The following is a 56,796-nucleotide window of genomic DNA, read 5'->3' as shown; positions in this document are numbered from 1 at the left end:
GCGGACAGGTCGAAGTCGGTGGTGCGCCGCGACTGCTTCCAGTACACGAAGAACCGCAGCAGCTCCCCGTCGACCCGGGACAGCGAGCCGCGCGGCAGCACGCCCAGCCCCGCCGCCGTCGCCCTGCCGCTGAGCGGCAGCGCCACGTCGAGAACGTCGGGGTCGACCAGCAGGTGCCCCGGCTCGGGAAGACGGCGCCGCGTCTCCGCGTCCAGCACCTCGATCAGCCGCTCGCGCTGCGCCGCCCCCACCGGCGGGCGGGTGTCGGCGGTGACCCGGCCGCGGCCCGAGCGGTTGACGAACACCCGGCACGCGGCGGGCTCCTCGGCCCGGTTGAGGAAGTGCTCACGGACCGACAGCAGCACCCGCCCGGAGACCTTCGGGGCGACCTGCCCGGCGGCGGCCATCACGGCGTCGCGCTCGTCCTCGGTCCGGCACAGGCGCAGCAGACGGTCCAGCGAGCGGAACAGACGGCCCGGGGCGGCCGTCAGCAACCGGGCCGCCGCGCCGACGTCGTCCGCGTCCAGCAGTTCCTCCACGCGGCGGTCGAACGAAGGGGCCGCCCGCTCGCCCCGCGCCACCGCGAACACCTCGGCGGCGTGCGGCCAGTGCGGGTACTCGTGCGGATGCAGCCGCTCACCGAGTCGCTTGAACGCCTCGCGGTGCGCGGTGACGTCGGCCAGCTTGGCGGGGGCCGCGGCCACGACCGCGTCGAGACCGGCGAGCAGGACCCGCCGCACCCGCCGGCTCGGCGACCGGAACCGGGTCGGCTCCACCAGGGTGGCGTCGCCCCCCGACAACGCACAGGCCAGCCGCAGCACATCGGTGACCGTGTCCAGCAGCAGGTCGGCTCCGGCGCGCAGCCGGGCCAGGTTGACGACGGCGCGGTTCTCCCGCACGGGGATCGTCTCGGGCTGGGGGCCGTCGACGCAGTGGCGCGCCAGCACCCCCAGATCGCGCAGGCCGTCCTCGCCCAGCGGGGTCACGCTGCCGGCGAGGGCCAGATACAGCGCGCTGACCTCGTCCTCCGGAGAGCCGCCCAGGTGCAGGACCGTCAGACGGTCTCCCGCGGCGGCGACCAGTTCGTCGTGCGCGGCGAGCATCTCCTCGTAGGAGTGCTGATACATGCCGTAGGACGGCAGGGTGAGCAGATCGACCACGCCCGCGCTCAACTGGGCGAGCGTGCCCGCGCGGGACGCGTCGTCGGCGAGCGCCTCGTTGATGCAGCGGGTCCAGAAGTCGTACGTGTCCGGCACGTTGGCCGGGAAGTCGATGAAGTAGACGTTGTGCCGGACGTGGTCGCCGACGAGTTCCCGCATGGTCCGCAGGACCCGACCGGCGGTCTCGGTGACCGTCTGCTCGGCCAGCCCCGACAGGTGCCCGAGCAGCTGCGCCGAGAGCTTGAAGCCCACCGACATCAGGGCGGCGTCCAACTGCCGTGCGGCACCGCTCCCTTCACCGGCGGGGCCGACGGGGACGGGCAGCCGGTACGTGTGACGGATGACCAGGTGTTCGAGCGACCGGAACATCCCGGCATGATCGCAGGTTCCTCCCCCTTCGGGCATGCGGGTTATCACGCCCAGGTGGGGTCCGGGGGCTTGCTGACACCGCGGCGGGCCGTCAACGAGCGCACGGGCGGCGGGACGTGGCCCGGCTGCGGGGTCTTTTCCGTCATCTCGCCGGGCGCCGCTCGGCCCTTTTGTTTGCCGCCGGCCCAGCGGTTCCTTTCTTTCCGTGGACGGGACTGCTCTCGCACCGCGAATGCCGGTATTCCGAACGCCGGTTGGATTGCCGGGAACAGGGTCGGCGCCGAACGTAAAGGGCACTCCGTACGGAAGTCAATAGTGACACCTGCGGTCTTTTCCCTGGCCCGGGGCGAAGCGGAATGCGCCGGAACCGAAACTCGTCGGAAACATGGACGCGATCACGGCTCAAACTTATCTTCTGCTCGAAGTGCCGTACGCGGTTCGCTATTTCGAACAATAGCGTCCCGGGTCGGCCAGGCACCTGGAGGAAGACGTGACCAAGACCCGAAGAGCCCTGCTCGCCCTGCTGGGCCCGCTTTCGCTGGTCCTGCTGGGCGTCCCGTCCCTTCAGGGCACCGCCTCCGCCGCCGCCCCACCACCCGGGCAGGTCGCCCGGTACACGATGACCGCGTTCACCAACAGCAGTGAGTCGAATCTGTACGTGTACGACTCGCCGGACGCCACCGCCTTCACTCTGCGGAAAGGTCCCGCCTACACCCCGCCGTCCGGGCTGATCCGGGACCCCAGCGTCTTCCAGCACACCGACGGCTTCTACTACCTCACCTACACGACCAACTGGACGGGGAACACGATCGGTTTCGCCCACAGCACCGACCCACCTTCCTTCACCGAAGACCGGGACGTGGGCGGGCCGGCCCGGGAGCGTCTGCTCCGGGCCGGCCCGCCCACGCGGTGTCAGCCTGCGGCGGGGACCGATGCGCGGGGTGGTTCGGGCACGGCCCCGGGCACCGGCGTGTGCTGCGGACCGGGCCCGGGCGTCACCGCGGAGGCAGCGGGGGCGGGGGTGTAGGGGATTTCTCCGCGCAGGACCGCCTTGGCGCGGTCCTCGTCGAGCTCGCCCTCCCACCGGGCGACGGCCAGGGTGGCGACGCCGTTGCCGACCAGGCTCGTCAGGGCACGGGCCTCGGACATGAACCGGTCGATGCCGAAGATCAGCGCGAGGGCCGCGACGGGGACGTGCGGGATCGCGCTGAGGGTGGCCGCCAGGGCGATGAACCCGGAGCCGGTGACACCGGCCGCGCCCTTGGAGGTGAGCAGCATGACGGCGAGCATGGACAACTGCTGGGTGAGAGTGAGGTCGATGCCGAGGGCCTGGGCGAGGAAGACCGAGCCCATGGTCAGGTAGATGGCGGTGCCGTCGAGGTTGAAGGAGTACCCGGCGGGGAGCGTGATGCCGACGACGGGCTTGGAGGCGCCGGCGTGCTGCAGCTTGGCCATCATGCGTGGCAGGACGGGCTCGGTGGAGGAGGTGCCCAGGACGATCAGCAGTTCTTCCTTGATGTAGCGCAGGAAGGGCAGCAGCCGCAGTCCGTTCAGGCGCATCACGGTGCCGAGGACGACCAGGACGAAGAAGAGGGCGGTCAGCCAGAACGAACCGACCAGCAGGAACAGGTGGCGCAGGGTGCCCAGCCCGTAGTTGCCGATGGTGAAGGCCATCGAGCCGAACGCGCCGATCGGCGCCAGTCGCATGATCCAGCGGATGAGTGTGAACAGGACCGCCGAGAACTTCTCGATGCCCCGGGCGATGCCCAGGCCGGCCTCTCCGGTGGCGTGCAGGCCGAAGCCGAACAGCACCGACACCAGCAGCACCGGCAGGATCTCGTTGCCGGTCAGGGCGCTTATCAGGGTGGCCGGAATCATGGCGAGGACGAACTCGGCGAAGCCCTCGTGGGCCGTGGTAGCCGCCGGCGGCAGGCCCTTGGTGGACAGGCTCGCGACATCGACGTGCAAACCGCTGCCCGGCTTGACGACGTTGACGACGACCAGGCCGATCACCATGGCCAAGGTGGTCAGCACCTCGAAGTAGACCAGGGCTTTCAGGCTGACCCGGCCGACCGCGCGGGCGTCGCCCATGGAGGCGATGCCGTGGACGACCGTGCAGAAGATGATCGGCGCGATGAGCATCTTCACCAGCGCGATGAAGCCGTCGCCGAGCGGCTTGAGTTCGGCGCCGACGTGCGGCCACAGCGTGCCCACGACGGCGCCGAGGAGGACGGCGATCAGGCACTGTACGTAGAGGTGGGACAGCATCCGGCGGCTGCGGCCCGGTGGTGCGGTGACGGTACCCGGGGCGGCGTCGTTGCGGCTCATGCGGGGCGTCCTTCCAGGACGGGAACGAGGAGTTCGGCTCGGGCGATACGCCGGGCGGCGCGGTGCAGGAGCACCGTGGGGGACGCGCCGTCCGGTGCGGGGACGCCTTGCGTGGTGATCACGCCGGCGGGAGTGCCCAGGCGCAGCGTGCCGTCGGCGGTCTGCCGGGCGACGCGGTGGGCGAGGGTGCCAGGGGTGGCGGCGGCTGCGGTCAGGGCCACGGCGGAGGTCAGGCCGATCGCCGGGTGCGGGGCGTGCATGGAGACCATGCGCACGGCCAGGTCGTACTCGTCCTGGTTGACGAGTGTGCCCTGTGTGGTGCGGTAGGAGGCCGGCCGGGCGACGATGCCCACCTTCGGCACCGCGTGGCTGACCCGGTCGCCCTCGCGGGCCAGGCCCATGGCCAGCGCTGCCTGGCGGCGCAGCAGCGTCAGCGCGGGCACCGCGGCGGCGAACGCGGTGAGGGACTCCGTGCCGTCGAGGCCGAAGGCCTTGGCCTCGAACAGGGCGGCCGGAGCGCCGGCGTCCACCAGGGACGCCTCCACGACACCGTCCGGGCCGGTCAGCTCGTCCAGTGTCCGGCCGGTCGGCAGGGCGCGGCCGGTCGTCGAGCCCGCCGGGTCCTGGAACCCGAGCAGGACGGGAACGCCCCGTGCCGAGGTACCCGGGACCAGGGCCGTGCCCTCCTCCGGGGCCACACCCGCGGGGGTGGGGATCGTGCCGGTGAGACGGGCCCCGGTGTTGACGTTGAGCATCCGGACGGTGGTGGTGTCCGACCCGATCGGCACGAGATCGTGGTGGACGGCGTACAGGGCCACGGCGGTGGCGCAGTTGCCGCAGTTGCTCGCCCACTCCACTCGCTCGTCGCCGATCCCCACCTGCGCGAAGGCGTACTCGACATCCACACCGGCCTGGGTCGACGCCTGTACGACGGCGGCCTTGGAGGTGGTGGAGGAAGCGCCGCCGACACCGTCGATCTGACGGGGGTCGGCGGCGTTGAAGGCGGCGAGCAGGAGGGCGTCGACGTCCACGCCCGTGGCGGCCACGTCGCGGTGGTCGAAGATCCAGCACTTGCTGGTTCCTCCGCGGATCATCTCGCCCTGCAGACGCAGCACAACCGACTCCTCACAGACGGGGAAGGGGAATCCACCCGCGGTCTCGCCGTGCGTGGTGCCCTCCACGGTGGGTTACGGCAGCGTGAAGTACAATCTCGGAAATGTGTATGGCCATTAAGTGCAAGTGAACGCTGGAGGCAGCGGCATGCTCGACGTCCGGCGCATCCTGCTGTTCACGGAGGTCGCGCGGCGCGGCTCGGTGACAGCGACCGCCCGCGCCCTCAACTACACACCGTCAGCGGTATCGCAGCAGATCAGCCGCCTGGAAGCGGAGGCCGGACAACCCCTGCTGGAACGTCACGCCCGGGGTGTCACCCTCACCGACGCCGGAGCGGCCCTGGCCGAACGAGGCCAACGGATCGAACGTGAACTACGGGCCGCGGAGAACGAACTCGCCGACCACGCCGGGCTGCGCGCGGGCACCCTGCGCATCGGCACCTTCCCCACCGTCGGTGCCTCGCTCCTCCCGCACGCGGTGATCGCCTTCCGCGACGCCCACCCCGGCGTACGGCTGACCGTGCGCAGCGCCCGCATCTCCGGACTCTGGACGATGCTGGAGAACCGGGAGATCGAGATGTCGCTGATGTGGGACTACGACTGGAGCCGGATCGACCGGGAGGACATCGTCGTCACCCCCCTCCTCGACGACCCGCCGGCTCTCCTCGTCGGCGACCACCACCCGCTCGCCGGCCGTGACACCGCCTCACTCGCCGACTTCGCACGTGACCCCTGGATCACCCGGGCGGACCACCACCCGGTGGCCGAGGCGCTCGTGCGCGGCTGCCGTGCGGTCGGCTTCGAGCCCCACATCGCCTACGAGGCCCACGACTACCAGGAGGCCCAGGCCATGGTCGCGGCCGGTATCGGCGTCGCCCTCGCCCCCACCCTGGCCCTGGAGGGCATCCGCCCCGGCGTCAGCGTCTTGCCCCTCCAGTCGCCGGCCCCCGTCCGCCGCATCCTCCTGGTGCGCATGGCGGGCCACTCGCTCACCCCGGCCGCACTGACCTTCGCCGGCCTCCTCCGCGACGCCGTGGCCACCCGGAAACCCTGAGGGCGTACCGCCGCCGGTGAGGGATGACGTGGGCGCTGTTTTCAGAGGAATTGCGGGGAGCGCAGTCCGGCAAGTTCCGGCAGCCGGTCCACTCGGATGCCGAACCAGGTCCGCAGCACTTCTCGCAGTTCTTCCTCGCTGGTGATCCTCTGCCTGATGGTCTCCTGGCCTTTCCTTTCCCGGATGAATACGCGTCCCGTCGTGGTCAGCGCGACCTTTCCGTCCTCCAGGGGACGGACGCACAGTATTTTGTTCGCGAAGGGGGAATCGGGAGCGGTTCGGTACCACCAGAGCACGGGAAAGAAGAACGCGATGTCGCGGGGTCTGGTCTCCAGCCGGTAGAGCGGCACGCCGTCGAGCGCGAGATCGATGTCACCTTCGGGTGCGTCGGAGAACAGGTAGGTTCCGTGCGGATCTTCCTGCGGTGTGCGCAGGTCCAGGCGCAGGGGCCACCGGCTGTGGCTGCCCTGCGCGACGTCGACCAGCCAGGGGCCGGCTCCTGACGGTTCATCGGTCTCCACCCTGAGGACGAAGTGGCCGGTCTGGCTGCTCGGTTGGTTCCCTCGGTAAATGCGTCCACCCAGAAAGGCGACCCGGAAGCCGAACTCCTGGAGCAGGAGGGCGAAAGCCGAATTCAGCTCGCAGCATCCTCCCCGCTGTTCGCTGACGATCCTGTGGACCGCCTCGACGCAGATGGGCACGGACTCGTTCAGATGGAACGAGAGGTTTTCGAACGGAATGGACAGTACGTGACGCTCCTGAAGGTGTCTCAGTGCTGCCGCGTCGGCCTTCTCGGGCCTGCGGGCGCCGATGCGCCGCAGATAGGCGTCGACGAGTTCGGGTTCCATGAGGGGTGAGGGTCCTGTCAACGGTCGGAGGGGGAGAGCACGTCCCAGGGCCCGTCGCGGCCGCGCTCGGCCCCCGGTGGCCACAGCAGGCGAACCGGGGGCGTGCGGCGTGGTCGGGCCCTGGGGCGTCCGGTCAGGTCGTGGGCACCTGCTCGGCGTCGTGGCCGAAGAGCCACGAGACGGTGTCCAGCAGGTCGCCGTCCTCCGACGCCGGCCGGGGTGCGCCCGGATCATGGAGGACGCGGACCATGTCGTTGGACCGCTGCTGGACGAGGACGGTTCTCGGCCGGCGTGCCGCTTCGTACCGCTGCAACGCGGCCGGGATGCCGGAGCGCTCCGTGTCCCGCAGACAGGCCGCGAGCGTGACGGCGTCCTCGATGCCCTGGCTGGCTCCCTGAGCCATGAAGGGCAGCATGGGGTGGGCGGCGTCGCCCGCCAGCGTGATGCGCCGGCGGCTCCAGGCGAAATCGGATTCCCTGACGTGCAGAGCCCAGCGGGTCACCGTGTCCGTCGCCTCGACGATGCCCAGGACCGTGGGGTCCCAGCCGGCGTAGGCCTCCAGGAGGTCCCGGATCTCGCCGGGTTCCGACCAGGATTCCGTCGGCCGGTGTCCCGAGGGGACGGTCGCGACGAAGTTGATGAGCCCGCCGCCCGCGACGGGATAGCACACGAAGTGTTGTCCCGGCCCCGCCCAGATCAGCGATCCCCGCTCACCGGCCGGGAAGGGCGTGCGGTCGGCCGGAGCGAGGCCCCTGTACACGGTCTGTCCCGAGTAGACGGGTTCGTCCCGTGTCAGGCCCCCGCGTACCACCGAGCGGATGCCGTCGGCTCCCACGACGACGTCGGCCTCGACCGCCGTGCCGTCCAGGAAGCGCAGTTCGGCGCCGTCCGGGTGCTCGTCCACCGCGACGCACGCCTTCCCCGGGCGCACCGTGCCCGCAGGCAGGAGCCGCAGGAGCGCGGCGTGCAGATCCGACCTGCGCAGGAGGTAGTAAGGGGCACCGAACCGCTCCTCGCACCGGTCGCCGAGCGGGATGCGGCCGATCACCTCGCCGCGCTCCCAGGAGCGCAGTTCGATCCCGGCCGACGACACCGCCGTCTTGGCGAGGTCGTCGGCCAGCCCCAGCCGGTGCAGCAGGCGCACGGCGTTCGGCCCCAGCTGAATGCCGGCACCGGTCTCCCCGAGCCCGGCTGCCCGCTCGAAGACCTCGCAGGCGACGCCGGACCGGTCCAGCGCGGCGGCCAGGGTCAGGCCCGTGATGCCGGCTCCCACGATCGCCACGCGTGGTCCGTGGTGGTGCTCAGCCACGCGGGGTCACCTCTCCACGCAGAATTCGTTGATCGGGTAGCCGACGTGCCGGTCCTCGCTGGGCAGGTAGCCCAGCACCCGGTCGCCGGGCCTGAGTTCGGTGCTGTTCAGCACCGCACCACCGGGGCCGAGCACCCGCACGTGCCAGTCGTCCTGAAGGATCAGGTTGACGCTGCGGCCGTCCTCCGACACCGCGTCGATGGAGATGAGCGGACGGCTCTCGATCTTGACCCGGCCGACCGTGACGAGCCGGGTCTGCCCCTTGACGTCGACCGCCATCACCTTGCTGCCGGACTTCAGCTCGCTCAGGTAGTGGGTACGTCCGTCACGGGAGAGGGTGTACGAGTGGATCGCGCCCGCGTTGACCCGGAACGGGCGGGTCGGCATGTAGGGAAGAGGGTGCGTCTCACTCACGCAGAGGATCATTCCCTTGGAGTGCGAGCCCACGAGGATCCCCTCGTCCTCCCGGAAGTAGCTGCACGTGTCGACGCAGGCCCGCTCACCCATGCCCACGTGCTCCGTCGCCCTGACGGTGAGCTCGACGAGGTCGAGGGCCGGGGTGTGCACGACGGCCGCCTGCTTGAGGGCGGTGGCGTCGCCCACGGCGGCCGGCGCCATCATCACGCCGTCGGACCCGTGCTCGAGCACGCCGAAGATGATCTCCGCCTCTTCGGCGTCCTGAGCGATGGTGATCAGGCTGCCCGTGGCCTGTGCGGCGGCGGCGATGACGATCTCCAGCGGGATCTTGGTCGGATCGCGGAACAGCAGCAGGCTCCACCGTTCGGTGCGCGCCGACTCACAGGCCTCCTCCAGGGAGTCCGCGTCGATGATCTCCACGAACCGGCCGAAGTCCACCCCCGGGTGCGCGGCCGCGAGTTCCGCGGGGCTGCCGTGCTCCCGCGGATCGACGATCACCAGGTCGGCGCCGCCGAGATCCTTGGGGAGCTTCTTGCCCTGCGGGAAAAGGATCTTCTTCACGGTGGGGGGCAGCTGCTGGAGGTCCTCCAGCTTGTCCGACACGACGCCGTCCAGCCGCTGGTGCACCGCCTCTTCGAGCGCGGCCTCCTTGGCGGTGATGGTGCGGATGTCCAGCCACGTGAGCCTCATACCTATCCGTTCCTTGCCTTGATCTTCACTGATGACACGCTGACGTACGGCCGTCATACGGCGCTCGTGCCACGTCTGAGCAGCTCGGCCGGAGCAGGGGGGAACACGTCCCCGTGCACGAGACGAGCGAGCTTCCTGGTGGTGTCCGCGGGGTTCGCCGACTCGAAGACGTTGCGCCCCATCGCGACGCCCGCCGCGCCCCGCCTCAATGCCGTGTCCACGAAACGCAGCAACGCCTCTTCGTCCGTGAGCCTCGGCCCGCCGGCCACCAGAAGGGGCACCGGGCAGCTCGCCGTGAGGCGGAGCATCTCGGCTTCCGAGTCGACGCAGTAGGTCTTGACGATGTCGGCCCCGAGCTCGACGGCGACGGCCACGGCGTGGGCGACCACGGCCGCGTCCCGGGGGTCGGCGATGTGCGGCCCGCGCGGGTACATCATCGCCAGCAGCGGCACGTTCCAGCGGTCACAGTCCTCCGCGACCTTCGCCATGTCGGCGATCTGACGTGCCTCCTCCCGGGAACCGATGTTGACGTGCACGCTCACGGCGTCGGCACCCCACCGCAGAGCCTCCTCGACACGTCCCACCACGGTTTTGGCGTCGGGGTCGGGAGCGTGTGCGGTGCTGGCACTGAGATGGACGATGAGCGAGGTCTGGGTGAACCAGGCGGGATCGATGAACCGGACACTGCCCTTGTGTAGCACCACCGCGTCCGCGCCGTTGGTCGCCAACTGACCGACCAGACGGTTGAGGTTGGCGCCACCGGCGGCGAACGGACCGTCCGAGAGGGGATGGTCGAGCGGCACCACGAGCATGCGCTGCGGATTGCGCCGGCAAAGGCGGAGAAGACGCGTCCTGCGCCCCGATGACGTGCCGTTGAACGCCCTCGTTGAACTGTGCATGGTCGATCCTGGGAGTGAGGAGGGGTGGGGGGTCGGCAGCAGCAAGCACAACGTACATATCCGGGGCCCGGACAAGACGGATTCGCGCGGGTTCCAGGGATACCCCTGAATTTCGGCCATGCGTACCGGAGTTGGCGCATTCAGCTACCCCCGCACCTGAACTGACGGGGTGACACGTGCATTCAGGGCCAGGGGCTGAGCAGCCGGGGTGCAGGGGACGGCTGGGCTGCCGATGCGCCGCGGCGGCGAGTGCGTCGTGTGCCTGCCCGACGACGCCTTCCCCCCTTCAGTACGCGGCCCCGCAGGTCGGCCGATTCGACGGGGGCGCGACCCTGTTCACCGCGGTCGGGCTACCTCCACAACACCGCCGATCGGGCCCGCCCACCGGGGAAACGGTGCAGCGGTTCCTCGACAGCTCCACTCCCCAACCGGAGGCCGTCAGCCGTCACCCGATTCAGACGGTGTCGAGGCACCAACTCGACCAACCTGTCCGGCCCTAGGCCCGGATCCCGTCGCACGCGATCCGCAGATGCCGGGGTCCGCGCAGTACGGCGTTGCGGCGGTACGGTGGCGGGTCCTCCAGCAGTCGTGGGTTCTCCAGCCGGCGGGCCAGCTCCGCCAGGGCGAACTGCGTCTCCAGCCGGGCCAGGGGCGCGCCGAAACAGCTGTGGATGCCGCTGCCCAGCCCGAGGTGCTGGATGTCCCGGCGGTCGGGGTCGAAGCGGTCGGGGTTCTCGAAGCGCCGCGGGTCACGGTTGCCGGACGCCAGCACCAGCCACAGGGCGGAGCCCTTGGGGATGGTGACGCCGCGGACCTCGACATCGGCGAGGGTGACCCGCTGCGGCACCAGCTGCACCGGCGGCTCGAAGCGCAGCAGCTCCTCGACGACGGGCACGGCCAGCCGGGGATCGGCCCGCAGCCGGTGCAGCACATCGGGGTTGCGCAGCAGGGTCAGCATGCCGTTGGTGACCAGGTTGACGGTGGTCTCGTGGCCCGCGATCAGCAGCAGCGCGGCCGTGCTGAGCAACTCCATCGTGGTCATCGAGCCGTCCTCGCCCTGGGCCGTGGCCAGCGCGGAGAGCATGTCGTCCCCGGGGTTCCTGCGGCGCTCCTCGATCAGCCCCGCCAGATACATCCCCAGCTGCATCCGGGCGTCGTGCGCGCCCTTGCCGCGCTCGGCGGGATCCGCGTCCGGGTCGGGGTCCAGGCTCGCCGCGATGGCGTCCGCCCAGGCGTGGAAGCGCGCCTCGTCCTCACGGGGGATCCCCAGCAGCCGGCAGATCACCGTCACCGGGAACGGGTACGAGAACCGGTCCACCAGGTCGAAGCGGTCGGGATCGCCGATGCCGTCGATGAGACCGGTGACGATGTCGCGCAGTTCGCCGCGCATCCCGTCGATCCGGTGCGGGGAGTGCGGCGGTCCGAACGGGCGGTTCGTCATCCGGCGCAGCCGGTCGTGCTCGGGCGGGTCGAGCCGCAGGAAGCTCGGCGGCAGCGCGCTCTCCTGCTGGTCCGGCTCGGCCAGCGGATCGTGCGCGGTCTGCGCCACGGTCCGGGAGTCGGAGCTGACCCGGGGATCGTGCAGCAGACCGAGGATCTCGTGGTAGGTGCTGACGACGTACGGCCCGTCGCCCTCGTGGTACACCGGCGTCCTGCGCAGCTCCTCGTAGATCGGGTACGGGTCGGCGCGGTTGGCGTAGTCCAGGATCTGGTGCAGCGGCGATGGCGTCATGGCGGGTCCTCACGGGCTCGTGGCCGGGGCGGGTCAGTGAGCGGGGGTGAACGTCAGCCGGCGGTCGGCCGGCGAGTAGCCGCTGAGGGTCACGGTGGGTCCGTGGGTCGGCACCGACGGGTCGGGGAAGTCCGCGTCGAGCGGCCGCCGTCCCTCCGAGCGCCGGTCGACCGTGGCGAACTCCGGCGGGAACGGCGCGGTCGTCTCGATCAGCCGCTGGTAGAACGGCAGCCAGCGGGCCTGGTCGAAGGAGACCGCGCCGATGATCCGCCCCTGGTAGCCGTACACGCCGACGAACCGGCGTTCCTCCAGCGACCCCTGGACGATCAGGATCTCCGTCCCCAGCGAGGGCACCCCGACCGACTTGATGTTCACCCCGAACTGCGAGGACCAGAAGGCCGGCACCTCCATGTGCGGGATCCGGTCGGTGCTCTCACTGAGCATGTTGTGGGCCGCCACCCGCGCCTGGGAGACGGCGTTGCCCCAGTGCTCCAGCGACAGGAACTGGTAGCCGAACAGCGGGTGCGGGCAGCGGGCGACGTCACCCGCCGCGAACACGTCGTCGGTGACGATCCCGCGGATGTCGAAGGCACGGCAGCCCGCGTCACAGGCGATCCCGCGCGGTCCCGCCCCGAGCCCCGACCCGGCCAGCCACTCGGTGTTGCGGGTGGCGCCGAGCGAGACGACCACCACGTCCGTCTCCACCGTCGAGCCGTCGGAGAGCCGGGCGGCCCGTACCCGCCCCGAGGCGTCGCCCTCCAGCGCCGTCACCATCATCCCGCAGCGCAGATCCACGCCGTGCCGTCGCTGCAACTCGGCGGCGACCGAGCCGACCACCCCGCCGAGCGCACCGACCAGGGGCGAGGCGCCGCGCTCGGCGACCGTGACGGCCAGACCGCGTTCCCGGCACGCGGCGGCGATCTCCGACCCGGTGAACCCGGCCCCGATGACCAGCACCCGCTTGGGCCCCGCCGCCAGCCGCCGTGCGAGCGCCGCGCCGTCGTCGCGGGTCCGCAGCACGAACACACCGTCCAGCTCCGCCTCCGCCTCGCGCGGCCACGGCCGGGCCCGCACTCCGGTGGCGATCAGCAGCCGGTCGTACGGCACCTCGTCGCCGTCGGCCAGCCGCACCCGCCGGCCCGCCATGTCCAGCCCGGTCGCGGCGACGCCGAGCCGCCAGGTCGCGTCGACCTCCGCCAGCCGGGGCAGCGCGGTCCGCTCGGCGGCCGCCCGCCCGAGCAGCACCGTCTTGGACAGCGGAGGCCGGTCGTACGGCTCGTGGGGTTCGTCCCCGATCAGCGTCAGGGAGCCCGCGAACCCCTTCTCGCGCAGGGTCTCCGCCGCCCGCAGACCCGCCAGCGACGCGCCGACCACGACGACCCGGCCCTCGCGCCGGAACCGTTCCAGGAACCCGTCCGCGCTCACCGGTCGGACACCGCCCCGGCCGCGGCGTCCGCCGGGTCCACGGCGTCCGCCGGCTCCACCGCGTCGACGAGCACGGCCTGCACCGGGCACGCCGCGGCGGCCTGCGCCAGCTTCTCCCGCTGCCCCTCGTCCGGCTCCGGGTCGTAGAGCAGCGCCTCGTCGCCGTGCATGGCGAAGACCCCGGGAGCGAGGAACGCGCACTGCGCGTAGCCCTGACAGCGGTTCAGATCGACGGCAATCCTCGGCACGGGTTCGGTCCTCTCCTACGGCCCTGTCGAGCCCCTGCTGCCAGCCTCGGGGGCCGTGGCACGGGCGGCGACGAGGAGCGGCCCGTTCGGGTGAGACCGGCGCCCGGCCCGCTTACGCCGAGGCGGCCCGCCGCCCCGCCGCCGAGGCGCGCCCGCCCCGCAGGATGTCCAGGCTGACGATCAGCGCCCAGACCGGGAAGACCAGCTCCGACCAGGGCAGCTGCGCCCCCACCAGCAGGAGCGTCAGACCCGCGGCGAACCCGAGGAGCACCAGGGGACGCGGCAGGACGCCGAGCCGGTGGCCGATGGTCGAGGTCGTCAGGATGAACACCGCGGCCATCCGCATCGCGTACGTGGTCAGCAGGGTGTAGGCGTAGTGGCGGCCGAAGGGGGAGTTCTGCTGGTTCTCGTCCAGCACGGTCACCGCCGCCGCGGCGCACCCGAACAGGGTGGCGACGAAGATCAGGCCGCTGCCGAGGAACACAGTGGACACGAACCGGTCCTCCGCGTCCCCGGCCTGCTCGCGCAGGGCCCCCATGAACCACAGGAACGCGATCCCGGCGTACGGCAGCAGGCCCAGCGCCGTCTGTACGGTCCTGCGCTGCGCCGCGTCGACCGTGATGTGGTGCCCGCCGGCCCCGCCGGGCAGGGCGGTCCGCAGCAGGACGATCGCCACGCCCAGCAGGATCGCGAACACGACACCGGCGATCCCGGCGGCCCGCGGTGTCCCGAGGCGCTCGCGCTTGTGCTCCATGGTCTCCCGCTCTCTCCGCACAGCTCTTGGGTCCAGACACCCGTGCCGCGGCGCGTTCCGCCACCGGGACCACTCGGGAGGGAGACAGCGGTGGGCCGTACAGGTCACCGCGCGGGGCCGCGACCCGTCAGAGGGCGCGCTCCATGCACACCAGCCGCTCGCGGCCGTCCCACGTCGGGACGACGGTGAAGCCGAGCCGCTCGTACAGCGCGATCGCCCCCGTCCGCCACTGCCACACCGACAGCCCCACCGTGCGCACGCCGCTCCGCCCGGCCTGCGCCAGCGCGGCCCCGACCAGCGCGGAGGCGACCCCTCGGCCCCGCTGCGCGGGCCGTGTCCACAGCCGTTTCACCTCGCACCGCCCGCCCACGGCCCCGGTCACCACCACACAGCCCACGGCGGCGCCCCCGCTCACCGCCACCAGCACCACGTCCCGCCCGAACGCGCCGAGCGGATCGCGGACCTCCGCCCGGTAGCGCTCCGGCAGCTCCTCCACCCGCTCGACACCCTCGCCCTTCTCCTCCTGGGTCCGCAGGTGGTAGGCGGCCAGCAGCCCGGAGAGCCCGCCGTCGGGAGAAAGGTCCTGCCCCGTCCAGCGGACGACGGCGATCTCGTGCTGATCGGTCATGCCGCCAGCATCACACGCCGCCCCGGCATTTCGCGGAGGCCCCCCGGTCACTGGGGGCGGGCCATCAGCACCGCCACGTCGTCCTGGGCGGGGTGCGGCAGCATCTGTTCGAGGACGCCGTCGCAGAGCGCGGCGAGCGACGGCGCGGGGCGCCGCAGGGCTCCGGCGAGGCGGTCCAGGCCCTGGTCGAGGTCGCTGCCGCGGGCCTCGATCAGCCCGTCGGTGTAGAGCACCAGCAGGCTGCCGGGCGGCAGCGGGACCTCCTCGGTCGCGAACCGCCGCCCCCCGGTGCCCAGCGGGGTGCCCGGGGAGCCGTCCAGGAAGCTGATCGCGCCGCCCGGGGTCACCACGGCCGGCGGCGGATGGCCGGCCCGGGCGATCAGACAGCCGCCGGTCGCCGGGTCGTGCACGGCGTACACGCAGGTCGCCATCTGGTCCTCGCCCATGTCGGCCACCACGGCGTCCAGCGAGCGCAGCATCCGGGCCGGACGGATGCCGTGCCGGGCCAGCGACCGCACCGCCGCACGGAGCTGGCCCATCACGGCCGCCGCATGGATGCCGTGGCCCATCACATCACCGATGACCAGCGCGGTCCGGTCGTCCGGCAGCGCGATCACGTCGTACCAGTCACCGCCGACGTCGTGCTCACTGGCGGGCAGGTACCGGCCGGTGAGATCGAGCCCGGGCACGTCCGGCAGCGCGCTGTTCGTCAGGCTGCGCTGGAGGGTGAGGGCCGCCGCCCGCTGCCGGGTGTACATCAGCGCGTTGTCGATGTTCAGGGCGGCACGCGCGGCCAGTTCGTCGATGAGCACGCCGTCCTGCTCGTCGAAGGGCTCCCGGCTGCGCAGCCGGGTCACCACGATCGCGCCCAGCGCCTTGCCCCGGGCCACCAGCGGGACCAGTCGCGCCGAGCCCAGACTCATCAGATAGGCGCGCAGTTCGTCGGCGCGGGGGTCGGTGACCAGGGCCCGGACGTCCGACCGGTACAGGTTGGCGGGGCGGCCCTCGGTGATGACCCGCTCGTACAGGGAGCCCTGGGCCAGCCGGGACGTCAGGCCGGGGCGCAGCTTCGCCCGGGGCGCGGCGGGGTCGGTGAACAGGGCGGCCATGCGCCGGACCACGCCGTGCACGGCGTCGGTGGGCTCGTCGGGCGCCAACACCTCCTCCAGCAGCTGTACGTCGGCGGAGTCGGCGAGCTGGGGCACCAGCATCCGGACGATCTCCTCCGACGTCTGGTGCAGGTCCAGGGTGGTGCCGATCCTGGTGCCGGCCTCCGCCAGCAGCGCGAAGCGGCGCCGGGCGCGTTCCGCGTCGCGCTCGGCCTGCTGGCTCTCGGTGATGTCGATGAGGGACGCGATCAGCCCCAGGGTGCGGCCCGCGCCGTCGAGCAGCGGGGCGTAGGAGCACGACCAGGTCCGCTCCCGGTGCGGGTCGGCCGGGGTGCGGCCGCTGCGGCGGACGTCGACGACGGCCGTGCCCCGGTCGAGTACCTCCTGCATCGTCGACTCCAGGGCCAGCGCGTTGACCCCGGGCACGACCTCCGTGAGCCGCTTGCCCACGTGCTCGGCGGGGGAGACCCCGTTCATACGGGCGAGCGCCTCGTTGACGCGCAGGAAGCGCAGATCGGTGCCGAGTGTGGCCAGCCCGATCGGCGACTGGCTGAACAGGCTCTCCAGGGCCGCCAGCGAGTCCCGCATCCTGAGGACCTGGGAGGTCTCGACGGCGATCAGCATCGCCCCGGCCCGCCCGTCCGGACCGACGGCCGGGACGATCCACATCTCCATCGTGACCTGATGGCCGTCGCGATGGCGCACGGACAGGGTCCCGACGACCGTCTCCCCGCTGTGCACCCGGTACGTCAGCTCATCGGCCAGCTCACGGTTGCCCTCGGGCACCAGCAGCGCCGACGCGGGCCGGTCGAGGACGTCCTCGGCCCGGTACCCCAGCAGATCCTGGGCGGCGAGCGACCACTCCACGATCCGGCCGTCCGCGTCCTCCCGCCACAGCGCGATCGGCAGCAGCTCGCGCAGCACACCCGCGTACCCGACCGCCTCCAAGGGCCCTCCCGGCACCTGGCCCGTCCTCTGGGGAGCATCCACCGCATGACCTCACCCTGGACAACATTTCATACGAAATCACCATATCTGGAACCGTGGCGACCGCCGTGTCCGGCGGCCCCCGTGCCCGCCCCCGGCTCGCCGCGCCGAACGCTCCCGTTCAGGGCCGTTCGACCCTAGCCGGGCCCGCGGGGCCGTGACTTCACTGATCGCGTGGACCGGACGGAAGGAGCGGTGGATGATCGCGGTGGTGGGCCACGCCGACGTCACCTCGGAGAGCCTCGGGCTGATCGAGGCCGGGCTGGTGGCTCGGCTGCGGGGGGAGTCCGACGGCGGACCGGGAGTGGTGCGGGCCGGAGGAGGCGCCCCGCTGGCTTTCGCGCGGGCGCTGCGGGTGGCGGGGCGGGACCTGGTCGTGGTGATCCCCGCCAGTGGCATGGTGCCCGCCCTGCTGCCTGAACGGGACCGGGTGCCGACCGGGGAACTGCTGCTGCTCGCCCGGGAGGTGCGGCTGCTGACGTACGACCCCGGCGACCGCGACGCGTGCGTCGGCGCCGACGAGGAGATCGTCGCGGGCTGCCGACGCCTGGTGGCCGTATGGGACGGCTCGCCCTCCGACGGCCGGGACGCCACCGCGCACCTGGTGGCCTACGCCCGTGCCCGCGGCGTCGAGGTCGAGGTGCTCTGGCCGGCGGGCGCGAGCCGCACCACGCTGCGCGTGACGCCGCCCCGGCGGTGACGGCCGGGTCCCGGCCCGGGCGTCACGGGACCTTCGGGCCCCGGGGCCCGGGACCAGCCGGGGCCGTTCGACCCTACCGGCGCCTTCCTCGCCTGCGGTGATCTTGGCTCGGCGAGAAGCCGAGCCGACAGAGACCAAGGGGAGGACACACACCGGTGGACGAGGCACGTACGGAACTGGTGGAGAGAGCACCGGGAAGCGCCGCGGGGGCCCCGGCGCGGCCCTCCTGGGTGGAGTGGCTGACGACCACCGACCACAAGAGGATCGGCACGCTGTATCTGGTCAGCGCGTTCGTGTTCTTCCTCGTCGGCGGTGTCCTTGCGCTGCTGATGCGGGCCGAACTGGCCCGGCCCGGGCTCCAGTTGATGTCGAACGAACAGTTCAACCAGGCGTTCACGATGCACGGCTCGATCATGCTCCTGATGTTCGCGATGCCGCTGTTCACCGGGTTCGCCAACTGGATCATGCCGCTCCAGATCGGCGCCCCGGACGTCGCCTTCCCCCGGCTGAACATGCTGGCCTTCTGGCTCTTCCTGTTCGGTTCCTCCATCGCCGCCTTCGGCTTCCTCACACCGGGCGGGGCGGCGTCCTTCGGCTGGTTCCTCTACGCGCCGCTGTCGGACTCCGTGCACTCCCCGGGCCTCGGCGCCGACCTGTGGATCATGGGCGTTGCGCTGTCCGGTTTCGGCTCGATCGCCGGAGCCGTCAACTTCATCACCACGATCATCTGTATGCGCGCCCCCGGCATGACCATGTTCCGCATGCCGATCTTCACCTGGAACGTGCTGCTGACCGGCGTCCTGGTGCTGATCGTGTTCCCCGTGCTCGCGGCGGCCCTGTTCGCGCTGGAGTGCGACCGCAAGTTCGGCAGCCACGTCTTCGACGCGGCGAACGGCGGCGCCCTGCTCTGGCAGCACCTGTTCTGGTTCTTCGGCCATCCCGAGGTCTACATCCTGGCGCTGCCGTTCTTCGGGATCGTCTCCGAGGTGATCCCCGTCTTCAGCCGCAAGCCGATGTTCGGCTACATGGGGCTCGTCGCCGCGACCATCGCGATCGCCGGCCTGTCCGTGACCGTGTGGGCCCACCACATGTACGTCACCGGCGGGGTACTGCTGCCCTTCTTCTCCTTCATGACGTTCCTCATCGCCGTCCCGACCGGCGTGAAGTTCTTCAACTGGATCGGCACCATGTGGAAGGGCTCGCTGTCCTTCGAGACGCCGATGCTGTGGACCACGGGCTTCCTCGTCACGTTCGTCTTCGGCGGCCTCACCGGGGTGATCCTCGCGTCACCCCCGATGGACTTCCACCTCTCCGACTCGTACTTCGTCGTCGCCCACTTCCACTACACCGTCTTCGGTACGGTCGTGTACGCGATGTTCGCCGGCTTCCACTTCTGGTGGCCCAAGTTCACCGGCAGGATGCTCGACGAACGCCTCGGCAAGATCACCTTCTGGACACTCACGGCCGGCTTCCACCTCACCTTCCTGGTCCAGCACTGGCTCGGCGCGGAGGGCATGCCCCGCCGGTACGCCGACTACCTGGCCGCCGACGGCTTCACCGCCCTCAACACCCTGTCCACCCTCGGGGCGTTCCTGCTCGGCCTGTCGATCCTGCCGTTCCTCTACAACGTCTGGAAGACCGCCAAGTACGCCACGCCGGTCACCGGGGACGACCCCTGGGGGTACGGCCGCTCCCTGGAGTGGGCCACCTCCTGCCCGCCGCCGCGCCACAACTTCACCGCCCTGCCCCGCATCCGCAGCGAGTCGCCCGCCTTCGACCTGCACCACCCTGAGATCGCCGCGCTCGAGGCGGAGGTCTAGGCCGTGGCCCAGCCCGTCGCCGCTCTCGGCGTCGCGATGGTGACCGTGTCCGGCTGTGTCTGGTATCTGCCGGCCCTCGTCGACCTGCGGGCCGGCGCCGACCGCCCGGACTCCCGCCGCACCGCTGCGGCCGCCTGTCTCAGCGGCTGGAGCACGACCGCAGTGATCGCCCTGCTGCTGTTCCTGGCGGAGGCCTGGTGGGCGCCCGCAGCCGCGGCGGTCACCGGCACGGCCGTCACGGCGGTCCTGCGGGGCCGTGCGCTCGTCCAGCGGCGGCGCGAGGCACGGCAGACCGCGCGGGACTGGACGGAACTGTGCGCGGCCCCGGCTCCCGCCGGCCCCCGGCGGGGACCGCGCATCGTCGCCGGGCTCCTCGGCGGCGGGTTGTGCGCGGCGGCGGCCACCGCGGTACTCCGGTCCGCCCCGGCCGGGGAGGGCGGCCCGCACTGGCCCTCGCTCGCCCTGGCACCGGCCGGGATCGTCGCCGTGTCGGTCGTCCTCGCGGCCATCTGCGCGGGCCGGGCCCGCCGCAGGGCGCCGTAGGAGCGCAGGGGCGAGCGCGGCGCGAGGCCGGGGCCGGGGCGGACGGGTGCACCGGCCCCGGTCGCGGTCGCGTGGCGGGCACCCGGGGCCCGGCCGCCTTCGTACCGGGCCTCGCGGTCACGGCTCGGCCGTGTCCCGCCCGCTTCGACGGTCGCGGCGCAGGTCAGGGGCGCCCCAGCCGGTGAAGGCGCGGTAGAGGCCTGCGCGTTCGGCCGTCTCCGCCGGGCGCCTTCGCGTAAGCGCCTCGGAGGCGAAGCGGCGGTCGGTCCGCCGGACGACGATCCCCGGCAGGTCCCCACGTCCGCCCTGGCGGCCCGGTCGAGGGCCGTCCGGCCTCTGGGGCACCCGGCGCCCCTAGGTCGTTCGCTGGTCGGCCGTCACGAACCGCAGTCGGCGGCGGGGGCGGGGCGTGGCCGTGCGGCGGGCCCGGACTTCGAGGAGGGCGGCGGCGATCGCGGTCAGGCCCCAGGCGACCGAGAACACCCCGGTCTGGCCCTCGTCGTCGAAGGCCAGCCAGCCCACCCCCGTACCGCCCAGGGTCAGCGCGCAGGCCGCCGCGAGCGGGGAGGGGTCGCGGGGGCGCAGGGCGCGGACCAGACAGAGCACGGCGAGGGCGAGCAGCGGCGCGGCGAAGATCTCGACGCGGTCGATCCCGTCGTAGGACGCGCTGTAGTACTCACTGCTGTAGGAGTCGTAGTAGTAGAGCGAGCCGTACCCCGAGGAGTAGTCGGCGCCCCGGTCCATTCCGCCCGCCGTGACGCTCGCGACGGCCAGGGCCCCGGCGCCCCACCACAGGCAGGTCGAGGTGAGGGGGAACCAGCGGAACACCGCGAGCCCCAGCACGGCGGTGGCCGCCCACACGCCGATCAGCGGTTCGAGGGAGTCGTCGTACAGGTCCTGGTAGCCGAGGGTGACCACACCGGAGGCGACGAGGCCCAGCAGGGCGACGAGCCGTCCGGCGCCGACGGAGAAGCGCCGGGCGGGGGACGGGGTGCCGTCGGAGGCGGCCGGGCCGGGCCGCTCGCCCGGTGGCGGGCCGGACGGCCGCGGCGGTGCGGGCGCGGTGCGGGTCTCCTGCTGGGCCAGGGCCGTGTGCCCCGGTCCCGCCGGGGGATCGGCGGCCGTGCGGGCGGGCGGGACGGTGGGCGCGGGCGGCGCGGTCGGCGTGACCGGGGCCGAGGCGGCGGGCTGCCGGGTGGGAGCCGTCACCGGCGCGCCCAGCGCGGCGAGGGTCTCCGCCAGCGCCTCCCGCAGCTCCGCCGCGCTGCCGAGCCGCTCCTCGCGGTCCTTGGCCAGGGTGCGCAGCACGAGCGCGTCGACGCCGGCCGGGATCTGCGGTCGCAGCCGGGACGGCACGAGCGGTTCCTGGCTGATGTGCTGGTGCATCACCGCGAACGGCGAGTCGCCGACGAACGGCGGGCGGCCGGTCAGCAGTTCGTACAGCAGGCAGCCGGTGGAGTACTGGTCGGAGCGGCCGTCGACCGACCGCCCCGTGAGCTGTTCGGGGGAGAGGTAGGCGGGGGTGCCGACCGTCATGCCCGTGGCCGTGAGCCGGGTCGTGGTCTCCGCGACGACCTTGGCGATCCCGAAGTCCAGGACCTTGATGTCGCCCCCGGACGTCAGCATGACGTTGGACGGCTTGATGTCCCGGTGGATGAGGCCCTGGCCGTGGCTGTGGGCGAGGGCGTCGGCGATGTCCCTGCCGACGGACAGCGCCCGTTCGACCGTGAACGGCCCCTCGGTGAGCGCGTCCGTCAGGGTGCGCCCCTCGATGAACTCCATGACCAGGAACGGCGTCGTCCCGCCGTCCGTGGTGTCCTCCCCGACGTCGTGCAGCACCGCGACGTTGCGGTGGTTGAGCGAGGCGACCGTGCGCGCCTCCCGGCGGAACCGGACCCGGAACTCCTCGTGGCGGGTGAGCTCCGGCGGCAGGACCTTGACCGCCACCGTCCGGCCGAGCTCGCGGTCCGTGGCACGCCAGACCTCCCCCATGCCCCCGCGCCCCACGGCCTCGACCAGTTCGTATCTCTCCGCGAGCACCCGTATGACTCTGCCCCCCTGACGGCATGCGGCAGCCCGACGTCGTACCGGCTGCCGTGGATTCGCCCGCCACCCTACTGGCGAAAATCCGCCCTGGGGACATCTCGGGACTTACCGCACACATGTGCGTATTCTGATCACTTCGGCGTGGGCACCGCCCCGCCCTCGACGCACTCCCACTCGACCCCGGGCAGCCCCGTGAGCCAGCGGTCGGCGACGCTCGCGAGCCGCTCCGCGGCACGGGGCGAGGTGCGCCCGAGCCCGATCGCGTACCGCGCGGCCGCCGGCTCGTCGAGCAGCGTCCGCGGCCAGGCGTGGGCCTCCGTCACGCCCGACTCCGCCAGCGCCGTGAGCAGCGCCCGCATCCGCCCCCGTACCCGCCCGTTCAGCTCGTCGAGGTCCTCCGGGCGGCGGGCCCGGACCGTCACCACCGCCCAGGACGCGTGGCGCCGGTGCAGGGGCGGCGGGGACAGGAGCGCGGGCCGGGGATCCGTCCCGGTCCCGGCCGCCGTCTCCGCGATGTCCCAGGCCCGGTACAACTCCTGGCTCAGCAGATCCGCCGTAGCGGCGCCGACCTGTCCGGTGCAGGAGCGCACCGGCGCGCCGGGGGTCAGCACCGTCAGGGCGGCGCCGTCCTCGGACGCCGGGTCCTCCCCGGTGAGGGCGATCGGCGCCCGCCAGTCCCACGCGGCCCAGGTGCCGAAGAACCGCCGCAGCAGCTCGGCGTCGTCCGCGCCGTCCGGTGCCTCCCGGACCGTACGGGCCGCGAGCACCGCCCACGCCACCCCGGGCAGCCCGCCGAACGGGGCGGAGTCCAGCCCGCGCGCCCGCGCCCACGCCTTCACGACACGCGCCAGCGACGCGAACCCCGGCGCCCCCGTCGCGCCCACCGCCGCCAGGACCGCGTCGGCGTCGGACACCGCGCTCAGGGCGATGGCCGCGGCCTCGCCCAGTTCGGCCCGTCGCGCCACCGCCTCCCGGGGCGGCACCGACCCCGTGCCCACGACCACCAGGTCCACGTCGAGCCCCTCGGCCCGCAGCCGCAGCCCCGGCACCCGCGCGCCGACGACCTCCCGCACCCGCGCCGCCTCCGGCAGCGCCGCCGTGACCCGCTCCCGTACGGCCGCGAGGTCGACCGCCCCCGGCAGCGCGGCCACCACGTCGAGGTCGGCGCCCGCGAGCGCGCAGCCCATGCGCCGGGACCCGGCCACCTCGACGGTGCCTTCGGCGAACGCGTCCGTCAGGCGCCGTACGACCCGCTCGGCCGCCGCCCCGTCCGCGTCGGGCCGGACCTCCCGCCCGGGGGCGGGGCCGGCCCAGGCCGCCCAGTCCCGGTCGGGGCGGCCGACGGCGGGCTCGGGCAGCCAGCGCACCTCACCGGTGCCGAGCGCGACCGTGGCCCGCGGCCGCATCGGTTCGGTGCCGCGCCGGGACAGCAGGACCAGTTCGCCGACCCGCGCCGTCATGGGCGAGAGCCGGGCCGCGCAGTCGGCCTCGACCGCGTGCGGGTCGCCGGTCCGGCCGAGACTCAGATGCGGGGTGAAGCCCTCATGGCGTCCCCGGCAGCGCGGGAAGCGCCGTACGAGGGCCTGCCACAGCTCCGCCCACGGCGTCTCGTCGGCCGCGGCCGGGTCCAGCCACACCGTGGCGCCGTGCCGGTGCCCGAAGGTGTGCAGCCCGTCGAGCCGGGCCGTGAACGGCTGGACCTGAGCGGCGGCCGTGGCCAGCAGCGGCGCCGCCCGCTCGAACTCCGCCTCGGGGACGAACCCGAAGAGCACGTTGACGTGCGGCGGCCAGCGCCGGATCTGCACGTCGTGGTCGCGGCGCACGTCCTGGATCGCGGGCCACAGGTCACGCGGCGGCACCCAGGCGAGCGCCGTGCGCGGCGTCGGCGCGAGGTCGAGCACGTCGACGGGCGCACCGGTGCCGCAGTACAGGTCGGCGGCGACCCCGTAGTGGTCGGAGGCGTACAGCCCCTGCGGGGTGGGGGTGTCGCCGAGCAGGGCGGCGCCGGTCACGCGCGGGCCGTCGGCGGCGCGGACGAAGACCCGGTCGAGGCGGGAGGCCCGGCCGCTGAGCGAGGAGACGGCGGCCAGCGGGTTCACGCCCGGGTCGAAGGTGGGGGAGTCGTCGCCCGGCCCGTGGGTCTCGGTCCAGGCGTCGAGCATGCCGAGGGTGCGCGCCGGGCCGGGCCCGCCGTCGTTGAAGTCGCCGACCAGGACCAGGCCGCCCGTGACACCCGAGAGTCCCTCGGCCAGCCGGGTCAGCTCGGCGGCGCGCCGGGCCGGTCCGTCCTCGGAGTGGTCGCTCGTCAGATGGGTGGCGGCCACGGTCAGCGGACCCGACGCGGTGTCCACGACGAGGGCGGTGACGGCCTTGTGGTGCCCGAGGACGTGCACGGCCCCCTCCCGCACGGGCAGCCGGCTGAGCAGCAGCAGACCGCAGTCGTCGACGTCCTTGCCGTAGGGGTCGGTGGCCAGCGTGTAGCCCGCCCGTGTCCAGTCGGCGACCAGCAGCATGGTCAGCAGCCCCGCCTCGACCTCCTGGAGGGCGATGACGTCCGCGTCGGCGCGCTCCAGCGCCTCGAGCAGCAGCGGGCGGCGCCGGGCGGTGTCGATGCGGTGGCTGTCGTAGCGGTCCCAGAGCGTGTTCCAGGTGAGGATCCGCACCCGGTCGTGCCCCGTGTCCGGCGCCGAGGGCGGGGACGGCGGGGACGGCGGGGACGGCGGGGACGGCGGGGACGGCCGGGGCGGCCGGGGCGGCGGCGCGGGCCGCCAGCGCCCGGCCGTCGCGTCCCAGGCGTGCGGGGTGCGCGCCGTGAAGAAGGGCGCCCGCAGCCGTCGCGCCTCCCGCACCCGGCCGGCGCCGGAGGTGTCGATACGGTCCACCCCGGTGGCGCGGTCCCACACCAGCTCGCCGTCCGCCTCCACGAACAGCACCCGGTGCCAGGGGATCTCGCCGCCCGGCACGAACGCCGGCAGCGGCACCCGCTTCGGCGCGGCCTGGCGCTGGTTGATGCCGAGCACGAACCGCGCCGGGTCGAACCGCGGATCCCAGCGCACCCGGTGGTAGATCTCCTCGCTGGTACGCATCAGGCGTCCTCCCCCTCCAGTGTGCCGTCACGGTCCTGCACGGTCCCGTCCGCGCCGACGTACCAGGTCCGGTGCGCCTGGCCGGGGTACGGCGGCACGAACCGGCGCAGCTGCCCCGCCAGCACGCCGGCCGGTACCGGATGCGCCCGCCCGGCGTTGCGTCGTACCAGCTCGTCCTCGGCCGTGACCAGCACGGCGTGGGTGACCAGCGCGTCGCGGCGGCGGGCCACCGCGTGCACCAGGGAGCGCTGGTGCGGGTTGAGCGAGGTGGCGTCCCACACCACCACCCGCCCGGCACCGTCCGCGAGCGCCCGGTCCAGCCGGTCCAGGCCCTCCCGCAGCACCTCCCCGTTGGCCTTCTGGTCGGCCCGGTCACCGCGCGCCTCCCGCAGCCCGTCCAGCGAGACGTACGCCGAGACACCCTCCAGCCGTGCCGCGAAGGCGCTCTTGCCGCTTCCGGACGGCCCCACGAACTGCACCAGCCGGGGCGACTCCCCGCCCCGCCAGCGCCAGGTCGCCGCGACGGCCTCCGCCACCGTGCCGACGCGCCCCCGCGCGTACGCCTCCCGTGTCTCCGCCCAGCAGCGGTCCGCCGCCGCACCGCCGATCCCGTCGGACTCCAGCGCCTCGCGCAGCCCCGACCGCAGCGCCCCGAGCGGCGCCTCGCCCAGCAGCCCGGCCTCCTGCGCGTGCAGCGCCGACCACTCGACCTGCTCACGTGCCTCGTCGTCCCCGGCGACCGTCCCCGCGACCGCGTGCAGCACCCCGAGATCGGCCGCGAACGACATCCGCACGAGCCCCGCCCGCCGCTCCCCGTCCGGGTAGGGCCGCTGCAGACCGCCGTGCAGCCCCACCAGGTCGGCGACCCGCCGAGCCAGCGGCACCCCCAGCGTCCCGGCGGCCCCGCTCAGCAGCCTCGCCCGCGGGATGCGGTGCAGCAGCGCGGCCAGCACGCCCGCGAGCCGCGCGTCGCCGCCCCGGCCGAGACCGTCCAGCCGGGCGGCCACCTCGGCGGCGGCGACCGCGTCGAAGGCCGCACCGGAGCGGTCGGCCGCACCCGGGTCGGCGTGTGCATCGCCGCTCGCCGTCGCGCCGGGGCAGGCCTCGCCGAGATACGCGGCCAGCGCCTCCGCATCGGGTGCCGCCCCCGACCGTACGGCCCACAGCGGTGCCGTGGAGCCCAGCCCGTTCGCCACCACCGCCGAGTGCATCCAGTGCGTGTCCGTCGTGACATGCCCGGACCGCACCCACTTGGCCACCCGCCCGGCGAACTCCGCCCGTGCGAAGCCCTCCACGGTCCGTACGACGAACCCCTCCTGCCGTCCCGTCTCCACCCGCAGCCGCCGCAGCGCCCGTTCGTCGAACACCCCGCGCCACAGCACCGGCGGCACCGGCACCCCCAGCCCGCGCAGGAACCGCACGGTCTCGTCCCAGCCCAGACACCGGTCGCGGGCGTCCCACACGGAGAAGCCGTAGAAGTACCCGTCCAGGCTGTCGTACGGCAGGGAGTGGCGGGCGTACATGTTCTCGCCGCACACCCGCCAGCCCGCCGGTATCCGCGCCCCCACCCGCCCCTGGAGCGCCTTGACCCACGCCCGCGACGGATGGTGCGCCGAATCCACGGACCGCGCGTGCAGCCCGTCCGCGTACAGCGTGGTGTTCTCCCCGTCGAGCTTCTCGGTGACGACGACCTCCCGCCCGACGAACCCCCCGAGGCCTCCGGCCCGCACATCGTCGGTGGAGACACCGGGTGACCAGGGAAGATGTGGTGTTCGGGGATAGGCGGTGCGCATGGCGGCCACTATAGGAGCGCGGGAATCCGGGCCTCCAACGGTTTACGAGCTGGTACGGGCGACACGGTGGCCCACGCCGTCAGTTCCTCGCCGGCCGCGGGGCCGGGGCGCTTTCGCGTCCCTCAGTGGCCCACCTGGCGCCGGGGCAGCGGGGAGGAGTACACGACACTGGTCGTGACGGAGCCCAGGGCGCCGATGCGGCCGGTGGCCTCTTCCAGGTGGCGCATGGAGCGTGCCGCGACCTTGAGGACGAAACAGTCGTCGCCGGTCACATGGTGGGCCTCCAGGATCTCCGGCATCGCCTCGACCAGGTCGTGGAAGGGCTTGTAGTTCCCGTTCGGGTAGCGCAGCCGCACGAACGCCAGGATCGTCAGGCCGACCTTCTCCGGGTCCACGACCGCCGTGTACCCGCTGATGATCCCCGCCTCCTCCAGCCGGCGCACCCGCTCGGTGACGGCACTGGGCGACATGGAGACGGCCCGCGCCAGATCGGCGAAGCTGGCCCGGCCGTCGCGCTGGAGGACGTCGAGGATGCGCCAGTCGACGGCGTCGGGGGTGAACGGGGAAAGCGCGGTCATGGCGGAGAAGTAGCACGGAATCCCCGGTCGGAGCAACCGAACGCCGTGGGCCCGCCGGTCCATCGTGGGGGGAGGGCCGGACTCACTCCAGCCCGAACAGGCGCGCCCCGTTGTCGTGGCAGACGCCCCGCAGCCACGCGTCGCCGAGCCCCAGGCGCTCCAGCGCCCGCAGCTGATGGACGTACGGATAGGGGATGTTGGGGAAGTCGCTGCCGAGCAGGACGCGGTCGGCGAGATCGGCGAGCCGGGACAGGGCGTCCTGGGGGAACGGGGCGAAGCGGTCCCCGAAGTCGGTGAAGGCCATCGTGGTGTCCAGCCTGACCTCCGGGTACCGCTCGGCGAGACTCAGGAAGTCCTCGTACTCGGGCATCCCCATGTGCGCGACGATCAGCCGCAGTCGGGGATGGCGGGCGAGGACCCGCTCCACCCGCTCGGGCCCGGTGTACTTGCCCGGCGCGGGACCCGAACCGCAGTGGATCACGAGGGGGACGCCGGCCTCGGCGAGCAGTCCCCAGGCGGGGTCGAGGAGGTCGTCGGCCGGGTCGTACGCCCCCACCTGGACATGAGCCTTGAAGACGCGCGCGCCCGACTCGACCGCCTCCCTGACGTACGACTCGACGCCCGGCTCGGGGAAGAGGGTCGAGGTGTGCAGGCAGCCGGGGGTGCGGCGGGCGAAGTCGGCGGCCCAGTCGTTCAGCCACCGGGCCATCTCTCCCTTGTGCGGATAGACCATCGACGTGAAGGCGCGGACGCCGAAGTCCCGGAGCACGGCGAGGCGTTCGGCCTCCCCGGCGCGGTAGGTGATGGGCCACTCGACACCCCCGGTCCGCGGGCCGAGCGCGTCGAAGTAGTCCCACACCTTGCGCAGCACGTTCTCGGGCATGAAGTGGACATGGACGTCGACGAGTCCGGGCAGCCCCAGCCGCTCCTGGAACCGCCGTACCGCGACCGCCTCGCTCGCCCAGTCGTGTGTGTCCGTCATGTGTTCCTCTCGGAGTCGTCGCAGTCGTCGCAGTCGTCGCGGGTCGTAGCGGTCGTCGCGGTCGTGGTGGGCAGGGCGGGGCGAACGATGCGCTCGGCGTCGGCTCCGGCAGTGCGGCCAGGAGCCGGGCGACGCCGGGCCGGCGAGCTGACACCGGGCGAGCCGGCCGTGCCTACGACATCCTCGGCGACGGCGGAGTGTCAAGAAGCTCCCCGCAATCCGAATGGGGCGACGGAGCCCGGTGTTCTCCGTGAGGGGGAGCGCCGGGCCCGCGATGCACGGCGCCCCGCCGCCGGAGGTCCGGGGCGGGGCGCTGGAGGGGGCTGGGGCGTCAGTTGGCGCAGATCGCGTAGACGCTGATGCCGACGTCGCTGTAGGCCCTCTGCCTGCCGAGGGCGATCCAGCCCGATCCGTCGGGGGTGGGGAAACTGCCCACGAGGATCGCGTCGTTGCCCTGGGCTTCGGCTCCGCCGCCGATGACGTGCTTGCCGGGCGGGCAGTAGACGGTGCGGCGCTGGAAGTTCGGCACGGTGGCGTTGGGGAGCGCGACGATCTGGTAGCCGTCGACGACGCGGGTCTGCGCGGACTTGGTGGTGGGGGCGTGTTCGGGGGCTGCTTGGGCGGCCCATCCGGCTCCGGCGGCGATGGTGAGCGCCAGTGCTCCGGCGGTGAGGGCCGTCTTTGCTCGCATGTGTCTCCTCCTGGTCGCGGGTGCTCGTGTCGGCATTCCGCTACGAGACGTAACCATGCCGTATACGGAGCGTGCCGATCGGGCTGTTGAGGGGCAAACGCCCTGATCGTGGGAGGTGGATGCGCGGAGCGCGGGAGGGGCGTGGAAGGCGGTTATCCCTCGTCGGTCGCGCCGTTCATCGAGGGCCGCCGCGCCCGCGGCCACCTGCTCACCGCCCCGGCCGCGCTCACCGCGTACGTCGAAGCGATCCTCTGAGGTCCTCATGCGTGTTGCGTTCGGCGGCGGCATGCCACCAGCGGGGCGGGGACGGGCCGATGACTTCGGCGGTGGGTTGGTCGGGGTGCAGCCCGAGCCGCCGTAGTGCGTCGGCGTGAACGCGGATGTCGAACCAGCCGTGCCGGCGGCCGTCAGGACCGATGCCGCAGGCAAGTCCCCAGCGGAGGTCGTCCTGTTCGAAGGGCATCCAGTCGATGCCGCGGTCGCGCAGTCAAGCGCGCGCGGCCGCCATCGGCCGGAGACAGCCAGGCAGGTTCTCGTAGGCCGCGACGGTGATCCAGTCAGCGCTCGACGTGTCCATGAAGTCCATGATGCCGGGCGGTCACCCGCGTTGCCTGCCGTCGGCGTCGGAGGCCGCGCGGGGAAGCGGATGGGTGGCCCCGGTCTGCGTCGGCCTGCGTCGTCTCCACGCGCGCGAACGACTCCGATGCGGCGGGCTCGAGAGGCCGCCCGCCCCGGGGTCAGCCGCGCTCCCGTTCCTCCCTTGCGGCGCGCAGACCGAGCACGAGGAGGCGCAGCCCGTTTTCGAAGCCGGCGTCGCCGTCCACGCCGAGCAGGTCGCTCGACGCCTGGGCGGTGAGGGGGAAGCGTTCGGCATCGATCATCCCGGCGAGCCGCTCGGGTGCGTAGGGGTTGTCGTCGCCGTACGCCGCGCTGGTGTGGGCCTGTTCCTCGATGGTGCAGCCGATGGTGTAGTGCAGGACTGCCGGGACGCCGCGTGCCGCCTCGCTGAGGGTGAAGCCGGCATCCCGCAGGGTCCGCAGGTGCAGCTCCACCGCCCGGTGCACGGCCGGGTGGTTCACGTAGGTGCCGGCGAGGAGGCGTGCTCCGTCCCGGTGGCTCAGCATCGCCTGGCGCAGGTGGCGGGCCCAGTCGGCGAGCCAGTCCTCCCAGGAGGAGCCGTCGGGGGGTGACTCCAGTCTCTCGGCCGCCTCGACGTAGACCAGGGTGGCCATGGCGTCGAGCAGTTCCTGCTTGTTCTTGATGTGCCAGTAGAGGGTGGGGGCTCGTACGCCGAGGTCCTGGGCGACAAGGCGCATGGTGAGCCCGTCGAGGCCGACGTCGTCGAGCAGTCCCAATGCCGCCCGGGCGATCACCTCGGAGTTGATCTTCATTCCGTTCCCGCCTTCCTGGACCCTTGACACTCTAACACTGTTAGAGGCATTCTCTAACGCCGTTAGAGGCGGCGGCTGGAAGCCGCACCGGAACAGGGGGAATCCAGATGACCGACACCGAGACGGACACGGATGTGGTGATCGCGGGCGCCGGACCGACGGGCCTGATGCTCGCCTGCGAACTGCGGCTGGCCGGGGTCGACGTGGTGGTGGCCGACCGGCTCGCCGCGCGGACCGGTGAGTCGCGGGCAGGCGGGATGCACGCCCGGACCATGGAGGTGCTGGACCAGCGGGGCGTCCTGGACCGCTTCCTGGCGGCCGGCGTACCGCGCCCGATAGGCCACTTCTCGGGGCTCCGGCTGGACTTCGACCGGTTCGAGACCAGGCATCCCCGGTCGCTGGTGCTCCTGCAGTCCCATATCGAGCGGCTCCTGGAGGAGTGGGCCACCGAACTCGGTGTGCGGGTGCGCTGGTCGTCAGAGGTGACCGGGATCCGCCGGCACGACACCGATGTCGAGGTCGAGGTCGCCGGACCGGACGGATCACGTTCGACACTGCGCGCCCACTACCTTGTGGGCTGCGACGGCGGGCGCAGCGCGGTGCGCAAGCTCGCGGGCATCGGCTTCCCCGGCACCCCGGCGACAGTGACCGCACTGCTCGGCGACGTCGAACTCACCGATCCGCCCGCCGAGTCGCTCTTCATGCAGCGGCAACCGGGCGGCGACTTCTCGGTGTTCGCCTTCGAGCCCGGCTGGTACCGGGTGATCACCACGGAGTACGGCCGGGTAGCCGACCAGAGCAAACCGGTGACGTTCGAGGAGCTGCGGAGTTCACTGCTGGGGATCGCGGGCACCGACTTCGGTATGCACAGCCCCCGTTGGGTCTCTCGCTTCGGTGACGCGGCCCGGCAGGCCGAGCGGTACCGGGAAGGCCGGGTGCTGCTGGCGGGCGACGCGGCGCACATCCACTTCCCGGCAGGCGGCCAGGGATTGAATCTGGGGGTCCAGGACGCGGTCAACCTCGGCTGGAAACTCGCCTCGGTGGTACGCGGCCGGGCGCCGGAAACCCTGCTGCACAGCTACCACGCCGAGCGGTATCCCGTAGCGGAACGGGTGCTGCACAACACCCGGGCGCAGACGGCGCTGACGCGTCCGGGCCCACAGACCGACGCGCTGCGCGACGTACTCCGTTCGCTCATCGCATACGACGACGTCAACCGGCACCTGGGCGGCATGATCACCGCCCTGGACCTCCGCTACCCCATGGGTGACGACCACCCGCTGACCGGCCGCCGGGTCCCCGACGTCGATCTGCGTACCGGTGACGGCCGCCGTCGCGTCTTCGACCTGCTGCGCACGGCGCGCCCCGTGCTGCTCGACCTCCGCGGTGACCTCGAACTCGCGGCCACGGCGGGGAGCTGGGCCGATCGCGTCGACCTGGTCGAGGCCCGGTCCGCGGCCGACCACTGGCCTGTCTGGCCGGTCGACGAGACTCCCGCCCCCGCCGCGCTCCTCATCCGCCCCGACGGCCACGTCGCCTGGACCGCCCCCGCCGGCACCACCCCCGACCCCGCCGCCCTCCGGACCGCCCTCACCACGTGGTTCGGCCCGGCCACGGCCGACTGATCGGTTTGAGGAGCCGCGGTACGTCGGCACACCCACCCGCGCGGTGGGTGCATCCGGGGAGGTGAGGGTCAGGGTGACCTGGTCGCCGGCGCGGGCGATGCCGACCCGGATGTCGCCCTTGACGGTCGGTGTGACCGTGTTGATCTTCGTAGCTCGGCTCCCGCGAGCGCGAGGTACAGGTCGCCCGGCCCCACGGGATGCTTCAGGTCCAGGGCGAGGATGAACAGCTCGTCCGCCGTGGTCGTGAACGGCTCCCCTCGGAGACATCGACAACGGTGCGTCATCGCCGACGGCGCCCGGTCGGCGATGACCGCCTCGCGGCTACACGGTGTGCAGGGGCTCTTTGAAGGACTTGCGGAACACCGGACCGGCGAAGGGAATGATCGAGGACTTCATCTTTGCTGTGAACGAGTCGGGGTGACGTTCGAGTCTGACGTCGACCCGAGTGCCGGAATCCGTGGGGGTCATCTGGAACTGCCAGCCCCCGGAGCCGAAGGGCACCGAATCCCGAGTGGTGACCGTGACCCTGTTCGCCGAGGGATCCCATTCGTAGCGTGCACGCTCCCACGACTTGTCGTTCCCCTCGGTCACCTCCGCCCAGGTGTCGCCCCGCTCGTGGACCTGGAAGTGCTCGGCATCGATGGAGGGCCACTCGTCGACACGTGAGGGGCTGAAGTTCGTCAGCACGTCCATCACCTCCTCCGGGCTCATCGAGGAATTCACATGGAAGTGGAGGGACGGCATGAGCTACTCCCTGGTTCGAGACGACCCTTGTCCGTCGGCGGCCACCGGTACGCACCTCGCGGGCGCCTGGCTCGCTTCGCCGACGCCGGTTCGCGGACCCGGCCCTGCCGAGGCTTCGTAAGGGCCTGCTGGACAGGCCCACTGTCGGGGCCGCTCACCTTTCAGAATGCACCTGGGCCCAGCACCGCGCACCAGCGGATTCCTGGCCCGAGCGTAGGTTTCGCTCTTCGTGCGAGGAATGCCGTAAGGACGAGCTCGCTCAGATCACCCTCTTGCGCGACGACGGTCTGGATCCGTTCCAGCGGCACCCTCAGCAGTCGGCCCGGGCTCTTCATGACGCCGGCCGCCTGCCACGTGCGCGCAGGACTCGACGCGCGTGAGAGCCCCAGACCTGTTGCCCTGGTATCAGACCCTGCATACGCCCACTGGAGGGACCAATGAACAGCTACCGAGTCGCGCAGGTAACCGCTCCAGGAAGCTCCTTCGAGATCGCCGAGCGCGAGATATCGCCGCCCGGTCCCGGACACGTCAGGATCGCCGTGGAGGCGTGCGGTATCTGCCATAGCGACGCCCATTTCGTCGAGGGTCGGCTACCTGGTGTCTCGTTCCCGGAGGTGCCCGGGCACGAGATCGCCGGGCGGATCGAGGAACTGGGCGACGGGGTGGGCGAGCGGGGGTGGCAGATAGGCGACCGAGTGGCGGTCGGCTGGTTCGGCGGTAGCTGCGGCTCCTGCATTCGCTGCCGTCAAGGCGACTTCGTCGTCTGCGAGAACCTGAAAGTCCCCGGCTGGGCCTACGACGGAGGCTTTGGCGAGAAGATGATCGCGCCCGCCGACGCGCTCGCCGAAATCCCTGACGATCTCGCGGCAACCGACGCGGGGCCCATGGCGTGTGCCGGTGTGACCACGTTCAACGGATTGCGCCGCAGCCCCGCTGAGCCCGGAGACCTCGTCGCGGTCCTCGGCCTGGGCGGCCTCGGTCACCTCGGCGTCCAGTACGCGGTCGCCATGGGTTTCGAGACCGTGGGGATCGCCCGCGGCGCAGAGAAGGCGGAGTTCGCCAAGCGGCTCGGCGCCCACCACTACATCGACAGCACTTCGGGCGTCCCGGTCGCGGAGGCGCTGAAGGCCCTCGGTGGTGCGAGGACCGTTCTGGCCACTGCCGGAAACTCCCAGGCCATCAGTGCGACCGTGGAAGGCCTCACACCGCGAGGTGAGTTGGTGATCATCGGAGCGGATCCCTCGCCCATGGGCATTGCGCCCGCCCAACTGCTTCTCAGCGGCCGTGTCGTCCGCGGCCATCCATCCGGCACTTCGCAGGACGTGGAAGACACCATGGCGTTCAGCGTTCTGCACGGCATCCGGCCAATGACCGAGACCGTACCGCTGGACCACGCCGATGAGGCTTACCAGAAGATGCTCTCCGGAGCCGCCCGCTTCCGGATGGTGCTCACACCTCACTGACGCCGAACCGGTGCCCTGTCGGGGGAACGGGTGCTGTTGCACGCTCGCCGACTGCGCGGCGCTGCGCGAGGAGCTGACGCGCGCTCGCAGCCTTCTGGTCGTCGGAGCGGGGCTGCTGGGCATGGAGATCGCCTCGACGTGCCGCAGCCTCGGCCCGCAGGTCACGGTGGTGGACCGGGACCTGCCGCTGCGCCGGGTGCTCGGGCCGGTGCTCGCCCGGGTGATCACGGATGCCGCGCGTGAGCACGGAGTGGTGCTCAGGACGGTGCCCGGCGGCGTCCGGTCGATCGGATCCCGCACGCTGGAGCGCGTCGACGCCGACGGTGACCTTCTCACAGCCGACGTGATCGTGTCGGCGGTCGGGGATGTACCCGCGGTCGACTGGCTCACCGACTCCGGCCTGACCCTCGACGGCGGTGTGGTCACCGACGCCCGCGGCCGCGTCGCGGACGGCATCGTCGCGGCGGGGGATGCGGCGGTCGTCCGCGGGGCTTGCCGCCGCCCGCACTGGGCCAACGCCGTGGAGCAGGCGCGCGTCGCGGCGGCCGCACTGCTGGGTGAACCCCACGATGCCGCCCACTCCGGCAGCTCGCCTCCGCCCCCGTGACCGGTCGTGAGCACGGGGCGGTTCAGAAGACGGTCACCTCGCGACCGTAGGGGCGAACGAGCGCTGCGCGGAGGGGTCGTAGAAGCCGCCGGTCTCGGCCGACCGCTCTCGCAGCGAGCTTTCGTACGAGAGGAAGCGGGGCGGTGCCGCGCCCTCGGAGCCGTAGCAGAGAGCGGCGGCAGGAGGCAGACAGCGACAGAAGGATGACTCAGGAGCCGGACGGTTCGATCTCTCCCGCAAAGACGATGACCTGGTCGATGAGGCTCCGCCGCAGATGGACGACGTCCGTACCCGCCAGGCGGGGACCTCCATCCGGCGTGGTGAAGACCCACCGGTACCGGGCCCACTCGTCGGGCATGTCCACCGCCGAGCAGCGCACCATCGTGCCGGTCCCCGCCGGGTGGCGCCGGATGTCCAGCACGAACCGCTCGACCGCCGCGATTCCTTCGCTGCGACCCAACGGCCCCCAGAAGACTACGTCCGAGGTCAGAGCCTGGGAGAGCAGAGCAGTCACATAGCTGTCGTCCGAGGCGTTGAACGCGGAGATGAACGTGTCGATCGCCGAGCGTGCAATCTCTTCCTGCATGCCCCAGTAATACCAGCCGATCGAGCTCGGTCATGCTGGACCCGGCCTCGACAACCGCGAGCTGCCAAGAGGCCCTTCCGTCATGCCTCCGGATCGGACAACTCGCCCTGTCCAGCTCCTCGTTCGAATCGAACCGCCCCCGCGAACCGATAGCGGACAGCCCGTTAGAGTGCCCACAGTTCGGGGCGGGCAGGCCAAGGGCGCGTCCGCCTGAAGTCGAGAGAGGGCAACCATGCAGGACACGCACGACAATCAGGTCCCGGGGCGCCACAGGAGGCCCAGCCGCCGGAGGTTCCTGCTGCTGGCCACTGCCGGCGCCGGTGCCGCCGGCACGGCCGGGCTCGGCTGGTCGGCCTTCGGTGACGAGACCCCGCCGCCCCGGGTGTACTCCTCCCAGCAGGACATCGACGACCGCCGAAGCGCCGTCGCCGCCGTGCTGGGCGCCGCGGATCCGGCCTCCGTCGCGGCCTGGATCACCGGCACCGGCACCGCCCCGGGTGCCCTCCCCGCGGAGCTGGACGCCCAGGTCAACGCCCTGGCGGACGCCGCCGCAGCCGGCACGGGCACCGACCGGGCGGCGGTCGTCGTCTCCCGGGTGCGGACCGCGGCCACCCAGCGGACCATCTGGGACCGCAAGTACGACTTCCTGCGCACCGGTTCGGGCGGCGCCGGCACCTTCGGCGTCATCACCGACGGGACCCGGGCCGCGTACCCCACCGAGCTGGGCACGGACCCGCAGTGGGACCCCGACAAGGAGTCCCACCGCACGGTCTGGGCGTCCCTGACCCCGGACGAGCGCCAGATCGAGATACTCCGCACCTCGACCGCGCCGGGTGTCTCACGCCACCACCTCGGCTCCGACGCCGACTTCTTCGACACCACACCCCAGAACTGGACGGACGGCGGCCCGCAGGCCGCCCGCTACGCCTGGCTGCGCGCCAACGCCTCCCGCCACGGCTTCCTCCAGACGTACACGGCCGCGTCGGCCCAGGACACCCCGGCGATCAGCCAGGAACGCTGGCACTGGTCGTACGCCCCCGTCGCGGAGGCCGTCCTGGACTTCGTCCGGGCCGACGACGCCCTTGTCGCCGGTGCGCTGGACCGGCTGTGGAGCTACGACCCCGCGCGGTTCACCTACATCCGGGCGAACTGGCGCAACTACATGTTCCACGTCAACGAGCAGGCGTACTTCGGCTGAGCCCGAACACCGGGCCTGTACAAAGCCGTTGAGTGCCGCACCAGCACGGCGTGACGCATCCGGCTGCCTTCCGGGACGGTGTCACCAGCCGGTCCACAGCAGATGGTTGAGCAGGAGCGCCAGCACGGCCTGGGTGGTGAGCCAGGCACGGGGACGGGGGAGGAACGCACAGGAGGGCAGGAGCCACATCGCGAAGGGAAGCCAGATGCGTTCCGTCTCCGCCTTGCTCATGCCGGAGAGATCGGCGACCAGCAGGGAGAGCAGGGCGGCGGCCACGAGGAGCGCCAGGCGGACCCCGTCGCGGTCGGCCGGGTGCCGCCGCAGCAGGACGGTCCCCGAGCGCAGCAGTCCCGCCGCCGTCGCCAGACCCGTGATCAGCACCGTGCAGGCCGGATCGGCCCACACCCAGTACGCGTACGGCCGTACGCCGCCCGCGCCCTGCCGGTACCGGGTGACCAGCAGCCGGTACGCCTCCCACCAGTCGAACCCGGCGAGCGTGAACACCGCCGGGACGACGGCCGCTCCGGCGAACAGCGCCACGAGCAGCACCGGCCGCTCCCGCACACCGCGCCGCCCGAGCCACAGCACCGCCGCGGCGATCGGCGCGAGGAGTGTCAGGCCGTACGAGAGGTAGCAGGTGAGTCCGAACAGGAGTCCCGACGTCCCGGCCGCGACGAGGGACCCCCTGGTGACGGCCAGCGCGAGAAGCGCCACCGTCCACGCCGCCACCGCCGCGAAGTATGCGTCCGCCGACGTGCCCATCCACACCGCCGCCGGTGCCAGCACCAGGAAGGGGGCCGCGCGTCGGGCCAGGCGTTCACCGGCCAGGGCGCGCACGGCGACCAGGACCGCCACGCACGCCGTCGCACCCACGGTGATGCACCAGACCCCGGCCCAGCCGCCGCCGCGCAGTCCGATCCGGTCGAGCAGGACGAAGGTGAGCGTGGCCGCCGGGGGGTGGCCGGCGACATGGGCGGGCCAGTTGTCGGGGGAGTGGAGCAGGATGTGGTGGGTGAAGTCGCGCAGGGCCGCCGGGATGTCGTCGAAGCGGTCGACGACCCGGAGGTACTCGTGGCGGGTGGTGAGGCGTAGGGCGATGCCGCGCCGCCAGCCGTCGATCAGCGCCAGGGAGAACGTCCACGCCAGGGCCGTGCCCCAGGCCGCCGGGAGCAGGGCCCGCCAGGGCAGACGGGCCGCGACGGCCGGCCCGTACGCCACCACGGCGGCCGCGACGATCGCCGCCGCCGGGGTGCCCGGGCCGACGTGCGGTCCCCAGGAGGCCAGCAGCGGAGGCCAGTTGACGAAAAGCGTGTGGCGGGTGCCCTGGACCTGGCGGCCGACCAGCACCGCCGCCGTCACCAGCAGGGCCGCGGCCGAGGCGGCGTACAGGTCGCGGCGCGGGCCTGCGGACCGGCCGGGACGCGGGGCGCGGGGTCCGGCGGGAGACGGATCGCGGGGTCCGGCGGGAGACGGATTGCGGGGTCCGGCGGGAGACGGATTGCGGGTGCCGGCGGCACGCGGGGTGCGGGTGCCGGTGGGACGCGGGGTGCGGTTCACACCGGCACGCTAGGCCGACCGACGGGAGACGGGCCGCTGTCCGGGCCGGACGTCAGCGTTTCGTCACAGGTCGCGGAGCCGTTCCCCGGGGTTGCCGGGCCTACGGTCGGCTCATGCGAGACGATCCCCCGCTCCCTTTCTCCCCCCGTTTCTGGCGCAGTCCCCTGCGTGGCCCCTGGTTCACCTCCGTGCTGGGCCTCGTCCTGCTCGTCGGTGTCACCGTGCTCTTCGTGACGGGCCTGGTCTCCTACGCCGCCTACAACCCGGACCTGTCGCCGGTGAACGACAAGACCCCCGGCAAGGGGATCCTCGGCTTCTACCTCTTCGACTGGCCCACGGGGCCGCCCTGGCTGTACCGGCTCACCCAGGGCGTCCACGTCACCCTCGGCATCACCCTGATCCCGGTCCTGCTGGCCAAGCTGTGGTCCGTCGTGCCGAGGCTGTTCGCGCTGCCGCCGGCCCGCTCGCTCACCCACGCCCTGGAGCGGATCTCGCTGCTGCTGCTGGTCGGCGGGGGTCTCTTCGAGTTCGTAACGGGAGTCCTCAACGTCCAGCTCGACTACGTCTTCCCGGGCTCCTTCTATCCGCTGCACTTCTACGGCGCCTGGGTGTTCTTCGCCGCCTTCGTGGCCCACGCGCTGCTGAAGACGCCCACGGTGCTGCGCAGTCTGCGGCACCCGCAGGAGGAGGAGAACGACCTGGTCTCCCCGGAGCCCGCCGACCCCACGGTCTCCCGGCGGGGCGCCCTGTGGTTCGTCGGGGGCGGCTCGCTGCTGCTGTTCCTGACGACGGTCGGGCAGAGCTTCGACGGGCTGCGCCGCACCGCTCTCCTCGCGCCGCACGGCGGAGCCGATCCCGGCTCCGGCCCGAACGGCTTCCAGATCAACAAGACCGCGGTGTACGCCGGCATCGACCCGGCGGAGACGGCCGAGGACGTCTGGCGGCTCGTCGTCGTCGGACGCGCCGGCACGGTCCGCCTGAGCCGGGCCGAGCTCGCCGGACTCCCGTTGCACAGCTCGGCGCTGCCCATCGCCTGTGTCGAGGGCTGGTCGACGTCCGATCAGTGGTGGCGCGGCGTGCGGCTGCGCGACCTCGCCGCGCTCGTCGGTCACGAGGGCGACCCACCGGACCTGTTCGTCGAGTCCCTCCAGCGGCACGGCGCCTTCCGTCGCGCCGCGCTGAGCGCCGAACAGGTCGCCGACCCGCGCTCCCTGCTTGCCCTGTCCGTCAACGGCGAGGACCTGTCCCCCGACCACGGTCATCCGGCGCGGATCATCGTGCCCGCCGCGCCCGGTGTGCTGAACACCAAATGGGTGGCCCGGCTGACGTTCGGAGACCTGTGATGCGCGCGCCGCGGATCCCCGTCGGAAGTCCCCTGCACCTCCTGCTGCTGGTCTGCTCGTTCGCGTTGGCCGCCTATGCCGGCGTACGACTCCTCGCGGGCGACTGGTTCGGGGTGGCCCTGTGGGTCGTGGGCGCCGCGCTGCTGCACGATCTCGTCCTGCTCCCCCTCTACGCGGCCGCGGACCGGGTGGTAGCCGGACGGCTCGGGGCGCGGACGATGTACGTCCGGGTCCCGGCCGCCCTCTCCGGACTGCTGCTCCTCGTGTGGTTCCCGCTGATCGCCGGCCGGGTGGACCGGCGCTACCGGTCGGCCACCGGGCTGTCGCCGGACGGCTTCCTCGCCCGCTGGCTGCTGATCACCGCCGCCCTCTTCGCCGGTTCGGCGGTGCTGCTGGCGCTGCGGCTGCGCAGGGCGAGGAAGCGGCGCCCCCCGGCCGACCACTGACCCGCCGGCACCCAGCCCCGCGCGCACCGCAGCAGGGCCGGGGTGCCCAGGCGCGCCCAGAGGAAGGGCGCACCCACGGCGGCGCGGGCGTCGGCGAGACGGACGCTCACCCGTTCGTCGACGTCCGCCGGCGCGGTCTCGGCGATCAGCAGCCCGCCCGGCCCGAGCAGGGCGGCCACCCGCGCGAGGAGCGCGGGCGGATCGCCGCCGATGCCCACGTTGCCGTCCATCAGCAGGACCGTGTCCCACCGGCCCTCTCCCGGCAGGGGATCGAAGACGGAGCGGCGCAGCGCCGGGCCGCCCAGACGGACGGTGCGCTCGACGGCGGCCCGGCTGACGTCGACGCCGAGGACGGTCCGCCCCCGCGCGGCGAGCTCGGCGACCAGCCGTCCCGGTCCGCAGCCGACGTCCAGCACGGCACCCTCGCACCGGTCCAGTACGTCCAGGTCGACCGCGTCGGCCCGCCCGCACCAGCGTTCGACGTCCAGCGGCAGCAGCCGGCCGTCGGCGCGGCGCAGGAACAGCGGGCCGCGCCCGGCGTGCAGAGCGGCGTCGTAGGCGTCGGCGGCGGACCACGGGGGGACGGTGGTGCTCATCGGCGGCCCGCGGCGGCCGGCGCCAGGCGGGCCAGCCGCCGCGCGAACCGCCCGTGCGGTGCCAGGGCGGCGACCGCGTGGGCGTCGGCGGCGGTGTCGACGTCCCGCAGGCGCGGCAGATCGCGCACCCGCAGTCCGGCCGCGACGAGCCGCTGCCGCTGCACGGCCCCGGTCACCGGCGTCGACATGGGCACACCGCGCAGCAGGGCGGGATCGGGCTCCGCGAGCCCCAGCGCCCAGAAGCCGCCGTCCTCGGCCGGCCCGAAGCGGGCGTCACAGTCCGCGAAGTCCACCGTGAGCAGTTCCTCGGTCACCTGCGGGGTGTCCATGCCGATGAGCAGCGCCGGGCCCGCGCACCGCGCGAACGCCTCCGCGAGCCGCTCGTCGAGACCGCCCGTGCCCTGCGGGACGACGTCGAAGCCGGACGGCAGCCAGGGACCGGGGGCGCCGTCGAGCACCAGGACCCGTCGCGACGCGGGCGCCGCGGCCACGGCGCACAGGGTGTCGGCCAGCGCAGCCTCGGCCAGCTGTGCCGCTTCCTCGGGTGTGAACGGCGGGGTCAGCCGTGTCTTCACCCGCCCGGGCCGGGGTTCCTTGGCGATGACGAGCAGGGTGGTCACCGTGCGGCCCCCTCACCGACGGGTGCCTCCTGAAGCACGCGGCTCATGTCCCGTACGGCCTGCCAGGTGCCCCGCCAGGTGCCCGTCACCTTCGAGGCACCGGTGCGGGGCAGATACGGCACATCGCGCTCGCTGATCCGCCAGCCCGCGTCGGAGGCGCGCACCACCATCTGGAGCGGGTAGCCGCTGCGCCGGTCGGTCAGGCCGAGCGCGAGCAGCGGCTCCCGACGGGCCGCCCGCAGCGGACCGAGGTCGTGCAGCCGCAGACCGGTGCGGCGGCGCAGCAGATGAGCCAGCGCCAGATTGCCCGCACGGGCGTGCGCGGGCCAGGCGCCACGGCCGCGCGGCCGGCGCCGCCCGAGCACCAGGTCGGCGTCGCCCGCGTGGATCGCCCGGACGAAGGGCACGAGCAGCCCGGGATCGAGGGAGGCGTCGCAGTCGCAGAAGCACACGATGTCGGCCCGGGCGGCGCCGAGTCCGGCGTGGCAGGCGGCGCCGAAGCCGCGTCGCGGCTCGTGCACGACGGTTGCGCCGAGCGCCCGGGCGATCTCCGCGGAGCCGTCGGTGGAGCCGTTGTCGACCACGACGGCCCGCCAGCCGGCCGGGATCCGGGCGAGCACCCAGGGCAGTGCCCGGGCCTCGTCGAGGCAGGGCAGCACGACGTCGACGTGAGGAGGTGGGGAAAGGGTCACGGCTTTCACCCTACGAACACGAATGCCGCACAACGGTCTTCGGCACCTTACGAAACGCGGACGGCGCGGCCCGCACGGGACCTCCCGCCCCCGCCCGGCGCGGGGCCGGTGGGAGGCTGGAGGCATGCAGCAGCCAGACACCACCGCACGCTCCGCCCGGGTCCTGGTCGTCGACGACGACCCGACGGTCGCGGAGATCGTCGCCGGCTACCTGGACCGGGCCGGATACGTCGTCGACCGGGCCGACGACGGCCCGACCGCCCTCACCGCGGCCGCCGCGCACCGGCCCGACCTCGTGGTCCTCGACCTGATGCTGCCCGGCATGGACGGCCTGGAGGTGTGCCGCAGGATGCGCGGCCACGGGCCCGTCGCGGTCATCATGCTCACGGCGCGAGGCGACGAGGAGGACCGCATCCTCGGCCTGGAGGTCGGCGCCGACGACTACGTCACCAAGCCGTTCAGCCCCCGGGAACTGGTCCTGCGGGTCGAGTCCGTCCTGCGCCGCTCCCGTCCCGACGCGGGCACCCGTCCCCTCCGCGCGGCCGGCCTCGCCGTCGATCCCGCGGGCCGCCGCGCCACCCGGGACGGCACCGCGCTCGCGCTCACGCTCCGCGAGTTCGATCTGCTCTCGTTCTTCCTGCGCCACCCCGGTCGGGCCTTCAGCCGGGAGGACCTGATGCGGGAGGTGTGGGGCTGGGACTTCGGCGACCTGTCCACCGTCACGGTCCACGTCCGCCGGCTGCGGGGCAAGATCGAGGACGACCCGGCCCGGCCCCGCCTGATCCAGACCGTGTGGGGCGTGGGCTACCGCTTCGCGGCGGGCGGTGAGTGACCGTGCGGGACACCGTCGTGATCGCTCTCTACGCCTTCGCGGGGGCCGCCGCCACCGGCCTCGCCGGAGCCGCCGTACTGCGGCCGATCCGCCGCCGCTCGCTGACCGCCTCGCTCGCCGTGGTCGCGGCGGTCGGGGTCGTCGCGATGCTGGCGGGCACGCTCGCCGTCGCCTGGGCGATGTTCCTCTCCCCGCACGACCTGACCGTGGTGACCACGGTCGTCGCCATGGCCGCCGTGGTCTCCCTGGCCACCGCGCTGCTGCTCGGACGCTGGGTCGTCGCCCGCAGCCGCGAACTCGCCGTGGCGGCCCGCTCGTTCGGCGACGGCGGGGACTTCTCCGCGCCTGCCGGCCCGACGACCGCCGAACTGGACGGTCTCAGCCGCGAGTTGGCGGCCACCAGCGCGCGGCTCGCCGAATCCCGGGAGCGGGAACGCGCCCTGGAGACCTCCCGGCGTGAACTCGTCGCCTGGATCTCGCACGACCTGCGCACCCCGCTGGCCGGTCTGCGCGCCATGTCGGAGGCCCTGGAGGACGGTGTCGCCGTCGATCCCGACCGCTACCTCAAGCAGATGCGCACCGAGGTCGAACGCCTCGACGGCATGGTCGGCGACCTCTTCGAGCTCTCCCGGATCCACGCCGGCACCCTGCCGCTCACACCCACCCGTATGTCGTCGTACGACCTCGTCGGCGACGCGCTCGCGGGAGCGGACCCCCTCGCCCGGGAGCACGGCGTACGGCTGGTCGGGGGCCGCATCGAGCCGGTGCCGGTGGAGGTGGACGGCAAGGAGATGAGCCGGGTGCTGGGCAACCTGCTGGTCAACGCGATCCGCCGGACCCCGGCCGACGGCACGGTCGCGGTCGCCGCGGAGCGTTCCCCGGGCGGCGTGGTGCTGTCCGTGACGGACGGCTGCGGCGGCATCCCCGAGGCGGACCTGGCCCGCGTCTTCGACACCGGCTGGCGCGGCACGCACGCGCGGACGCCCCCGGCCGGGGCGGGCCTCGGCCTCGCCATCGTCCGGGGGATCGTGGAGGCGCACCAGGGCCGGGCCACGGTCCGCAACATCCCCGGCGGCTGCCGCTTCGAGGTGGTGCTGCCCGCCGCAGCTCCATGAACGCGGGCAGCACCACCGGCCCTACGCCCCCCGCATCCCGGCCCGCGCGAACTCCGCCATGCCGTCCTCGAACCCGACCTCCGGCTTCCATCCCAGCTCGGCCCGCAGCCGTGAGGAGTCCGCGGTGATGTGCCGTACGTCCCCGAGCCGGTACTCACCGGTGACGACCGGGTCGGGCCCGCCGCACGCGGCGGCCAGTGCCCGGGCCATCTCCCCGACGGTGTGCGGCTCGCCGCTGCCGGTGTTGTACGCGGTCAGCGCCCCCGGCGCGGACCCCGCCTCCAGCGCGACGGCGTTGGCCGCCGCGACGTCCCGCACATGGACGAAGTCGCGCCGCTGCCGCCCGTCCTCGAAGACCCGGGGAGCCTCGCCCCGCGCGAGAGCGGAGCGGAAGAAGGAGGCCACACCGGCGTACGGGGTGTCGCGGGGCATCCGGGGCCCGTACACGTTGTGGTAGCGCAGCGACACCGCCGACCCGCCCGTCGACCGGGCCCAGGCGGCGGCCAGGTGCTCCTGGGCGAGCTTGGTCGCGGCGTACACGTTGCGCGGATCGGCCGGGGCGGCCTCGCCGACCAGGCCGGGAAAGAGGTCGTCCCCGCACAGCGGGCAGGTCGGCTCGAACCGGGCGGCGTCGAGGTCGGCGACGGCCCGCGGTCCGGGGCGGACGAGCCCGTGCCTGCGGCACTCGTACCGTCCCTCGCCGTACACCACCATCGACCCCGCCAGGACGAGGTGGCCCACGCCGGCCCCGGCCATGGCGGCGAGCAGTACGGCCGTGCCCAGGTCGTTGCGCGAGACGTACTCCGCGGCGTCGGCGACCCCGTCCCCGAGCCCGACCATCGCCGCCTGGTGGCACACCGCGTCGACCCCGGCCAGGGCCCGGGCCACGGCGGCGGGGGCGCGGACGTCGGCGGCCGGATCCTCCCGGACGTCGAACACGACCGGTTCGTGTCCCCGCTCCCGCAGCGCGTCGACGACATGGGACCCGATGAACCCGGCACCGCCGGTGACCAGTACTCGCATACGGCCACGCTAGGACCGCCCGCCCGCGGCGGGGCGTGACCCGCCGGGCACGTCACCACTCCGTAAGACGTGCGGCGGCGCGTCGAACCGGGACACAACGGGCACGGCGCGAGACCCTGCCCGCTATGGACGCATCCCCTTCCACGCCCTCGTACCGGTACGACGACCTGACCGCCCTCTACGTCAACTGCACCCTCAAACCGTCCCCGCAGCGCAGCCACACCCAGGGCCTGATCGACAGGAGCCGGGCGGTCATGGACGCCGCCGGCGTGACCACGGACCTGGTACGCGCCGTGGACCACGACATCGCCACGGGCGTCTACCCGGACATGACCGAACACGGCGCCTCCACCGACGTCTGGCCGGCGCTGTACGAGAAGGTGATGGCCGCCGACATCCTCGTCCTCTGCGGCCCGATCTGGCTGGGCGACAACAGCTCGGTCACCAAGCGGGTCATCGAGCGCCTCTACGCCTGCTCCTCCCTGCTCAACTCCCAGGGGCAGTACGCCTACTACGGCCGGGTCGGCGGATGCCTGATCACGGGCAACGAGGACGGTGTGAAGCACTGCGCGATGAACGTCCTCTACAGCTTGCAGCACCTCGGCTACACGATCCCGCCGCAGGCGGACGCCGGCTGGATCGGCGCGGCCGGCCCCGGCCCGTCGTACCTCGACCCGGGCTCGGGCGGCCCCGAGAACGACTTCACCAACCGCAACACCTCCTTCATGACCTGGAACCTCATGCACCTCGCCGCCCTGCTGAAACGCTCCGGGGGCGTTCCCGCCCACGGCAACCAGCGCTCGGCGTGGGACGCGGGCTGCCGTCCGGGCGCGGACAACCCCGAACACCGCTGACCCGCCGCGCGGTCTGGCCGGTTCGGCTCAACGCCCGTCGCATGAGCGTCAGACGGGCAGGCAGCTGACGTGGTGACCGGCCTCGCGCGCGTCGGTGACCAGCGCGCCCAGCAGCGCCGACCCGATCCCGATCCCCTGTCGGCCCTCGCGGACGGAGACCGAGTCCTCGACGGTGTCCCGGTAGCGTCGAGCTCCCGCCACGGCCCGTGGACCGCGTAACCGGCGACCTCGCCGCCCACCTCGGCCGCGAACGCCGAGCCGCGCTCCAGACGGGCCGCCAGCCAGGTGGTCCCCTGGGGGCGCCCTCTCCACGGTCGCCGCCGACCGCCACGTCCCCGCCTCCGTGATCGGCCTCGTCCCGATCGCCACGCGCGCCGGCTGCATGACTGGTTTCTCCCTCCGGGTCCCGCTTGCCAACCGCCTCGCCCCCCACCGCCCGGTGCCCGCTCACCTCACCACGCCGGCCGCCGCCCCATCGCCGCGACCGCCTGAGGACCGGCCGTGCCGCTGACCGCCCACCTGGTCATCGGCGCGGCCGCCGGCGTCGCCGCCCCCTGCCGCCGCGCGCCGGGGCGGTCGCCGCCGTCGCTGCCGGCATCTCGGCGGGCATCCTCAGCCTCACCGGACTGCTTCGGCCTCGTCGTCCTCCCGCCGGAAATACGGATGCCGGGCGGACCGGCCCCCTCGTAGCCTCGTCCCATGCGCGACGACCGCCCGAGCCTCCTGAACGTCATCGACGTCGAAGCCACCTGCTGGGACGGGCAACCCCCGCCGGGCGCGGTGAACGAGATCATCGAGATCGGCCTCACGGTCGTCGACCTCAGGGCCCGGCGCCGCCTGTCCCGGCACGGCATCATGGTCCGTCCCACCCGGTCGACCGTCAGCCCCTTCTGCACCGAACTGACCGGCCTGACGCAGGCGGACGCGGCACGCGGCACGACCTTCGCCGAGGCGTGCCGGCTCCTGGTCGAGGAGTACGCGGCGGCGGAGCGGCCCTGGGCGAGCTGGGGCGACTACGACCGCCGCCAGTTCGCCCGGCAGAGCCTGGCCGACGGGGTGCCCTACCCGTTCGGATATCCCGTCGAGCGCGGCCACACCAACGCCAAGGCGGTCTTCACCACCGCCCACGGCCTGGGCAGGAAACCCGGCATGAGCCAGGCCCTGAAGATCGCCGGTCTGCCCCTCGAAGGGCGCCATCACCGGGGCGAGGACGACGCCTGGAACATCGCGGCCCTCGTCCTGGACCTCCTGGACCGCGGGGCCTGGCCGGTCCCGGGAGCGGACCGCGGGCCGCGGACCACAGGGACGGCTGACGGCTGACCCGGCCGGGCCCGGCCGAACGGACCGCCGGGCAGCACGGCGGCCGCTGCCGGCGGGCCGGCGGGTGACGCCGACCTGAGGTCGGGCGGTCCGATGGACGCGGCGATGCCCGGTACCGGTGGACCGGTGGACCGGTGACCGCAGACCTCCTGCCTGGGTGCGCCGGGCCGTCGGGCGCCGCCGTCACCCGCGCCGGGTGGCCCGGTGGACGAAGGCGGGCGGGAGGTTCGCCCACACGGCCTTCGAGCGCTCCAGCCGGTCGAAGCGGCGGGCGAGTTCGGCGGTGAAGTGACGGGCCGGCGGGGTCCAGGCCGCGTGCAGATAGGCGAAGGTGGTGAACCGGCCGCCGGGCGCGAGGACTTCGGTCACGGCGTCCAGGATGTGCCCGCGCCGGTCCTGCGGCATGACCGTCCACGGCAGTCCGGAGACCACGGCGTCGACCGGTCCGCCCACCGCGGCGGCCAGATCGGCGGCCGAACCCTGGACCACGGTCAGCCGGCCGTCGCGCCGGGTGGCCGACAGCCGGGCCGCGAGCACCGGGTTGAGCTCCACCGCGACGAGCCGTGCGCCGGGTGCGAGCCGGGCGAGGATCGCGTCGGTGAACACGCCGGTCCCCGGGCCGAGTTCGGCGACGAGCCGGGCCCCCTCCAGGCCGACCCCCTCGGTCATCGCGTACGCCAGTCGCCGTGAACTGGCCGCCACGGCACCGGTCATGAGGGGCCGTCTGAGGAACTCGGTGGTGATCGACATGGCGGCCATGGTGGAAGCGCCCCGGGTGGCCGCACGTCGTATCCCCGGCCGCCGTGCGTACGACTGCGGGAGGACGCGGTGACGCCCGCCGGGACGATGCCGGCGAGCGGGTCCCGGCCGTAACGTGAGGCGGTGCAACGGCTGCTCGAGACCCTGCCCCGCCTGCGGCGCGCCCATCCGTGGCTGACGGACGTCCTGCTGCTCGTGCTGGTGGCCGTCCCCCCGGTGATCCGCCCGGAGCCGGACTGGCGGCCCGTCCCGGTCCAGGCGGGCGTCTACGCCGCCCTGGTGCTGCCCCTGCTGTGGCGCAGGCGCCGGCCGCTCCTCGTCGCGGCCCTGGTGACGGCCGCCTTCTGGGCGCAGTACCTCGGACAGGTGTGGGGACAGGAACCGGGACGCGGTGCCGTCGCCCTGGCCGCGGTCCTGGCCACCCTCACCGTGCGTGGCCTGCGCAGGGCCGCCGCGGCGACGGCGCTCTGTGCCGCGGGCTGCGTCCTGCTGTGGGTTCCCGCCTGGCAGCGGGACTTCGGGGGTCCCGGCGCCCGCGGCGCCTGGCTCACCCCGCTCGCCGTGGTGCTCCTGCTGGCCGGAGCCTGGGTGTTCGGCGAGTACGTCCGTGCCCGCCGCGCCTATGTCGCCGAGTTCGAGCGCCGCGCCGCCCTCGCCGAGTCGGAGCGCCTCGCCCTCGCCCGGGTCGCCGTGGCCGAGGAGCGGGCCCGCATCGCGCGGGAGATCCACGACGTCCTCGCGCACAGCGTCAGCGTGATGGTGCTCAACGCCGAGGGCGGCAGGCTGATGCGCCACGCCGACCCCACGGTCGTCGACCGCACGCTCGGAGTCATCAGCACGACCGGGCGCGAGGCCCTGGACGAACTGCGCCGGCTGCTTGACGTGCTGCGGACCCCCGAGCCGGCCGCCCCGGCAGGCGGCCCGGGCCCCGGCCCGGATCACGCGGCGGCCGGTGAGTCCCTCGCGGCCGATCTGCGGCGGCTGGTCGCGCGCCTCGACACGGGCGGCACGCGCGCCCGGCTGGACCTTCGGGGCGACAGGGGCGGTCTCCCGGCGGACCTCACCGCGCAGACGTACCGCATCGTGCAGGAGGCGCTCACCAACGTCGTCAAGCACGCGCCACCGGACGCCACGATCCGGGTACGGCTGGACACGGGCACCGAGGGGCCGGGGCGGCTGGTCCGCGTCCGGGTGGAGAACTCGGCCGGAGCGGGAGCCGCCCCGGAGTACCCCGGCCCCCTGCTTCCCGGTGGTCACGGACTCACCGGCATGCGCGAACGCACCGCCCTGTACGGCGGGAGCGTCGACGCCGGGCCCACACCCGAGGGGGGCTACCGGGTCACCGCGACCCTGCGCCCCACCGGTGCTGAGCCCACCGCGGCGACGCCATGACCGGCCCGACCGCCACCCCGTCGGCGGCGCGGGTGCTGATCTGCGACGACCAGGAGCTCATCCGGATGGGACTGCGCATGGTCGTCGACAGCCAGCCCGACCTCACCGTGGTGGGCGAGGCCGCCGACGGGGACGCGGCGATCACGGGCGTGGCCGCACTGCATCCGGACCTCGTCCTGATGGACGTACGCATGCCCGGCCTGGACGGACTCGCCGCGACCGAGCACCTGTGCGCGCGGCCGAACGGACCCCGGATCCTTGTCGTCACGACCTTCGACCTCGACGAGTACGCCTACGCGGCTCTGCGCGCCGGTGCGAACGGCTTCCTCGTCAAGGACGCCCCCGCCGAGGAGATCCTGGTGACCGTCCGGGCGGTGCTGCGGGGCGAGGTCATGGTGGCGCCCTCCCTCACCCGGCGCCTGGTCGACCGCTTCGTCCGGCAGGCCCCGGCGTCCGTGCCCGCCCAGCGCAGCCGCCTGGCCGCGCTCACCGACCGTGAACGGGAAGTCCTCGCGCTGGTCGCGGAGGGACTGACCAACGGCGAGATCGCCGGCCGCCTCTTCGTGGGAGAGACGACCGTCAAGACCCACCTCGGCCGCATCCTGACCAAACTCGGTCTCCGCGACCGTGTCCACGCGGTGATCTTCGCCTACGAGAGCGGGCTGGTACGAGCCGGGGACTGACCGGGGGCCGTCGGGACGCGGCCCCCGGTCAGATCACCTCAGCGCACCTCCTCGGCGTACGGCGCGACCGCGATCCGGTCGATCAGCGGTGCGTACCGGGAGCGCAGGAGCACACCGGGGAACGTGTCCGAGGCGTAGGTGGTGCCGTCGAAGTTCGGCCGTTCCTCGGACCGGAAGGTGATCGTGTTCCGTCCCTCGTCGAGGCGGACCGGGACGGTCAGCTCCCAGAAGTTGTTCCGGTGGAAGGTGTGCGGGAAGCCGACCCGGCGGGGTGCGCCGCCGTTGACGGAGAGGTCGGCGTACCGGGCGAGCGGGTCCGGGTTGTAGTGGGTGGCCGGGGACTGCTCGGGGTTGGAGTAGCGGATCCGCACGGCGTACAGACCGGCCCGGCCGGCCGTGACGGTGAACGTCGCGGTGTTGCCGTTGCCCGGCTCGCCGCCGATGCCGGTGATCGCCGTGCCGTCGGTGGCCAGGGAGAGCGGGGTGAGCGCCGCCGTGCCCGCGAGCGTGGCGTCCTGCGCCTCGTACGTCCGCACCGGGAGGGCGCCCTCGGAGGGGGTGACCGTGAGACGGTCCACGAGGGTGGTGGAGGAACCACCGGTCACCGTCACCTTGTTGACGCCGCCCGAGAGGGAGACCGCCACCGCCTCGCGCCCCTTGGCCAGGCGCAGGACGTCGTGCCCGTTGACGGAGAGCCGCGCACCCGAGCCGCCCAGGGTGGCGACCCTCAGCGTGGCCTCGCGGTCGGCGGGGGAGTAGACCCAGAACGTGGCCGTCCGGCCCCGCGTGAGCCGGGCCGCGCCCGAGCCGGTGGCAGGCGCCGGGGTGTGCTTCGGCAGGGTGTAGACGGGGCGTGCCCCGCCGCCCAGCCAGGCCAGCTCGCCCTCGTACACCTGTGTGCCGGCCGAGGCGTCCGGCAGGGACAGGGTGAGGCGGTCGACGATCGCGTCGCCCTTCGTGGCGCGTCGGCCGTCGAGGCTCCTCGCGGCCAGCGTGAGGGTGTGCCTGCCGCGGGTCAGGTGGACCGCGGTGTCGGCGTGGTCCCACACCACCCACTTGTAGCCGAGCGGCAGGTGCAGCTCCTGCTCGTCGGCCGCGTCGCCGTCGACCCGGAGGAACACGTTGGTGGGCCCCTGGTCCTTCACCCTGTCGAAGGTGTTGAGGGAGTTGGCGAAGACGCTCAGGTCGTAGTCGCCGTCCTCGGGCACGTCCACGGTGAAGTCGAGGGTGACGTCCGAGCCGGTGCGCAGGCCGCCCACGTCGTAGCCGCGGGACGTGTAGAACTTCGACACGTCGCTCGTCGAGCCCTCCGGACCGTTCCTGGAGTAGCCGGACCCGGTGTGCGCGGCGTCCTCCGCCTCGTACGACCCCTGCCAGCGGACGGGCGCGGACCGGGTGCCCCGGGCCTTCCCGGCCGGGCTGAGGACGACCTCGTAGGCCGAGGACTCCTTCAGCCGGGGCAGCGAGCCGTCGCCGAAGTCCAGTGTGACGGTGCCGTCCTGATGCACCGTCACATCGGTCTCCGTCAGCAGCCTGGGGCCGGCGGAGTCGCCGAGCTGGCCGCTCCACTCGATCTCGCGCACCCAGGCGTGCACCCGGTCACCGAAGACGTCCCTCGGCACGCCGGTGAAGGTGAGGTGTCCCTCGCCGGCGGAACCGCCGAACAGCAGCCGGGCCTGCTTCTTCCTCTCGTCCAGCGTGGCCACGCCCTGCATGGTGTAGTTCTCGCCAGGGAACGGCGGGGTCACCGTCACCGTGTGGCCGCTCATCGAGGCGTACGCGTTCAGCAGCCACCACTGGCCGTTGCCGCGGCCCGACTGCACCGCGGAGTCCGACAGGTTGCCGTCGATGTTCCAGTACGCGATGTCGGCGTCGACCTTGGACTCCTCGATCGCCGACACCCACTGGATCATCTGACCCGGGACGGAGGTGTGGTAGTTGAACGCGTACTCGTTGATGTTGACGGGGAGCCGGGTCCCCTCCCGGGCGGTGCCCCGGAACAACTCCTGCTCCCACGCCCGGTACGTGGCGACGCTGCGGCGCACCGCCTCCGGGTGGCTCAGTTCGTGCCAGGTGATCACGTCGGGGAGCGTGCCGGCGGCCAGGGTGTGGGCGAGGAAGCCCTTCACCTGGTCGTACAGGACACTGGTGTTGGGACCGGCGACGCGGGCGTGCGGCATCCTGCCCTTGATGAGCCGCTGGACCTCGTCCCAGGCGGCGAAGAAGTCCCCGGGGTCGGTGAGCCAGCTGACCTTGTCGTAGCTCCACTCGCCGGTGCCGAACATATTGCCCTCGGGCTCGTTGAACGGCACGAAGACGACGTTGTCCCGGTAGCGCTCCGGCAGGCGCAGCACCTGGTCGACCTGCTGGGCGATCTTCTCCTCGTAGCGGGCGAGCTTCTCCGCGGGCGTGGCGCCGGGCCACTCGTACGGGAAACCGCGGTGGATGTCGGTCATGTAGATGTACACGTCACCGTCGGTGGCGTCGGCCAGCGGCTTCACCACCTCCAGCGCATCGGCGCCCGGATGCTGTGGGCCGTCCTGGGCCTTGGTGGAGACCGTGCGCAAGCCCATGCCCTCGATGAGGTTGCCGGTCGGGACGTCCGGACCGTACACGCCGTAGAGGGTCCCGGAGGCGCCGCCGTGGAAGGCGCCGGTGTCCGAGCCGAGGTCGACGGTGAGCGCTCCCTCCCGGACCACCGTGACGGTCGCCCGCACCGGCTGCCCGGCGGCCGACCCGGCCACCGTGAAGGTGCCGGGCCGGTCGTACTTCCCGGCCGCCACGACGTCCCAGTCGACCGGCGTGTCGCGGTCGTAGCCGTCGGAGAAGGAGGCGCGGACCGCGGCCGGCAGGGCGGGGGCGGTCCCGGTCGTCGTACGGACCTCGAACGCCGTCCGCGAGAGCTGCTGGAGGGTCGGCGGCGCGCCGACCGTGCCGGCCACCTGCTCGGCCGTGAGCGCCGAGTGCCAGACCGTGAAGTCGTCGATGGCGCCCTTGAGTAGCGGGTCCTGGTAGAAGGACCTGCCGATGTAGCCGGCCGCCGTGGCCGCGCCGTCCAGCAGGTCCCTGGCCCTGACGCCCGTCGCCGCGGAGGAGACCGCGACGCCGTCGAGATAGGTGGTGACCCTGCGGGCGGCGGTGTCGAGGGTCACGGTGACGGTCCGCCAGCCGTCGGCGGGCAGGGGCGCGTAGCCCGAGACCTGGGCCTCCGCGCCGCCCCCGCCGGTGGTCACGGCGGTGCGCAGCACACTGCCGTTGGAGGGCGTGGTGAAGAGGTACCGGCCGGTGTCGGTGCCCAGGTCGAAGATGCGCTGCCAGGGCGACGCGTCGCCGCTCCATCTCACCCGGGCCGAGACCGTCAGATCGCTCGCGTCGCCGAGCACCTCGCGGGGCAGCCGGACGTACGCGCCGTCGGAGGCCGGCGCGCCGCCGGGCAGGGAGAGCGCCCTGCCGCCGCCCGTGCCCGTGACGGACCGGGCGGTGGAGGGGTTGACCAGCGTCGCCGTGAGTCCGTTGCCGGAGCTGTCGCTGATCCTCCCGGAGGCGAGGTCGTCCTGGTCGAAGGTGTAGTGCGCGGCCGGCGAAGGCGCCTCGGCGGCCCGGGCGGGGACGGCCGGTGCGGCCAGCAGGCCCGCGCCGAGGGCCAGCGCCACGGCGGCCGGGGCCCGGTGCCGGGCCGGTCTGTCAGCGGATGGCATCGATCCACGTCCTCAATCGTCGGGGGCGATCAACGTCGAACCGGTTCGAATGATCGGGGTCGGGGGCGGAGAACGCATCCGGTGGGGGAGGGGTTACGGCCGATCGTGCCCATCGAACCGGTTCGCGAAGCTAGCACCGGGCGGTGCGCCCAGCAATCCTCCGGACGGAAATCGTCCAGGGTGTTGACACGAGGGTGGGCGATTCCTACCTTCACTTCACGCGAACCGGTTCGACAGTCGGTCCGCCAGGTGACCCGGTTCGACGAAGGAGACCCGTGAACATCGGTGAGATCGCCCGCAGGGCCGGTGTCTCGCGGAGCACCGTGTCGTACGCGCTGAGCGGCAAGCGCCCGGTCTCGGACGACACCCGTCTGAAGATCCAGCAGGTCATCGACGAACTGGGCTACCGGCCCAACGCGAGCGCACGAGCCCTGGCCAACGGCCGGACCAGCACCATCGGACTGGTCTTCCCGCCGGCCGGCAACCACTACACCGGGATGCAGCTCGACTTCATCGGCAGTGTCGTGGAGGCGGCGGCGGCCTACGACTACGACGTGCTGCTCTCACCGAGCGGCGTGGACAGCGACCGCTCGTTCCAGCGGCTCCTGGGGGAGCGGCGCGTCGACGGGGCGATCCTGATGGAGATCAGACTGGCGGACGACCGGGTCGACCACCTGGCCGAGCTGGACTTCCCCTCCGTCGCCATCGGCCGTACCGGCCGTCCGGAGGGCGGCTGGTGGGTGAGCCTGGACCACACCGCGCTCGCCGCGGCGTGCGTCCATCACCTGGCGGACCTCGGCCACAGCCGGGTCGCCTTCGTCAACCGTCCCGAGAACCTGCTGCGGGCCGGGTACGAGTCCGCCCACCGCGGGCTCGACGGCTTCACCAAGGCCGCGGCCGAACGCGGGCTCACGGTCCGGACGTACTGCTGCGGGGACGACGCCGCCTCGGGACAGGCCTGCCTGGAGCGGATCCTCCACGACGACCCGGCGACCACCGCCCTCGTCACCCTGAACGAAGCCGCCCTCGGCGGCCTCTACCGAGGTCTCGCGCAAGCGGGCCGCCATGTGCCGCGCGACTTCTCCGTCACCGGCGTCGTCGCCGCCCGCTGGGCGGAGACGGTCACCCCGCGGCTCACCGCGGCCGACGTACCCGCCGAGGAGATGGGGCGCCGCGCCGTCGAACTGCTGGTGGAGCGGATCGGCCACCCCGGCGCCCAGCCCCGGCACCTCCTGCTGACGCCGCCCATCTCCCTGCGGGCCAGCACCGGACCCGCCGCAGCCGTCACCACCCCCTGACGCCACCGCCGTACGTCCCCGTAGCACCCCGCAGGACACGCCGACAGCTCCACGGCGCCGTTCGCCGTGCCCTCCTTCACCCGGCCACCCCGCCACCCCGTGCCCCGGCACCGCACGCCCGACCTCACCCGTGCCCTCGGCACCGCACGCCCGACATCAAAGGAACCTCCATGACCAGCTCCTCCAGACAGCGCCGGCTGACCGCCGCGGCCGTCACCGTCGTCGCCCTCACGGTCACCGCCACCGCCTGCTCCTCCGGGTCGGGCAGCAGCGACACCAAGAGCGCCGGCGGCGGCACGTACACGATCTGGGACCCGTACCCGCAGTTCGACAAGACCTCGGACTGGGCGAAGCTGCTGGACCGGTGCGGCACCGAGGCCGGCGTGAAGGTCAAGCGGACCGCCTTCGACACCAGTGACCTGGGCAACAAGACGCTGCTGGCCGCGCAGCAGGGCAACTCCCCCGACGTCCTCATCGTCGACAACCCGGTGGTCTCGACACTGGCCGAGGCGGGCGTGCTCACCACGACCGACGACACCAAGCTGGACACCGCCGGGGTCGACCCCAACCTGCTCGCGGCCGGCCAGTCCGGCGGCAAGACCTACGGCGTCCCGATCGGCGCGAACACCCTGGCCCTGTACTACAACAAGGACGTACTGAAGAAGGCCGGCGTGGACATCGCCTCGGTCAAGGACTGGAAGACGCTGACGGCGGCGCTGGCCAAGGTCAAGGCGGCCGGCAAGAAGGGCATCACCTTCTCGGCGATCGGCACGGAGGAGGGCAGCTTCCAGTTCCTGCCCTGGTTCTGGGGCTCGGGCGCCCAGCTGACCGAACTCGACTCTCCCCAGGCGGTGTCCGCCCTCGCCCTCTGGAAGGACTGGCTGAAGGCCGGTTACGCCCCCAACTCGGTCATCAACAACACCCAGACCACCAGCTGGCAGGAGTTCGCCGGCGGCGACTACGCGTTCGGCGAGAACGGCACCTGGCAGCTCGCGAACGCCAAGAAGGCGGGCTTCGCCTACGGCGTCCTGCCCATCCCCGCCGCCACCGGCGGCAACGCCGCGGCCCCGACCGGCGGCGAGTTCGTGACCGTCCCGGTCCAGAAGGACACCGGGCGCTACGCCGTCTCCCAGAAGCTGGTGACCTGCCTGACCAGCGGCGACAACCTGCTCAACACCGACAACACGCTGTCCTACGTCGCTCCCACCGGCGCGATCCAGGACAAGCAGGTGGCCGCGAACGCCGACCTGAAGCCCTGGGTCGACGCGGTCAAGGCGGCCAAGGGCCGCACCAGTGACGACCTGGGCACCAAGTACCCCAAGATCTCCGAGCAGATGTGGAAGGCCGTGCAGGCCGCCCTCAGCGGCTCCAAGTCGCCCGAGGACGCGCTGTCCGAGGCGCAGTCCGCCGTCAAGTAACCCGACCACAAGGGCCGTGCGTCGATGAACCACACCACCAAGCTCGCGGACCACCGGTCCGAGGGCGTCCGGAACGGGCCGGCGCCCGCCGCCGGCCCGCCCCGGGCCCGCGTCGGGAAACGCCGCCGGCTCCCCTCCACCCAGTGGGCCGCCTGGGGCTTCCTCGCCCCGGTGACCCTCTACCTCGCCCTCTTCTACGCCTATCCGCTCTACCGCAACCTCGACCTC

The 56,796-nt window shown here is 72.9% G+C and carries 49 protein-coding genes and 1 pseudogene (1 of these 50 running past the window's edge); 19 read left to right on the top strand and 31 right to left on the bottom strand.

What is annotated here, in order from left to right; translation table 11 throughout:
- Positions 1-1,529 carry the 5' portion of a TerD family protein gene (locus AQJ58_RS23935; protein WP_067253230.1) on the bottom strand. The gene continues 637 nt to the left of window position 1, outside the view, so only the first 1,529 of its 2,166 coding nucleotides appear in the window; its start codon is at positions 1,527-1,529; its stop codon lies beyond the left edge, outside the window.
- Positions 1,530-2,019: 490 nt separating this feature from the next.
- Here AQJ58_RS23935 and AQJ58_RS44690 point away from each other — a divergent pair, with 490 nt between their 5' ends.
- Positions 2,020-2,556: a hypothetical protein gene (locus AQJ58_RS44690; RefSeq protein ID WP_234360259.1), complete on the top strand. Its 537-nt coding sequence runs from the start codon at positions 2,020-2,022 to the stop codon at positions 2,554-2,556.
- On the opposite strand, the gene dctA is transcribed toward AQJ58_RS44690, so the two are convergent.
- The gene (gene dctA, locus AQJ58_RS23930; RefSeq protein ID WP_067253228.1) at positions 2,442-3,857 is read right to left on the bottom strand and encodes a C4-dicarboxylate transporter DctA; all 1,416 of its coding nucleotides are present in this window, start codon (positions 3,855-3,857) and stop codon (positions 2,442-2,444) included. The two genes, AQJ58_RS44690 and dctA, sit on opposite strands and share 115 nt — an antisense overlap.
- Entirely contained in the window at positions 3,854-4,972 is a 1,119-nt protein-coding gene (locus AQJ58_RS23925; RefSeq protein ID WP_067253226.1) for a PrpF domain-containing protein, read from the bottom strand. Before AQJ58_RS23925 ends, dctA begins: the two co-directional genes overlap by 4 nt.
- Positions 4,973-5,117: 145 nt before the next feature.
- Here AQJ58_RS23925 and AQJ58_RS23920 point away from each other — a divergent pair, with 145 nt between their 5' ends.
- Entirely contained in the window at positions 5,118-6,023 is a 906-nt protein-coding gene (locus tag AQJ58_RS23920; RefSeq protein ID WP_067253224.1) for a LysR family transcriptional regulator, read from the top strand.
- Between the two features lie 41 nt (positions 6,024-6,064).
- On the opposite strand, the gene AQJ58_RS23915 is transcribed toward AQJ58_RS23920, so the two are convergent.
- The 10 genes from AQJ58_RS23915 to AQJ58_RS23870 form a co-directional block, all read right to left on the bottom strand.
- Positions 6,065-6,871, bottom strand: coding sequence for an arylamine N-acetyltransferase family protein (locus AQJ58_RS23915; RefSeq protein WP_067253222.1), 807 nt, complete (start codon positions 6,869-6,871; stop codon positions 6,065-6,067).
- 133 nt (positions 6,872-7,004) lie between these two features.
- On the bottom strand, positions 7,005-8,180 hold the full coding sequence (locus AQJ58_RS23910) for an FAD-dependent monooxygenase (RefSeq protein WP_067253220.1): 1,176 nt from the start codon (positions 8,178-8,180) through the stop codon (positions 7,005-7,007).
- A 6-nt stretch (positions 8,181-8,186) separates the two neighbouring features.
- Positions 8,187-9,287 carry a 3-dehydroquinate synthase II gene (locus tag AQJ58_RS23905; RefSeq protein WP_067253218.1) on the bottom strand — a complete coding sequence of 367 codons (1,101 nt, stop codon included), beginning with the start codon at positions 9,285-9,287 and terminating at the stop codon, positions 8,187-8,189.
- Between the two features lie 53 nt (positions 9,288-9,340).
- Entirely contained in the window at positions 9,341-10,186 is an 846-nt protein-coding gene (locus tag AQJ58_RS23900) for a 2-amino-3,7-dideoxy-D-threo-hept-6-ulosonate synthase (protein ID WP_067253215.1), read from the bottom strand.
- 496 nt (positions 10,187-10,682) lie between these two features.
- Positions 10,683-11,918, bottom strand: a complete 1,236-nt coding sequence (locus AQJ58_RS23895) for a cytochrome P450 (RefSeq protein ID WP_067253213.1) — start codon at positions 11,916-11,918, stop codon at positions 10,683-10,685.
- A gap of 33 nt (positions 11,919-11,951) precedes the next feature.
- Complete coding sequence (locus AQJ58_RS23890; RefSeq protein WP_067253211.1) at positions 11,952-13,343, bottom strand: NAD(P)/FAD-dependent oxidoreductase; 1,392 nt, start codon at positions 13,341-13,343, stop codon at positions 11,952-11,954.
- Positions 13,340-13,591 carry a ferredoxin gene (locus tag AQJ58_RS23885; protein ID WP_067253208.1) on the bottom strand — a complete coding sequence of 84 codons (252 nt, stop codon included), beginning with the start codon at positions 13,589-13,591 and terminating at the stop codon, positions 13,340-13,342. The genes AQJ58_RS23890 and AQJ58_RS23885 overlap by 4 nt, the downstream gene beginning before the upstream one ends.
- Positions 13,592-13,703: 112 nt before the next feature.
- Positions 13,704-14,345 (bottom strand): hypothetical protein, encoded by a 642-nt coding sequence (locus tag AQJ58_RS23880; RefSeq protein ID WP_067253206.1) that lies wholly within the window; start codon positions 14,343-14,345, stop codon positions 13,704-13,706.
- A gap of 127 nt (positions 14,346-14,472) precedes the next feature.
- On the bottom strand, positions 14,473-14,973 hold the full coding sequence (locus AQJ58_RS23875; RefSeq protein WP_067253205.1) for a GNAT family N-acetyltransferase: 501 nt from the start codon (positions 14,971-14,973) through the stop codon (positions 14,473-14,475).
- A 47-nt stretch (positions 14,974-15,020) separates the two neighbouring features.
- Positions 15,021-17,030: a SpoIIE family protein phosphatase gene (locus AQJ58_RS23870; protein WP_234360258.1), complete on the bottom strand. Its 2,010-nt coding sequence runs from the start codon at positions 17,028-17,030 to the stop codon at positions 15,021-15,023.
- A 238-nt stretch (positions 17,031-17,268) separates the two neighbouring features.
- Between AQJ58_RS23870 and AQJ58_RS23865 the strand changes: the two genes are divergently transcribed.
- From AQJ58_RS23865 to AQJ58_RS23855, 3 genes are all read left to right on the top strand, one after another.
- A complete protein-coding gene (locus AQJ58_RS23865; RefSeq protein ID WP_067253201.1) occupies positions 17,269-17,769 on the top strand; it encodes a hypothetical protein in 501 nt (166 codons plus the stop codon).
- Between the two features lie 155 nt (positions 17,770-17,924).
- Entirely contained in the window at positions 17,925-19,589 is a 1,665-nt protein-coding gene (gene ctaD, locus AQJ58_RS23860) for an aa3-type cytochrome oxidase subunit I (protein ID WP_420712179.1), read from the top strand.
- A gap of 3 nt (positions 19,590-19,592) precedes the next feature.
- Entirely contained in the window at positions 19,593-20,132 is a 540-nt protein-coding gene (locus AQJ58_RS23855; RefSeq protein WP_067253199.1) for a hypothetical protein, read from the top strand.
- A gap of 354 nt (positions 20,133-20,486) precedes the next feature.
- Here the strand turns inward: AQJ58_RS23855 and AQJ58_RS23850 are convergent, their stop codons facing one another.
- The 8 genes from AQJ58_RS23850 to AQJ58_RS23820 all read right to left on the bottom strand — a co-directional run bounded on the left by AQJ58_RS23850 (position 20,487) and on the right by AQJ58_RS23820 (position 30,699).
- A complete protein-coding gene (locus tag AQJ58_RS23850) occupies positions 20,487-22,172 on the bottom strand; it encodes a protein kinase domain-containing protein (protein WP_067253197.1) in 1,686 nt (561 codons plus the stop codon).
- A gap of 137 nt (positions 22,173-22,309) precedes the next feature.
- Positions 22,310-25,264 (bottom strand): poly(A) polymerase, encoded by a 2,955-nt coding sequence (locus AQJ58_RS23845; protein WP_067253195.1) that lies wholly within the window; start codon positions 25,262-25,264, stop codon positions 22,310-22,312.
- Positions 25,264-27,057: an RNA ligase family protein gene (locus AQJ58_RS23840; protein ID WP_067253193.1), complete on the bottom strand. Its 1,794-nt coding sequence runs from the start codon at positions 27,055-27,057 to the stop codon at positions 25,264-25,266. The genes AQJ58_RS23845 and AQJ58_RS23840 overlap by 1 nt, the downstream gene beginning before the upstream one ends.
- A 122-nt stretch (positions 27,058-27,179) precedes the next feature.
- Complete coding sequence (locus tag AQJ58_RS23835; protein ID WP_067253192.1) at positions 27,180-27,635, bottom strand: Lrp/AsnC family transcriptional regulator; 456 nt, start codon at positions 27,633-27,635, stop codon at positions 27,180-27,182.
- A gap of 82 nt (positions 27,636-27,717) precedes the next feature.
- Positions 27,718-28,617 (bottom strand): amidohydrolase family protein, encoded by a 900-nt coding sequence (locus AQJ58_RS23830; protein WP_067253190.1) that lies wholly within the window; start codon positions 28,615-28,617, stop codon positions 27,718-27,720.
- A 331-nt stretch (positions 28,618-28,948) separates the two neighbouring features.
- The gene (locus AQJ58_RS23825; RefSeq protein WP_067253188.1) at positions 28,949-29,308 is read right to left on the bottom strand and encodes a hypothetical protein; all 360 of its coding nucleotides are present in this window, start codon (positions 29,306-29,308) and stop codon (positions 28,949-28,951) included.
- A 226-nt stretch (positions 29,309-29,534) separates the two neighbouring features.
- A complete protein-coding gene (locus tag AQJ58_RS44685; RefSeq protein ID WP_079079139.1) occupies positions 29,535-29,771 on the bottom strand; it encodes a hypothetical protein in 237 nt (78 codons plus the stop codon).
- Between the two features lie 274 nt (positions 29,772-30,045).
- Complete coding sequence (locus AQJ58_RS23820; protein WP_067253187.1) at positions 30,046-30,699, bottom strand: TetR/AcrR family transcriptional regulator C-terminal domain-containing protein; 654 nt, start codon at positions 30,697-30,699, stop codon at positions 30,046-30,048.
- A gap of 107 nt (positions 30,700-30,806) precedes the next feature.
- Here AQJ58_RS23820 and AQJ58_RS23815 point away from each other — a divergent pair, with 107 nt between their 5' ends.
- Positions 30,807-32,324, top strand: coding sequence for an FAD-dependent monooxygenase (locus tag AQJ58_RS23815; RefSeq protein WP_067253185.1), 1,518 nt, complete (start codon positions 30,807-30,809; stop codon positions 32,322-32,324).
- Between the two features lie 321 nt (positions 32,325-32,645).
- Here AQJ58_RS23815 and AQJ58_RS23810 read toward each other — a convergent pair whose 3' ends face one another.
- Positions 32,646-33,068: an SRPBCC family protein gene (locus tag AQJ58_RS23810; protein WP_067253183.1), complete on the bottom strand. Its 423-nt coding sequence runs from the start codon at positions 33,066-33,068 to the stop codon at positions 32,646-32,648.
- Positions 33,069-33,505: 437 nt separating this feature from the next.
- Here AQJ58_RS23810 and AQJ58_RS23805 point away from each other — a divergent pair, with 437 nt between their 5' ends.
- Both AQJ58_RS23805 and AQJ58_RS23800 read left to right on the top strand, forming a co-directional pair.
- Positions 33,506-34,531 carry an alcohol dehydrogenase catalytic domain-containing protein gene (locus AQJ58_RS23805; protein WP_067253181.1) on the top strand — a complete coding sequence of 342 codons (1,026 nt, stop codon included), beginning with the start codon at positions 33,506-33,508 and terminating at the stop codon, positions 34,529-34,531.
- A gap of 10 nt (positions 34,532-34,541) precedes the next feature.
- A complete protein-coding gene (locus AQJ58_RS23800) occupies positions 34,542-35,138 on the top strand; it encodes an FAD-dependent oxidoreductase (protein WP_234360257.1) in 597 nt (198 codons plus the stop codon).
- A 208-nt stretch (positions 35,139-35,346) separates the two neighbouring features.
- On the opposite strand, the gene AQJ58_RS23795 is transcribed toward AQJ58_RS23800, so the two are convergent.
- Positions 35,347-35,724, bottom strand: a complete 378-nt coding sequence (locus AQJ58_RS23795) for a nuclear transport factor 2 family protein (RefSeq protein ID WP_067253178.1) — start codon at positions 35,722-35,724, stop codon at positions 35,347-35,349.
- Positions 35,725-35,956: 232 nt separating this feature from the next.
- Between AQJ58_RS23795 and AQJ58_RS23790 the strand changes: the two genes are divergently transcribed.
- Complete coding sequence (locus AQJ58_RS23790) at positions 35,957-36,922, top strand: D-alanyl-D-alanine carboxypeptidase family protein (RefSeq protein ID WP_067253176.1); 966 nt, start codon at positions 35,957-35,959, stop codon at positions 36,920-36,922.
- Between the two features lie 81 nt (positions 36,923-37,003).
- Here AQJ58_RS23790 and AQJ58_RS23785 read toward each other — a convergent pair whose 3' ends face one another.
- On the bottom strand, positions 37,004-38,311 hold the full coding sequence (locus tag AQJ58_RS23785; protein WP_067253485.1) for a hypothetical protein: 1,308 nt from the start codon (positions 38,309-38,311) through the stop codon (positions 37,004-37,006).
- A 281-nt stretch (positions 38,312-38,592) separates the two neighbouring features.
- On the opposite strand from AQJ58_RS23785, the gene AQJ58_RS23780 reads away from it, so the two are divergent.
- Positions 38,593-39,822 carry a molybdopterin-dependent oxidoreductase gene (locus AQJ58_RS23780; RefSeq protein WP_067253174.1) on the top strand — a complete coding sequence of 410 codons (1,230 nt, stop codon included), beginning with the start codon at positions 38,593-38,595 and terminating at the stop codon, positions 39,820-39,822.
- Between the two features lie 301 nt (positions 39,823-40,123).
- Here AQJ58_RS23780 and AQJ58_RS23775 read toward each other — a convergent pair whose 3' ends face one another.
- The 3 genes from AQJ58_RS23775 to AQJ58_RS23765 are packed head-to-tail and all read right to left on the bottom strand — an operon-like array spanning position 40,124 to position 42,185.
- Positions 40,124-40,864, bottom strand: a complete 741-nt coding sequence (locus tag AQJ58_RS23775) for a class I SAM-dependent methyltransferase (RefSeq protein WP_067253172.1) — start codon at positions 40,862-40,864, stop codon at positions 40,124-40,126.
- A complete protein-coding gene (locus tag AQJ58_RS23770) occupies positions 40,861-41,484 on the bottom strand; it encodes a TIGR04282 family arsenosugar biosynthesis glycosyltransferase (RefSeq protein ID WP_067253170.1) in 624 nt (207 codons plus the stop codon). The genes AQJ58_RS23775 and AQJ58_RS23770 overlap by 4 nt, the downstream gene beginning before the upstream one ends.
- A complete protein-coding gene (locus tag AQJ58_RS23765) occupies positions 41,481-42,185 on the bottom strand; it encodes a glycosyltransferase family 2 protein (RefSeq protein ID WP_067253168.1) in 705 nt (234 codons plus the stop codon). Before AQJ58_RS23765 ends, AQJ58_RS23770 begins: the two co-directional genes overlap by 4 nt.
- A gap of 115 nt (positions 42,186-42,300) precedes the next feature.
- On the opposite strand from AQJ58_RS23765, the gene AQJ58_RS23760 reads away from it, so the two are divergent.
- Positions 42,301-43,008, top strand: a complete 708-nt coding sequence (locus tag AQJ58_RS23760; protein WP_067253166.1) for a response regulator transcription factor — start codon at positions 42,301-42,303, stop codon at positions 43,006-43,008.
- A gap of 2 nt (positions 43,009-43,010) precedes the next feature.
- Positions 43,011-44,123, top strand: a complete 1,113-nt coding sequence (locus AQJ58_RS23755; RefSeq protein WP_067253164.1) for a sensor histidine kinase — start codon at positions 43,011-43,013, stop codon at positions 44,121-44,123.
- A gap of 21 nt (positions 44,124-44,144) precedes the next feature.
- Here the strand turns inward: AQJ58_RS23755 and AQJ58_RS23750 are convergent, their stop codons facing one another.
- Complete coding sequence (locus AQJ58_RS23750) at positions 44,145-45,146, bottom strand: NAD-dependent epimerase/dehydratase family protein (RefSeq protein WP_067253162.1); 1,002 nt, start codon at positions 45,144-45,146, stop codon at positions 44,145-44,147.
- 125 nt (positions 45,147-45,271) lie between these two features.
- Between AQJ58_RS23750 and AQJ58_RS23745 the strand changes: the two genes are divergently transcribed.
- The gene (locus AQJ58_RS23745; protein ID WP_067253160.1) at positions 45,272-46,000 is read left to right on the top strand and encodes a flavodoxin family protein; all 729 of its coding nucleotides are present in this window, start codon (positions 45,272-45,274) and stop codon (positions 45,998-46,000) included.
- A gap of 48 nt (positions 46,001-46,048) precedes the next feature.
- On the opposite strand, the gene AQJ58_RS44680 is transcribed toward AQJ58_RS23745, so the two are convergent.
- Positions 46,049-46,201: a GNAT family N-acetyltransferase gene (locus AQJ58_RS44680; protein WP_234360256.1), complete on the bottom strand. Its 153-nt coding sequence runs from the start codon at positions 46,199-46,201 to the stop codon at positions 46,049-46,051.
- A 498-nt stretch (positions 46,202-46,699) separates the two neighbouring features.
- On the opposite strand from AQJ58_RS44680, the gene AQJ58_RS23730 reads away from it, so the two are divergent.
- Positions 46,700-47,320, top strand: coding sequence for a 3'-5' exonuclease (locus tag AQJ58_RS23730; RefSeq protein ID WP_067253157.1), 621 nt, complete (start codon positions 46,700-46,702; stop codon positions 47,318-47,320).
- A 183-nt stretch (positions 47,321-47,503) separates the two neighbouring features.
- Here AQJ58_RS23730 and AQJ58_RS23725 read toward each other — a convergent pair whose 3' ends face one another.
- Positions 47,504-48,070, bottom strand: coding sequence for a class I SAM-dependent methyltransferase (locus AQJ58_RS23725; RefSeq protein ID WP_067253483.1), 567 nt, complete (start codon positions 48,068-48,070; stop codon positions 47,504-47,506).
- Between the two features lie 132 nt (positions 48,071-48,202).
- Between AQJ58_RS23725 and AQJ58_RS23720 the strand changes: the two genes are divergently transcribed.
- Positions 48,203-49,471 carry a sensor histidine kinase gene (locus tag AQJ58_RS23720; protein ID WP_067253155.1) on the top strand — a complete coding sequence of 423 codons (1,269 nt, stop codon included), beginning with the start codon at positions 48,203-48,205 and terminating at the stop codon, positions 49,469-49,471.
- Positions 49,468-50,154, top strand: a complete 687-nt coding sequence (locus tag AQJ58_RS23715) for a response regulator (RefSeq protein WP_067253153.1) — start codon at positions 49,468-49,470, stop codon at positions 50,152-50,154. Before AQJ58_RS23720 ends, AQJ58_RS23715 begins: the two co-directional genes overlap by 4 nt.
- Before the next feature lie 38 nt (positions 50,155-50,192).
- Here AQJ58_RS23715 and AQJ58_RS23710 read toward each other — a convergent pair whose 3' ends face one another.
- Positions 50,193-53,852, bottom strand: coding sequence for a LamG-like jellyroll fold domain-containing protein (locus tag AQJ58_RS23710; protein ID WP_067253151.1), 3,660 nt, complete (start codon positions 53,850-53,852; stop codon positions 50,193-50,195).
- A 275-nt stretch (positions 53,853-54,127) separates the two neighbouring features.
- On the opposite strand from AQJ58_RS23710, the gene AQJ58_RS23705 reads away from it, so the two are divergent.
- The 3 genes and pseudogenes from AQJ58_RS23705 to AQJ58_RS23695 all read left to right on the top strand — a co-directional run.
- On the top strand, positions 54,128-55,150 hold the full coding sequence (locus AQJ58_RS23705; RefSeq protein ID WP_067253150.1) for a LacI family DNA-binding transcriptional regulator: 1,023 nt from the start codon (positions 54,128-54,130) through the stop codon (positions 55,148-55,150).
- A 170-nt stretch (positions 55,151-55,320) separates the two neighbouring features.
- Positions 55,321-56,568 carry a sugar ABC transporter substrate-binding protein gene (locus tag AQJ58_RS23700; protein ID WP_067253148.1) on the top strand — a complete coding sequence of 416 codons (1,248 nt, stop codon included), beginning with the start codon at positions 55,321-55,323 and terminating at the stop codon, positions 56,566-56,568.
- A gap of 24 nt (positions 56,569-56,592) precedes the next feature.
- A pseudogene (locus tag AQJ58_RS23695) lies at positions 56,593-56,796 on the top strand (sugar ABC transporter permease); the annotation flags it as partial.

The sequence above is a fragment of the Streptomyces sp. DSM 15324 genome, from assembly GCF_001514285.1.
Taxonomy (GTDB): domain Bacteria; phylum Actinomycetota; class Actinomycetes; order Streptomycetales; family Streptomycetaceae; genus Streptomyces.
This window is presented reverse-complemented; position numbering and strand designations above follow the sequence as displayed.

What these genes read in the sequence shown, in the direction of transcription:
- AQJ58_RS23715 (WP_067253153.1), top strand. Translation starts at nt 49,468, where the DNA reads ATGACCGGCCCGACCGCCACCCCGTCGGCGGCGCGGGTGCTGATCTGC.
- AQJ58_RS23775 (WP_067253172.1), bottom strand. Translation starts at nt 40,864, where the DNA reads ATGAGCACCACCGTCCCCCCGTGGTCCGCCGCCGACGCCTACGACGCC.
- AQJ58_RS23810 (WP_067253183.1), bottom strand. Translation starts at nt 33,068, where the DNA reads ATGCCGTCCCTCCACTTCCATGTGAATTCCTCGATGAGCCCGGAGGAG.
- AQJ58_RS23900 (WP_067253215.1), bottom strand. Translation starts at nt 10,186, where the DNA reads ATGCACAGTTCAACGAGGGCGTTCAACGGCACGTCATCGGGGCGCAGG.
- AQJ58_RS23880 (WP_067253206.1), bottom strand. Translation starts at nt 14,345, where the DNA reads ATGGAGCACAAGCGCGAGCGCCTCGGGACACCGCGGGCCGCCGGGATC.
- AQJ58_RS23750 (WP_067253162.1), bottom strand. Translation starts at nt 45,146, where the DNA reads ATGCGAGTACTGGTCACCGGCGGTGCCGGGTTCATCGGGTCCCATGTC.
- AQJ58_RS23845 (WP_067253195.1), bottom strand. Translation starts at nt 25,264, where the DNA reads ATGCGTACCAGCGAGGAGATCTACCACCGGGTGCGCTGGGATCCGCGG.
- AQJ58_RS23790 (WP_067253176.1), top strand. Translation starts at nt 35,957, where the DNA reads ATGCAGGACACGCACGACAATCAGGTCCCGGGGCGCCACAGGAGGCCC.
- AQJ58_RS44685 (WP_079079139.1), bottom strand. Translation starts at nt 29,771, where the DNA reads ATGCCCTTCGAACAGGACGACCTCCGCTGGGGACTTGCCTGCGGCATC.
- dctA (WP_067253228.1), bottom strand. Translation starts at nt 3,857, where the DNA reads ATGAGCCGCAACGACGCCGCCCCGGGTACCGTCACCGCACCACCGGGC.
- AQJ58_RS23710 (WP_067253151.1), bottom strand. Translation starts at nt 53,852, where the DNA reads ATGCCATCCGCTGACAGACCGGCCCGGCACCGGGCCCCGGCCGCCGTG.
- AQJ58_RS23730 (WP_067253157.1), top strand. Translation starts at nt 46,700, where the DNA reads ATGCGCGACGACCGCCCGAGCCTCCTGAACGTCATCGACGTCGAAGCC.
- AQJ58_RS23915 (WP_067253222.1), bottom strand. Translation starts at nt 6,871, where the DNA reads ATGGAACCCGAACTCGTCGACGCCTATCTGCGGCGCATCGGCGCCCGC.
- AQJ58_RS23865 (WP_067253201.1), top strand. Translation starts at nt 17,269, where the DNA reads ATGATCGCGGTGGTGGGCCACGCCGACGTCACCTCGGAGAGCCTCGGG.
- AQJ58_RS23805 (WP_067253181.1), top strand. Translation starts at nt 33,506, where the DNA reads ATGAACAGCTACCGAGTCGCGCAGGTAACCGCTCCAGGAAGCTCCTTC.
- AQJ58_RS23820 (WP_067253187.1), bottom strand. Translation starts at nt 30,699, where the DNA reads ATGAAGATCAACTCCGAGGTGATCGCCCGGGCGGCATTGGGACTGCTC.
- AQJ58_RS23895 (WP_067253213.1), bottom strand. Translation starts at nt 11,918, where the DNA reads ATGACGCCATCGCCGCTGCACCAGATCCTGGACTACGCCAACCGCGCC.
- AQJ58_RS23815 (WP_067253185.1), top strand. Translation starts at nt 30,807, where the DNA reads ATGACCGACACCGAGACGGACACGGATGTGGTGATCGCGGGCGCCGGA.
- AQJ58_RS23745 (WP_067253160.1), top strand. Translation starts at nt 45,272, where the DNA reads ATGGACGCATCCCCTTCCACGCCCTCGTACCGGTACGACGACCTGACC.
- AQJ58_RS23825 (WP_067253188.1), bottom strand. Translation starts at nt 29,308, where the DNA reads ATGCGAGCAAAGACGGCCCTCACCGCCGGAGCACTGGCGCTCACCATC.
- AQJ58_RS23920 (WP_067253224.1), top strand. Translation starts at nt 5,118, where the DNA reads ATGCTCGACGTCCGGCGCATCCTGCTGTTCACGGAGGTCGCGCGGCGC.
- AQJ58_RS23780 (WP_067253174.1), top strand. Translation starts at nt 38,593, where the DNA reads ATGCGAGACGATCCCCCGCTCCCTTTCTCCCCCCGTTTCTGGCGCAGT.
- AQJ58_RS23700 (WP_067253148.1), top strand. Translation starts at nt 55,321, where the DNA reads ATGACCAGCTCCTCCAGACAGCGCCGGCTGACCGCCGCGGCCGTCACC.
- AQJ58_RS23795 (WP_067253178.1), bottom strand. Translation starts at nt 35,724, where the DNA reads ATGCAGGAAGAGATTGCACGCTCGGCGATCGACACGTTCATCTCCGCG.
- AQJ58_RS23835 (WP_067253192.1), bottom strand. Translation starts at nt 27,635, where the DNA reads ATGACCGCGCTTTCCCCGTTCACCCCCGACGCCGTCGACTGGCGCATC.
- AQJ58_RS23875 (WP_067253205.1), bottom strand. Translation starts at nt 14,973, where the DNA reads ATGACCGATCAGCACGAGATCGCCGTCGTCCGCTGGACGGGGCAGGAC.
- AQJ58_RS23760 (WP_067253166.1), top strand. Translation starts at nt 42,301, where the DNA reads ATGCAGCAGCCAGACACCACCGCACGCTCCGCCCGGGTCCTGGTCGTC.
- AQJ58_RS23840 (WP_067253193.1), bottom strand. Translation starts at nt 27,057, where the DNA reads ATGCGCACCGCCTATCCCCGAACACCACATCTTCCCTGGTCACCCGGT.
- AQJ58_RS23830 (WP_067253190.1), bottom strand. Translation starts at nt 28,617, where the DNA reads ATGACGGACACACACGACTGGGCGAGCGAGGCGGTCGCGGTACGGCGG.
- AQJ58_RS23725 (WP_067253483.1), bottom strand. Translation starts at nt 48,070, where the DNA reads ATGTCGATCACCACCGAGTTCCTCAGACGGCCCCTCATGACCGGTGCC.
- AQJ58_RS23905 (WP_067253218.1), bottom strand. Translation starts at nt 9,287, where the DNA reads ATGAGGCTCACGTGGCTGGACATCCGCACCATCACCGCCAAGGAGGCC.